The organism is Blautia sp. 2227st1_G12_2227SCRN_220401, assembly GCF_039062885.1.
Lineage (GTDB): Bacteria > Bacillota > Clostridia > Lachnospirales > Lachnospiraceae > Blautia_A > Blautia_A fusiformis.
On sequence record NZ_JBCLNI010000011.1, the window covers coordinates 1 to 57,671 of the forward strand.

At 45.2% G+C, this 57,671-nt stretch carries 44 protein-coding genes and 1 other annotated feature (1 of these 45 running past the window's edge); of the genes, 34 read left to right on the forward strand and 10 right to left on the reverse strand.

The features are described from left to right. Both ABCM67_RS07385 and ABCM67_RS07390 read left to right on the forward strand, forming a co-directional pair. The coding region (locus ABCM67_RS07385) for a lyase family protein (RefSeq protein WP_342992705.1) at positions 1-1,005 on the forward strand (1,005 nt) is incomplete at its 5' end. Between the two features lie 202 nt (positions 1,006-1,207). Then, on the forward strand, positions 1,208-4,600 hold the full coding sequence (locus ABCM67_RS07390) for an SNF2 helicase associated domain-containing protein (RefSeq protein ID WP_342992706.1): 3,393 nt from the start codon (positions 1,208-1,210) through the stop codon (positions 4,598-4,600). 191 nt (positions 4,601-4,791) lie between these two features. Here ABCM67_RS07390 and ABCM67_RS07395 read toward each other — a convergent pair whose 3' ends face one another. From ABCM67_RS07395 to ABCM67_RS07405, 3 genes are all read right to left on the reverse strand, one after another. Beyond that, positions 4,792-6,165 carry a sodium-dependent transporter gene (locus ABCM67_RS07395; protein ID WP_021652213.1) on the reverse strand — a complete coding sequence of 458 codons (1,374 nt, stop codon included), beginning with the start codon at positions 6,163-6,165 and terminating at the stop codon, positions 4,792-4,794. Positions 6,166-6,348: 183 nt separating this feature from the next. Further along, positions 6,349-7,956: a response regulator gene (locus ABCM67_RS07400; protein ID WP_342992707.1), complete on the reverse strand. Its 1,608-nt coding sequence runs from the start codon at positions 7,954-7,956 to the stop codon at positions 6,349-6,351. Positions 7,957-7,974: 18 nt separating this feature from the next. Beyond that, a complete protein-coding gene (locus tag ABCM67_RS07405) occupies positions 7,975-9,765 on the reverse strand; it encodes a sensor histidine kinase (protein WP_021976597.1) in 1,791 nt (596 codons plus the stop codon). A 212-nt stretch (positions 9,766-9,977) separates the two neighbouring features. On the opposite strand from ABCM67_RS07405, the gene ABCM67_RS07410 reads away from it, so the two are divergent. From ABCM67_RS07410 to ABCM67_RS07430, 5 genes are all read left to right on the forward strand, one after another. Further along, positions 9,978-11,285, forward strand: a complete 1,308-nt coding sequence (locus tag ABCM67_RS07410) for an extracellular solute-binding protein (RefSeq protein ID WP_114001823.1) — start codon at positions 9,978-9,980, stop codon at positions 11,283-11,285. Positions 11,286-11,344: 59 nt separating this feature from the next. After that, on the forward strand, positions 11,345-12,217 hold the full coding sequence (locus ABCM67_RS07415; protein WP_015526310.1) for a sugar ABC transporter permease: 873 nt from the start codon (positions 11,345-11,347) through the stop codon (positions 12,215-12,217). After that, positions 12,214-13,056, forward strand: coding sequence for a carbohydrate ABC transporter permease (locus ABCM67_RS07420; protein WP_015526309.1), 843 nt, complete (start codon positions 12,214-12,216; stop codon positions 13,054-13,056). Before ABCM67_RS07415 ends, ABCM67_RS07420 begins: the two co-directional genes overlap by 4 nt. 9 nt (positions 13,057-13,065) lie before the next feature. Further along, on the forward strand, positions 13,066-15,234 hold the full coding sequence (locus tag ABCM67_RS07425) for a glycoside hydrolase family 2 TIM barrel-domain containing protein (protein WP_015526308.1): 2,169 nt from the start codon (positions 13,066-13,068) through the stop codon (positions 15,232-15,234). A gap of 108 nt (positions 15,235-15,342) precedes the next feature. Next, the gene (locus ABCM67_RS07430; protein WP_129975541.1) at positions 15,343-15,594 is read left to right on the forward strand and encodes a kinase; all 252 of its coding nucleotides are present in this window, start codon (positions 15,343-15,345) and stop codon (positions 15,592-15,594) included. An 87-nt stretch (positions 15,595-15,681) separates the two neighbouring features. Here ABCM67_RS07430 and ABCM67_RS07435 read toward each other — a convergent pair whose 3' ends face one another. The 3 genes from ABCM67_RS07435 to ABCM67_RS07445 all read right to left on the reverse strand — a co-directional run bounded on the left by ABCM67_RS07435 (position 15,682) and on the right by ABCM67_RS07445 (position 17,790). Continuing rightward, a complete protein-coding gene (locus ABCM67_RS07435) occupies positions 15,682-15,885 on the reverse strand; it encodes a helix-turn-helix domain-containing protein (RefSeq protein WP_255363757.1) in 204 nt (67 codons plus the stop codon). Between the two features lie 19 nt (positions 15,886-15,904). Continuing rightward, complete coding sequence (locus ABCM67_RS07440; RefSeq protein WP_129975543.1) at positions 15,905-16,192, reverse strand: hypothetical protein; 288 nt, start codon at positions 16,190-16,192, stop codon at positions 15,905-15,907. 461 nt (positions 16,193-16,653) lie between these two features. Continuing rightward, positions 16,654-17,790 (reverse strand): FAD:protein FMN transferase, encoded by a 1,137-nt coding sequence (locus ABCM67_RS07445; protein ID WP_342992708.1) that lies wholly within the window; start codon positions 17,788-17,790, stop codon positions 16,654-16,656. A gap of 331 nt (positions 17,791-18,121) precedes the next feature. On the opposite strand from ABCM67_RS07445, the gene ABCM67_RS07450 reads away from it, so the two are divergent. From ABCM67_RS07450 to ABCM67_RS07495, 10 genes are all read left to right on the forward strand, one after another. Further along, entirely contained in the window at positions 18,122-19,000 is an 879-nt protein-coding gene (locus ABCM67_RS07450) for a Cof-type HAD-IIB family hydrolase (RefSeq protein WP_147602693.1), read from the forward strand. Between the two features lie 158 nt (positions 19,001-19,158). Continuing rightward, the gene (gene upp / locus ABCM67_RS07455; RefSeq protein ID WP_044961929.1) at positions 19,159-19,788 is read left to right on the forward strand and encodes a uracil phosphoribosyltransferase; all 630 of its coding nucleotides are present in this window, start codon (positions 19,159-19,161) and stop codon (positions 19,786-19,788) included. A gap of 50 nt (positions 19,789-19,838) precedes the next feature. Then, positions 19,839-19,975 (forward strand) — a sequence feature (ribosomal protein L10 leader region). A 52-nt stretch (positions 19,976-20,027) separates the two neighbouring features. Continuing rightward, positions 20,028-20,537, forward strand: coding sequence for a 50S ribosomal protein L10 (gene rplJ / locus ABCM67_RS07460; RefSeq protein ID WP_021652200.1), 510 nt, complete (start codon positions 20,028-20,030; stop codon positions 20,535-20,537). Positions 20,538-20,612: 75 nt separating this feature from the next. Beyond that, entirely contained in the window at positions 20,613-20,987 is a 375-nt protein-coding gene (gene rplL, locus ABCM67_RS07465) for a 50S ribosomal protein L7/L12 (RefSeq protein WP_015526302.1), read from the forward strand. A 147-nt stretch (positions 20,988-21,134) separates the two neighbouring features. Next, on the forward strand, positions 21,135-23,768 hold the full coding sequence (locus ABCM67_RS07470; RefSeq protein ID WP_147602692.1) for a right-handed parallel beta-helix repeat-containing protein: 2,634 nt from the start codon (positions 21,135-21,137) through the stop codon (positions 23,766-23,768). Positions 23,769-23,995: 227 nt separating this feature from the next. Continuing rightward, positions 23,996-27,853 carry a DNA-directed RNA polymerase subunit beta gene (locus ABCM67_RS07475; protein ID WP_021652198.1) on the forward strand — a complete coding sequence of 1,286 codons (3,858 nt, stop codon included), beginning with the start codon at positions 23,996-23,998 and terminating at the stop codon, positions 27,851-27,853. Positions 27,854-27,870: 17 nt separating this feature from the next. Next, positions 27,871-31,569: a DNA-directed RNA polymerase subunit beta' gene (gene rpoC, locus ABCM67_RS07480; protein WP_015526299.1), complete on the forward strand. Its 3,699-nt coding sequence runs from the start codon at positions 27,871-27,873 to the stop codon at positions 31,567-31,569. Between the two features lie 98 nt (positions 31,570-31,667). Continuing rightward, positions 31,668-33,617, forward strand: coding sequence for a serine/threonine-protein kinase (locus ABCM67_RS07485; protein WP_147602691.1), 1,950 nt, complete (start codon positions 31,668-31,670; stop codon positions 33,615-33,617). A gap of 31 nt (positions 33,618-33,648) precedes the next feature. Further along, a complete protein-coding gene (locus ABCM67_RS07490; RefSeq protein ID WP_147602690.1) occupies positions 33,649-34,464 on the forward strand; it encodes a protein phosphatase 2C domain-containing protein in 816 nt (271 codons plus the stop codon). Between the two features lie 42 nt (positions 34,465-34,506). Further along, positions 34,507-35,733, forward strand: a complete 1,227-nt coding sequence (locus ABCM67_RS07495; RefSeq protein ID WP_129975557.1) for a hypothetical protein — start codon at positions 34,507-34,509, stop codon at positions 35,731-35,733. Between the two features lie 68 nt (positions 35,734-35,801). Here ABCM67_RS07495 and ABCM67_RS07500 read toward each other — a convergent pair whose 3' ends face one another. Together ABCM67_RS07500 and ABCM67_RS07505 are read right to left on the reverse strand one after the other, a co-directional pair. Continuing rightward, on the reverse strand, positions 35,802-36,956 hold the full coding sequence (locus ABCM67_RS07500; protein ID WP_147602689.1) for a serine hydrolase: 1,155 nt from the start codon (positions 36,954-36,956) through the stop codon (positions 35,802-35,804). A gap of 21 nt (positions 36,957-36,977) precedes the next feature. Beyond that, a complete protein-coding gene (locus tag ABCM67_RS07505) occupies positions 36,978-38,003 on the reverse strand; it encodes an N-acetylmuramoyl-L-alanine amidase (protein WP_329983839.1) in 1,026 nt (341 codons plus the stop codon). 175 nt (positions 38,004-38,178) lie between these two features. On the opposite strand from ABCM67_RS07505, the gene ABCM67_RS07510 reads away from it, so the two are divergent. The 16 genes from ABCM67_RS07510 to ABCM67_RS07585 all read left to right on the forward strand — a co-directional run bounded on the left by ABCM67_RS07510 (position 38,179) and on the right by ABCM67_RS07585 (position 54,644). Then, entirely contained in the window at positions 38,179-38,499 is a 321-nt protein-coding gene (locus ABCM67_RS07510) for a PadR family transcriptional regulator (RefSeq protein WP_015526294.1), read from the forward strand. Continuing rightward, complete coding sequence (locus tag ABCM67_RS07515; RefSeq protein WP_147602688.1) at positions 38,496-39,209, forward strand: DUF1700 domain-containing protein; 714 nt, start codon at positions 38,496-38,498, stop codon at positions 39,207-39,209. The genes ABCM67_RS07510 and ABCM67_RS07515 overlap by 4 nt, the downstream gene beginning before the upstream one ends. Further along, on the forward strand, positions 39,202-40,212 hold the full coding sequence (locus ABCM67_RS07520) for a DUF4097 family beta strand repeat-containing protein (protein WP_022427028.1): 1,011 nt from the start codon (positions 39,202-39,204) through the stop codon (positions 40,210-40,212). Before ABCM67_RS07515 ends, ABCM67_RS07520 begins: the two co-directional genes overlap by 8 nt. Before the next feature lie 230 nt (positions 40,213-40,442). After that, positions 40,443-41,375, forward strand: coding sequence for a cysteine synthase A (gene cysK, locus ABCM67_RS07525; protein ID WP_022427027.1), 933 nt, complete (start codon positions 40,443-40,445; stop codon positions 41,373-41,375). A 453-nt stretch (positions 41,376-41,828) separates the two neighbouring features. Further along, on the forward strand, positions 41,829-42,263 hold the full coding sequence (locus ABCM67_RS07530; protein WP_021977005.1) for an RrF2 family transcriptional regulator: 435 nt from the start codon (positions 41,829-41,831) through the stop codon (positions 42,261-42,263). A 155-nt stretch (positions 42,264-42,418) separates the two neighbouring features. Then, positions 42,419-43,282 (forward strand): substrate-binding domain-containing protein, encoded by an 864-nt coding sequence (locus ABCM67_RS07535; RefSeq protein WP_021652475.1) that lies wholly within the window; start codon positions 42,419-42,421, stop codon positions 43,280-43,282. 123 nt (positions 43,283-43,405) lie between these two features. Next, the gene (gene pstC, locus ABCM67_RS07540) at positions 43,406-44,263 is read left to right on the forward strand and encodes a phosphate ABC transporter permease subunit PstC (protein WP_021652474.1); all 858 of its coding nucleotides are present in this window, start codon (positions 43,406-43,408) and stop codon (positions 44,261-44,263) included. Continuing rightward, the gene (pstA, locus tag ABCM67_RS07545) at positions 44,253-45,167 is read left to right on the forward strand and encodes a phosphate ABC transporter permease PstA (RefSeq protein ID WP_147602687.1); all 915 of its coding nucleotides are present in this window, start codon (positions 44,253-44,255) and stop codon (positions 45,165-45,167) included. The genes pstC and pstA overlap by 11 nt, the downstream gene beginning before the upstream one ends. A gap of 9 nt (positions 45,168-45,176) precedes the next feature. Further along, complete coding sequence (gene pstB, locus ABCM67_RS07550; protein ID WP_147602686.1) at positions 45,177-45,935, forward strand: phosphate ABC transporter ATP-binding protein PstB; 759 nt, start codon at positions 45,177-45,179, stop codon at positions 45,933-45,935. A 4-nt stretch (positions 45,936-45,939) separates the two neighbouring features. Continuing rightward, on the forward strand, positions 45,940-46,623 hold the full coding sequence (gene phoU / locus ABCM67_RS07555) for a phosphate signaling complex protein PhoU (protein ID WP_147602685.1): 684 nt from the start codon (positions 45,940-45,942) through the stop codon (positions 46,621-46,623). 188 nt (positions 46,624-46,811) lie between these two features. After that, on the forward strand, positions 46,812-48,494 hold the full coding sequence (locus ABCM67_RS07560) for an ATP-binding protein (protein WP_330622135.1): 1,683 nt from the start codon (positions 46,812-46,814) through the stop codon (positions 48,492-48,494). Between the two features lie 262 nt (positions 48,495-48,756). Continuing rightward, positions 48,757-50,085 carry a hemolysin family protein gene (locus ABCM67_RS07565; protein ID WP_244095961.1) on the forward strand — a complete coding sequence of 443 codons (1,329 nt, stop codon included), beginning with the start codon at positions 48,757-48,759 and terminating at the stop codon, positions 50,083-50,085. 155 nt (positions 50,086-50,240) lie between these two features. Next, positions 50,241-50,792, forward strand: coding sequence for a TetR/AcrR family transcriptional regulator C-terminal domain-containing protein (locus tag ABCM67_RS07570; RefSeq protein WP_092069733.1), 552 nt, complete (start codon positions 50,241-50,243; stop codon positions 50,790-50,792). 209 nt (positions 50,793-51,001) lie between these two features. Then, complete coding sequence (locus tag ABCM67_RS07575) at positions 51,002-51,556, forward strand: DUF308 domain-containing protein (RefSeq protein ID WP_015526279.1); 555 nt, start codon at positions 51,002-51,004, stop codon at positions 51,554-51,556. A 56-nt stretch (positions 51,557-51,612) separates the two neighbouring features. Then, the gene (locus ABCM67_RS07580) at positions 51,613-52,989 is read left to right on the forward strand and encodes a radical SAM protein (RefSeq protein WP_021652466.1); all 1,377 of its coding nucleotides are present in this window, start codon (positions 51,613-51,615) and stop codon (positions 52,987-52,989) included. A 206-nt stretch (positions 52,990-53,195) separates the two neighbouring features. Continuing rightward, positions 53,196-54,644: a solute carrier family 23 protein gene (locus ABCM67_RS07585; RefSeq protein WP_044962082.1), complete on the forward strand. Its 1,449-nt coding sequence runs from the start codon at positions 53,196-53,198 to the stop codon at positions 54,642-54,644. A gap of 375 nt (positions 54,645-55,019) precedes the next feature. On the opposite strand, the gene ABCM67_RS07590 is transcribed toward ABCM67_RS07585, so the two are convergent. Together ABCM67_RS07590 and ABCM67_RS07595 are read right to left on the reverse strand one after the other, a co-directional pair. Beyond that, positions 55,020-55,208, reverse strand: a complete 189-nt coding sequence (locus ABCM67_RS07590; protein WP_015526276.1) for a hypothetical protein — start codon at positions 55,206-55,208, stop codon at positions 55,020-55,022. A 332-nt stretch (positions 55,209-55,540) separates the two neighbouring features. After that, entirely contained in the window at positions 55,541-56,404 is an 864-nt protein-coding gene (locus tag ABCM67_RS07595; RefSeq protein WP_092069884.1) for a class I SAM-dependent methyltransferase, read from the reverse strand. Between the two features lie 393 nt (positions 56,405-56,797). On the opposite strand from ABCM67_RS07595, the gene ABCM67_RS07600 reads away from it, so the two are divergent. Beyond that, on the forward strand, positions 56,798-57,671 hold the 5' portion of the coding sequence (locus tag ABCM67_RS07600; RefSeq protein WP_021651427.1) for a hypothetical protein. 410 nt of this gene lie beyond the right edge of the window; only the first 874 of its 1,284 coding nucleotides appear in the window; its start codon is at positions 56,798-56,800; the stop codon falls past the right edge of the window.

Genomic DNA, 57,671 nt, shown 5'->3' on the forward strand with positions numbered 1-57,671 from the left:
AATGATGTGATCCCGACGGCCGGTAAGCTTACCGTTCTGGATCTTCTTGCACCTCTGGAAAAAGCATTGGTAAGACTTGAGAAGGAGCTTGCAAAAAAGGCAGAGGAGTTCGATGATGTGATCACCATGGGACGTACACAGCTTCAGGATGCAGTTCCGATCCGCCTTGGTCAGGTGTTCCACGGTTATGCGTCCATGGTTTCCAGAGACAGGAAACGTATCGAAAAGGCTCACAGGGAAATGTACACCGTAAACCTTGGAGGAACTGCAGTGGGAACTGCTATCAACGTTTCCGATTCTTATTTTTATAAGATCGTGCCAAATCTGGAAAAGCTTACAGGTTATCCGCTGAAACAGGCCGAGGACCTTTTTGACGCAACAGAAAATCTGGACGGCTTTGTTGCCGTATCCGGTGTAGTAAAAACCTGTGCGGTGGATCTTTCCAAGATGTGCAACGATCTTCGACTGATGTCTTCCGGCCCGAAAACCGGATTTGGGGAGATCAACCTTCCGGCGAAGCAGAATGGGTCTTCCATCATGCCAGGTAAGGTAAATCCGGTCATTCCGGAGGTAGTAAGCCAGGTTGCTTTCCACATCGTAGGACATGATACCACCATTACCATGGCGGCAGAAGCCGGACAGCTGGAGCTGAATGCTTTTGAGCCGGTTGTATTTTGTAATCTTTTTGAATCCATTACGACTCTGGAAAAAGCAGTGGATACATTGATCGTAAACTGCATCACAGGAATCACCGCAAACCGCAAACACTGCAAAGACCTGATGGAAAGCAGTGCAGGAATCGCAACAGCACTTTGCCCGCATATTGGCTACAAGGCGTCTGCAACCATCGCAAAAACTGCAGTAAAAACTGGCAAGTCTGTCCGGGAACTTGTTCTGGAACAAGGGATCATGACTGAGAAAGAGCTGGAAGAGGTTCTTGATCCGTATCTGATGACAGAAGTCGGAGAAGAGCGGAAAGAGGATGAAGCAAGGAAAGCCTGCTGAGAAAGTTATCTGTACCAACGTATGACGGGAACGTCTGATGCAGCAATTCATTTCAGAGCAGCTGAACCTGATGCGGGATTTTATGGAAATGCTATAGGCAGATCAGGAATGAGATATCAATGAGTACTATAAGGAGACTTGTCACAGTGCAGGTCTCCTTTTATAATGGAAGAAACGCGATAAGAAAAGAAGGGAAAGATACATGCTTAAACGAACAGCCATACGGGCACTTTGTAATACAACGGCATATCAGAGCGGTCTTGATATTTACCGTACCGGAAAGAGGATCCAGTCGCTGGATATTAAGTCGGAAGGAGCTGTGGATAAAATATCTGCAGCAGTGAAGGAAAGTGGGCGTAATGTATACAATACAGGCTTTCAGTATGATACAGAAGCGGACCGCATAAAAGAAGCATACTGTGACTGCCCGGCCTTTCGCAGCTATTCCGGGATCTGTAAGCATTGCGTGGCAGTGCTTCTGGAATATGGAGACCGTAAGGCCTATGAGCGTGTGGAAATCCGCAGACAGCAGGATGAGGAACAGAAGCAGGCAGAGTTATTCAGCGGAACAGCATTTCCGGCTGCTTTATCCGGACCAGGGCAGCCTGCAACGAAAACCACCGTTGAGCTGAAAAGCCTCCTTAATCGCCAGCTATACAGCCGTATGCTTCCGTTTTCCGGGGATCCGTATTTTGGCAGGGTGGAGCTGGAAACCTGCCTGAAATTTAATTCTGTGAGAAATTGTTTTACCGTGGAATTCCGCGTTGGCTGTGAGAAAAAATATATCCTCAAGGATGTGTTGGCCTTTGTGTGGAATCTGGATCATAATGAGAAGGTTTCTTATGGAAAAAATCTGGAATTTATCCATTCCGATGAAGCCTTTTCAGAAGGATCCAGAAGCGTGCTGGCCTTTATCCGGGAATGGGTCGAGAATCATCACGGCACTTACATGTCCAGGTATGAACAGCTGAAGAATATAGCTGTGGAAAAGGTGAGGGATCTTACCGTTGACAGAAAAGAACTTGAGGATCTGCTTCTTATACTTGGCGAAAAAAGTTTCAAGTTCAAAATGAACAATGATCCGGAAACAACATGGCATTCTGCCAGAGAAATTCCGGACAGGACGCTGATGATCCGGAAGAAAGATCAGGGGTTATCTCTTGAGATCGCGCCGGTATACAGTGTGACAGGCATACGGTATCATATGTATTTTGATAATGCGAAGGTATATCTGGTTTCCAGGCAGGAGCTTGGAGCGGTGGAGGAATTTGTTACCTGCCTGGAGCGGCTTCCTGCAGGTCGAGGCTTTATTGATGAACCGGATGTGCCTGCGTTTGTGCGTGAGCTGCTTCCTTCCCTGAAAAAATTTTTTCACTGTGATCTCAGGGATTTCCCGGAAGAAACAGGTCTTGAATGCTACAAGGTTGCATATGAGATCTATCTGGATGCGCCGGAGCGTGACTGGATCACCTGTAAGGCATTTTCTGTTTACGGGAAGGATAAATTTTCGGTTTTTGACCGAGATGTGTCTGCCCGCACCAGGGATATTCCGGGAGAGCTTGGTGTGTTTGCGCTGCTGTCAAAATATTTTAACGGATATGATGACCAGCGGATGGAGCTGGCATTGGATTGTCGTGCCGAGGAACTGGAATCTTTGTGCAGGGAAGGTTCAGGGAAGCCCGACAGTGTGAAAGCTTCCGAAGAAAAGCTCTACCAGCTTCTTACTGAAGGGATCCCCGCCATGCAGAAAGTTGCAGCTGTCTATATTTCCCAGTCCATCAAACAGATGCGGGTGACAAAGCTGCCAAACATCCGTCTTGGCGTTTCTCTGTCAGCTGGACTTCTGAACCTGGATCTGGATGTGGAGGGGATGGATCAGGCGCAGCTTTTTGATATTCTTTCCAGGTACGATCGCAGGAAAAAATATTTCCGCCTGAAGGATGGCAGCTTTCTGGATGTTTCCGATGGTCAGCTCAGGGAGCTTTCTGCTCTGAAAAATGGACTGCAGATCAGTGATCGTGAACTGAAAAAAGGAAAGACTCAGGTTCCGGCCTATCGTGCTATGTATCTGGACAGTCAGCTGAAGGGCGGCGATCTGATCAAGGTAGAGAAGGACAATGCCTTTCGTGCGTTGATCCGGAACATGCAGACAATGGAAGAACATAAATTTCAGATTCCCAGGGAGCAGGAAAAAATCCTCCGGGGCTATCAGAAAGAGGGCTTTTACTGGATCAAAACTCTGAAGCATAATCAGTTTGGAGGGATCCTGGCAGATGATATGGGACTTGGAAAAACCCTCCAGGTGATCACATTTCTCTGGTCAGAATTTCAGGAATCTGCGCCGGGAGAAAACAGACGTGCCCTTGTGATAACGCCTGCTTCGCTGGTGTTTAACTGGATGAACGAGATCGAACGTTTTGCGCCGGGACTTCCGGCTACCGTTGTGACTGGTGATGTGAAGGAGAGGAAAGCACTGATCAAAAATGCGGGAGAACGGGAGGTTCTGATCACTTCCTATGACCTTCTGAAACGGGATCTGAAGGCTTATCAGAACCTGGATTTTGCTGTGCAGATCATTGATGAGGCGCAGTATATCAAGAATCACGGAACTCAGGTGGCAAAGGCTGTGAAGGAGATCCGGTCGGAATTCAGGCTTGCGCTGACCGGTACACCGGTGGAGAACAGGCTTAGTGAGCTGTGGAGTATTTTTGATTTTCTGATGCCGGGATTTTTGTATTCTTATGAGAAATTCCGCAAGGAAATAGAGCTTCCAGCTGTGCAGTACAGCAATTCCGATGCGATGGAGCGTCTGCAGAAAATGATCCGTCCTTTTGTGCTGCGGAGATTGAAGAGGGATGTGTTGAAGGATCTTCCGGATAAGCTGGAAAAAGATATGTTTTCCCCGTTGGAAAGCGAGCAGAAGGAACTGTATGAGGCCCATACGGAACGGCTTCGCCTGATGCTTGGGATGCAGTCGGATGCGGAGTTTCGCACTTCTAAACTGCAGATCCTTGCAGAGATCACGAGGCTGCGGCAGATCTGCTGTTATCCGGGACTTGTATATGAAGGATACAAAGGGAATTCTTCCAAGCTGGAGATGTGCATGGAGTTGGTTCAGAATGCGGTGAATGGCGGACATAAGCTCTTGTTGTTTTCCCAGTTTACTACCATGCTGGATGTGCTGGCTGTCCGTCTGAAAAAAGCAAAGGTTTCTTTTTATATGCTGACGGGGGCTACTTCCAAGGAAAAACGTGCGCAGATGGTACAGGCATTTAATGAGGACGATACTTCTGTTTTCTGCATTTCATTGAAAGCAGGAGGAACAGGCTTAAATCTTACTGCGGCAGATATCGTGATCCATTATGATCCCTGGTGGAATCTTGCCGTGCAGAACCAGGCCACAGACCGCGCCCATCGCATTGGTCAGCAGAACGTTGTCAGTGTTTACCGACTTTTTATGAAAGACACCATAGAAGAACGAATCCGGGCTCTTCAGGAAAGAAAACGGGAACTGGCTGATGAGATCTTAAGCGGCGAGGGAATCGGCCAGGCTTTGATCAGCAGAGAGGAAGTACTGGAGCTGCTAGGCAGGTAAAATTCTTAACTGAATCAAGTAAGTTCCCTGCTTCAATTACGAAAAGCAATACGCGGTGAGGGGACTTGCTTGTATCGGGAAGAATGCAGGCTGTGAATATCCGCCTGATTCAACAAAAACACCCCCGATGGAAATCGCGTGTGTAAATCACATACGATATCCGTCAGGGGTGTTTTATTTAAAGTTTTATTTTATGCAAAAAACTTATCGTACAGACCAAAGAAGAAGATAAACAGAATGATCAGCGGCAGGATATAAGTGATGTATCCGCGCATCCATTTCCGGATCTTCATGCCTTTTCCGGTGTTGGCTTCTTTTGTGAAGTTTTCCCAGCCCCAGCCCCGTTTGGAAACACAGAAAAGCAGGTATACAAGAGAACCAAGCGGGAGCAGAATGTTGCTTACCAGAAAATCTTCAAGGTCGAGAATTGCGCCGCCGAATACCTTGAGCCAGTCCCAGGACCATACATTGTATCCAAGTACGCATGGCAGAGACAGAAGGATGATGGCGATGGCATTTACAAGACTGGATTTTTTTCGGCTCCAGCCGGTAAGCTCCATACCGCAGGAAATAATATTTTCAAATACAGCCAGGATGGTAGAGAAAGCTGCAAATGACATAAAGATAAAGAACAGGCTTCCCCACAGTCTTCCAAGCGGAATGTGGTTGAAAATATTCGGCAGTGTGATGAAGATCAGGCTCGGTCCGGAAGTCTGGTCAACATTGAATGTGAAACATGCCGGGAAAATAATAAGTCCGGAGGTGATCGCAACAAAAGTATCCAGAAGCGCAATATTCATGGATTCACCAAGCAGTGCATGATCTTTTCCGATGTAGCTTCCGAAGATAGCCATAGCACCGATACCAAGGCTGAGAGTAAAGAATGCCTGGTTCATAGCACCGGTAATGGTAGAAATAATACCGATCTCTTTCATACGCTCGAAATCCGGGATCAGGTAGAATTTCAGTCCCTCTTTGGCACCATCCATGGTAAAACTGTTGATGGCAAGAACAACCATGATCACCAGAAGAGAGATCATCATAACCTTGGTAACTTTTTCAAGGCCGTTCTGAAGACCGCGGGAGCAGACAAAAACACCTGCAATAACAACAACGATCATCCAGAATCCCATAGTAACGGGCTGGCCAAGCATGTTGGTAAACTGTCCTGCAACACCGTCGGAATCAAGTCCCTGGAATTTACCGGTGGCTGTCATATAGAAGTAATTCAGCATCCAGCCTGTAACAGTGGTGTAAAACATCATCAGGAGATAACATCCGATCAGAGTGATATATCCATGGATGTGCCATTTCTGTCCTGGTTTTTCCAGTGCGTAATATGCTTTGACAGGACTCTTCTGGCTGGCACGTCCAACAGAAAACTCCATAGTCATAACAGGAAGTCCAAGAAGGGCCAGGAAGATCAGGTAAAACAGTACGAATGTGCCGCCACCGCCCTGTCCGGCCATGTAAGGGAATTTCCAGACGTTTCCGATTCCGATGGCACAGCCAGCAGAAATCAGAATGAATCCCAGACGGGATCCAAGTTTTTCTCTTTCTTTCATAACTCACCTCATTATTGCAGTATGGTAAACTGCTATTTGTATAAAGTCGCAGGTTTTATCTTAACACATTCCGGGATATTGCACAATAAAAAGAACTTGCATTTTACATAAAACATATGTTAGAGTAAAATGTAATTTTAATAAGATGAAGCGGTGAAACGTTACGCTTTAATGAGATAAAGATCATATGCCGATAGAACCTGGATAACTGTTCTTTTCAGTCAGGGATACAAAGTTTTTTGGAGAGATTCCGTAATATTTCCGGAAACATTTGCTGAAATATCCGGAATCAGAAAATCCGCATAAAGAAGCTACATTTTGAATGGAAGGGCTGTCTTCCAGAAGAAACTGTCTGGCTTTTTTCATGCGGCAGACATTGATATATGAGGTAAGTGTAACTCCGGATTCCTGACTGAATACAGCAGAGAGATGCTGGGGATTGACAAAAAAATGGGAAGCAATGGTTTCAAGACGAAGATCCGGCTGATTAAAATTCAGACAGATATATTCCTGAACCTGGGATACAAGAGCTGACTTCCGCGGATTTTTTTCATCAGCAAGAGAATCCAGAACTGCCTTGCAGGTAGACTGGAGCAGTTGTTTTAACTGCAGGGCACTCTGGCAGTTCTGGTAAGTATTCAGGGCGTTTTCCAGAAGAGGAAAAAGCGTTTCACGCTGACTGCACTCCGTGATAAAACCGTCAAGTACAGTAAGAAAAGCAGCAGCTACACTCCAGGTCTGCCGGATATGGATTTTTTTGGTGATGATATCGTTGAAATATTCATCAATATATTTACAGAGAGCCGGTGAATTTTGCTGGCGCAGAAAGATCAGGATATCATTATAAACCAGAGGCTTTAATGTAAAATCACCGGAATGGGACTGGGGCGTGAAATAAAGAAATCCGGAAGAAGACGCAGTTCTGTTATGAAAAACAGAAAGAGCCTCTTCATAGGAATAGCGGATTCCTTCCACGCCTTCATGAGGTGTTCCACAGCAGAAAAAAGTGGAAATCTGTGCGATATTATCATATATCCCGGCAAGTCTGAGACAGGATTGTTCCAGATCGGTAAAAGAAAAATCAGAGCTTTTTTCCATGATGATATACTGTCTCATCTGAGAATAGTCAATGTAAATAAGCTCTTTGCACACAGGCTGTAAGATTTCCCTGCATATATTTTCCAGGATGGTGTGGAGCAGAGAAAAATCACCTTTTTCATCCCATATTTCCGGATTGGCATTGTGGATCTCCATAAGAATGGTAAGATAATCGGAAGTTTTATGAATCGGAATTTTTTCCAGATCATCCGGGGAAATGGTTGTTCCGCTGATCACCTTCTGGAAGAAATTAAGCTGCATTTGCCGTGTATACAGATCGCGGAACTGAAAATAATTATTCACATAACTGTTTCTGGAATTTTCCTGATCGATCTCGTCACTTACTTTCTGGAGTGTCTCCATAAGCTCCCGGTGATCCAATGGCTTCAGGAGGTATCCGCGGACCTGAAGAGAGATGGCTTTTTTGGCATAGTCAAAATCTTCGTATCCTGTGGAAAGGATGAACCTGGTATGACAGTCTGTTCCAAGAGCTGCGATCATATCCAGACCGCTCATAACCGGCATGGATATATCCACAAGGGCAATATCGGGTTTAACATTTTCAATAAGCCGGATTCCGGCCTGTCCGTTATTAGCTTCCCCTGCAATGTTATAAAGGTTTTGTTTTTCAAGAAAATTGATCAGAGATTTTCTGAAAAAAATTTCATCGTCAATAATTACGAGTGTTTTCAATTTATATTTCCCCCTCGATCAGATTTTTTTGTCAGGTATTACTATGGTTACAGTGGTTCCCTTTTCAGGTGAACTTTCGATGGTGAGTCCGTAATTCTCACCGTAGAGAAGAGCAATCCTGTGGTTGATACTTGGAAGCCCGAAAGAATGTCGGGCAGTTTTGAAGTCTCTGATAGAACGGTTAAGTTCGGCAAGTTTTTCCGGCGGGATACCGGAACCATTATCAGAAACAGAAATACAGATGGTACCATTTCTGATAGAAACATTTAAGTGAATATGGCATATCTGGCTGGTAAGTCCGTGGACAAAAATATTTTCCACAACAGGCTGTATGGTCAGCTTGGGTATCTCTGCCCCATGATCCTCCCAGGACGGCTCATAGGTGATCTCGTAATCAACAAAATCCATATACCGCAGATTCTGGATATAAAGATACTGTTCTGTAAGAAGCAGCTCCTGGCGCAGAGGAATGATAAACTGTCCCTTTGAAAGAGAGTTTCTGTAGAAAGATGACATGGAAGACACTGCTTTTACTGCAGTATCATTCATGTCAAGTTCTATGAGAGACTTGATGGTGTTTAAAGTATTATAAAGAAAATGGGGATTGATCTGGGACTGTAAAAGACGTACTTCCATTTTCTGTTTGGCATTTTGTTCCTCATAGATATCGTTAAGTAATGTCTGGATCTTCTGCATCATAAGGTTAAACTGGTTATAGAGAACTGCAAGTTCATCATTTGAAGAGTAACTGGCAGAAATATTCAGCTTTCCGGCAGACGCAGATTTCATTTTTTCTACAAGTTTCTGTATAGGTGCGGTGACAGTACCTGTACATAATATGGAAAAAAATACAGATAAAATAAACACTACAATGCTGATCAGAAGAATATTGTGCAGGATCACCATATGATCCAGAGTCAGGCTTTCCAGAGGAATCAGGTTGATCACATTCCAGTTCAGGTCAGGATAGGATTTGCAGATAAAAAGAGTGTCAGTGCCGTCTACGGAAAAAAACTGCCTGTCGGTTTCTGTCAGGGTTTTATAATTCTCTGAACTGATTTTTGTATAGGATGAGAAGTCTTTATAAATACCTCCGGATGAAGAAGAGGAAAGTATCTGTCCATTTTCATCAGTAATATAGAAATCCCTGGAAGAGCTGTCCGGAAGGTCGCGGAATGCAGAGGAAATATTTGTTTCTCTGATCAGAAGGACCAGGGCGCCCAGATATTTGGTGTTATCAATGTTTGTAATACTTTTTAAGGCTACAAAGGTTGGCTCCCCACTTATCTGGAAGGGTCCGAGAAACTGAAAGGCCAGATTAGTCTGAAGGCTGTCAAGGACTTCGGGACCTAAAATGGAATCAAGCTGATCTGTTTCTGTGGTACTGCTGTGAAACCAGTGGTTTTCTGTATCCAGGATATCCCAGGCATAGATGTTTTTGTGAAGTCCGATGATACGCTGGGCCTGGTCTGTAAGCTCGGAATTTACCAGAAAATGTTCCAGTGTGTTTTCGGGAACTGTGGGATTTTCTTTTAAAACATCGGCGATATTGCTGTTGATGGAAAGGGTGATGGCATAGTTTGATATATTATCGATCTTTTCTCCAAGGTTGCTGGTGATCAGGGATAGCTGCTGCTGACTGGAAAGTGCGGCACGCTTGATCAGTACTTTTTTGGATGCAGTATAAAAAAACACGGAAGTAAGCATGAGTATCAGAGAACTGAGCAGCAGATATGTAATAAAAAGCCTGCGTTTCAGACTGATTCCTAAAAATAAGTGAAACACCTTTTTTTTCAGATTTTCTATCATGGAATCCCCCCTCTGGTTTTATTGGCTACATTATATAATAAGGGAAAAATTCTCACAAGTGTGGGGGAAAGATTGGAGAAAATATTCCAGGTACAGCGAAGATTTTCCATGTATTTTTTCGGACGGATTTAATATAATGGTCTCATCGATAAGGAAAGCGGAACAAAATATTCAATCCGGATGAATAGAAATGTACCAAAAGGAGGACGAAAATGAAATTAAAAAAAGTGATGGCTGCTACACTTGCCACAATGATGTGTCTCTCTTCATTCAGCATGATGAATGTGTGGGCAGATAAAAAAGAGGATTCCGAACCACTTGTGATCAATTATATCAGTGCCAGGGGCGAAACAGATGCGGCACTGAAAACATTGAAGAAGCTTGCAGAAGATTATAAAAAAGATCACCCGGATTTTGAATTCAATGTAGAGTCTATTGCAGACAGAGAAACATATCTTCAGAAGATTAAGATCCTTGCATCCAGCAATGAGCTGCCGGACTGGTTTGACGCAGATCCGGAGGCATTTTTTGAAGGACTTTGCAAAAAGGATCTGATCTACAGTGTGGATGACCTTTATGATGAACTGGGTATCAAAGACAAGTTCTTTGATATTGCACTGAATTATCCGAAACTCAGTGACGGAAGCAATTACCTTATGACCTGGCAGGGAAATGTAGAGTATTTCTGGTATCACAAAGACATGTTTGAAAAAGCCGGAATTACTGAAACACCTCAGACACTGGAAGACCTCCTGGATGTGTGCAAGAAGCTGAAAGATGCGGGAATGACCCCGATATCCGCAGGAAATTACGACATGATCATGCGTTATCCCGCATTTAAGGCTTTCAGACTGGAAGGAAATGACTTCATTGACAATGCAAGAATGGGAAAAGAAAAATTTAATTCTGAGACAGGTATCGCAACAGCCCAGTATACACAGGATATAGCCCAGTATTTCAGTGAAGGATGGACAAGTTCAGATACTACCGCACAGATGGATCTGTTTCTGAACAGTGGTGCGGCAATGTTATACACCGGAACATGGGATACACCGGATCTTACAGATGATGAGGGAAATCTTAAAGATGACATTTCCATGTTCAAACTTCCTGTAGACAGCGAAGGAACCGCTACAGGAGAAAATGATTACTATGCGAATTGTGGAATCGGAACTGCCATTCTCAAGGATTCCATGAGTGATGAGATGAAAGATTTCATCAGTTATGTATGGGATAATTTTGCTGATACGGCAATGTATGAGTTCAATATGCTTCCATCCATGATGCCAAGTGATTCGGAGAAGCTTCCGGAGCTTACACAGCAGATTTTAAGTGATCTTGAGAACTGCGGCACTTTTGCCCAGTGCTGGGATGTTCGTCTGGATCCTTCTACAAACGAGGTTTACAGAAAAGAGTTGGCAAGCCTTGGAATGGGAGAATCAACTCCTGAAGAGTTCTGCGAAAACATGGACAAAGCTGTAGAACAGTATGCATCTGATTATTTTGACACTGAAGAATAACTGAGAGAATACGCAGATGCGGAATTTTATCTGCATCTGCGTATGAAAGGGGAGAGGATATGAAGCCCAGAAATAAAATCCAGCCTTTACCGTTTGTTCTTCCTGCACTGTTCGTATATATTCTTACTGTTATCATCCCAATTCTGTGGTCAATGGGTTACAGCCTTTTTTCCTGGAATGGAATCGGTGATATGAAGTTTATCGGACTGGAAAATTATGTGAGGATGTTTCAGGATGAGACATTTCGTGAGGCTGTTGTAAATAATCTTAAATTTGTTGTATTGGGAAGTTTGTTCCAGTTATGTGCAGGACTGATCCTGGCAATTTTGCTTACACATATTTCCAAAGGTGGAAATATTCTGCGGGTTATTTATTTTATTCCATGTATCATTTCATCTATGGCGATCTGCCAGATTTTTTCCAAAATGCTTTCTGTCCAGCCCCAGGGCCTGGTTTGCTATGTGATGGAAAAACTGGGAATGGAACCTATCGCTTTGCTGGCAAATTCCCATACAGCGCTGATTACCATAACCCTGATCGATGGATATAAATACTGTGGTCTGTACATGATCATTTTTTATTCCGCATTTGTATCCATATCAAAGGATGTGATCGAGGCATCTACAATGGATGGCTGCAATGTTTTTCAACAGTATCGTTACATAAAGCTTCCACTGGTGAAAAATATATTCAGCATTGTCATTGTAATGCTTGTAAATGGTTGTCTGAAAACCTTTGATGTATTCTATATTCTTGACAATAAATCCAGATCAACAGAGATGGTGGCAACTTATATGTATAAAACCGCTTTTAATTCGGCTGACTTTGGCTATGGAAGTACATTGTCCGTTTTTCTGGTCATTGAATGTCTGGTAGCAGTAGGGATTATACAGAAATGCCTGGGATCGGCGAAAGGAGATGGGTCAGAATGATAAAATCAAGAAAAAATATACCTATTCGTGCTGTGTTCTATGTAGTGATCCTTATTTTTGTCATGATACAGGTCTACCCTATTTTCTGGGTTATCTGCTCCAGTCTGAAAACACCGGATGAAATGACATATACTGCACAGTATGCCCTGCCATCAGGATTTTATCTTGGAAACTATATCAGCGCACTGACGATCTCATCCATTCCAAGATATTTTCTTAACAGTACGGTTGTGGCAGTTCTCACACTTCTTGGCATCGTAGTCCTGGGATGCCCGGTTGCATTTGTGATCAGCAAGGTAAAGGTAAAATATGCCAATGCACTGATGGCATTTTTCCTGTTTGGAATGATGGTGCCTATTTTTTCCTGCCTTATACCCATGTTCCAGATTTATAACAGGATCGGACTGAGAAATACATACTGGGCACTGGTGCTTCCGCAGATCGGGTTCGGACTTCCAATGTGTATCTATCTTTACACCGGATTTTTTAAATTTATGCCGGATTCTCTTCTGGAAGCAGCAGTTATTGACGGTGCCACAATGGGAACCACATTCCGCAAGATCGTGGTACCTATGGCTAAAAATACTACAATGACAGTTCTTACATACAATTTTGTTTTTGTATGGAACGAATTTACATATGCCAATACATTTATCTCATCTTCTGATATGAAAACTCTGCCAATTGGCCTGAATGACTTTGTGGGGCAGTTCGGAAGAGTGGACTGGGGAAGTACATTTGCGGCGATCGTAATATCGATCCTGCCTACACTGATCGTGTATTTTATTCTTAACAAAAACATAATCGAAGGTATGGCTGCAGGTGCGGTCAAGAGTTAGGAGGCTGAAATGGAAACAAGGATTGAATTGAAACAAGGATGGAAAATTTTGCAGGATGTTCATGATACAGGGGAAAAGACCGGGCTTTATGCTGCCAGGGAAGCGGATACTTCCGTAGGTTCCCAGGTGTCTGAATGGGAGGAACTGGAGGAACTGAAACATCTGCAGCTTATCTATGCCAGACAGCCATATTTCGGGCGTGAACTGAGATATTTCAATCAGGCGCCCTGGTGGTACAAAACAGAGTTTGAAGTTCCGGATCAGAAAGTTACGGATGCTGTCCTTAAATTTACCAATGTTGATTATTATGGAAAAGTATGGATTAACGGAGAATTTCTTGGAGAGCATGAAGGATATTCCGCTCCATTTTCCTTTAATGTAAAAGATAAGCTTGTTTTTGGAGAGAAAAATTATCTCATTGTAAAGGTAAGTTCTCCATGGGATGATGAGGTGGAGCTGGATGCACAGGATTCCAGAACCCACCTGGTAAAAAGAAATATGGTAAAAGGTACCTACGAACATTCTGATACATTTATCCAGAGAGATGTAAATCCTGTAGGAATCTACGGAAAAGTGGAACTGATCCTGACAGAAGAAGGTGTTCTGGAAGATCAGACAGATCTGAAGTATGAACTGGATCCGGATGTAAGGAAAGCAGACGTATATGTGGAAACTGAAGCGCGAGGTCTGAAATCCGGGGAGACATATGATTTTAATGTAAAGATCCGGGAAAAAGAGTCCGGTCTTATAAAGGCAGAAAAAACTGTTCAGATAATGGCAGAGAAAGCAGAGACAGGTTTTAAATGTGAGCTTAAAGTGGAAGATGTCAGACTGTGGTCCACATGGGATCATGGTTATCCCTGGATGTATCAGGCAGAACTTACGTTAAGCAGGGGAAAAGACATACTGAGCAGCAGAACAACGAATTTTGCTTTTCGGGACATTCAGATTGAGCGTAATGAAAAAATAACAAGATTCTGGCTTAATAACAGGAAACTGTATATAAGAGGAACCTCTTATTTTCCGGATTGTTATATTTCTGCAATGACAAAGGAACGGTACCTGAGAGATCTTCTTAATGTAAAGGCGGCAGGTTTTAATCTGGTACGAGTACATGTCCACACAGAGCAGGAAGTTTTTTATGATCTGTGTGACGAGCTGGGAATTGCAGTTTTTCAGGATTCGGAGTACAACTGGACGCATCCTTCAACAGATGAATGGGCGCAGAGATTTGCAGATGTTTACAGAGAAAATGTGAAACTTCTGAAGCATCATCCGTCTCTGATCTGCTGGATCATTATGAATGAACCGGGATGTATTGATCCGGATGGAAATGTGAGAAGGAGATTTATGGAGGAAAATCCGGGACCTGCTTTGTACAGGGAAGTACAGAAGATGGATCCGGGCAGACCGATCATCAAGGGTTCTTTCTGCGAAGACGATCTGCTTAGCGGGGACAGCCATAATTATCTGGGTTCTTTATGCGGTGGAGAATATGCAGATATTTATGAGCAGACAGAAAAGCTGAATACAGAGTACGGATTTGATGCACCGGGCAGCAGTGAAAATCTGAAAACTGTTCCGGCGGTATATCATCGTCTGGAAAAACTGGTGGATGATATCCCGAAGATCCAGGAATATCAGTATAAGCTTCTGAAATATTATACAGAGCATTACAGGATCCAGAAATATGAACCTTGCTCAGGATATATACAGTTTATGTTTATCGATCTGTGTCCTCAGAGCTTCTACGGATTATATGACTGGTGGGGAATTCCCAAAAAGGGTCTTCAGGCTATACTGGAAAGCAACGCACCAGTGGGTGCTTTTGCAAAGCACAAAGATTATCTGGACAGTCTGTATATTGTAAATGATACAGATGGAGCTCTGGGAGAGTGTGAACTTACATGGATCATTACAGAAACATTGAACGGAGAACTGGTGGAAAAGGGAAGTGTTAAAGCAGAAGTTCCGGCAGACAGCCGTGTCATGGTAAAAACCTTTGAGAAAGAATACGGAAAAGGCAAGAAGTGGAACCTTACACTAATTCTTTCTGATAATAGCGGTAAATGTATGGCAAAGAATACCTATCAGGATATCTGTACTTTGCTTTCAAGAGTTGATGGGCATCCGGACCGTATGAGCCATGAGTTTGGAATGAGACTCTACTGGGCCTGAGCTATCTGCAGCTCACAGGCACTTTCATCCTTGACTTGTGTCAAAAATCACAACATGTTATACTTTGTGTATAAAGGAAGATTTTAGGCGTGGAAGGAGCGATATTATATGCGTTTACAGAAAGTACAGGATGCTCTGAACAAAAAAAATATCACATTCGAATACACAGAGGAAGATGGTTGCGGAAGTCTGGATTTCATGTTCCGTGGACTGAAATTCCATGTATGGGAATACGAGGACAACGGTTGGGGTGCCGAGACCAATATTTATGCGGCTGGAAGAAGTGAGGACATTGACGGAGATTATGAAGAGAAGATTTCTGCAGAGATTCTTTCCTGGCCGGATATGATCAATAACTGAATATAATAATATTGAATAAAGTGGCTGTAACTGAACGAATACGCTCAGTTACAGCTACTTTTTATCGGAGAAAAGTTTTCTGAAGAACTATAGCTGTACGTTCAGGTATTCACTGGGAGACATCTGACAGTTCTTTTTAAAAACCTTGCTGAAGTAATTTCCATTGCTGAAACCAAGATGCCAGGCAATGTCGTCGAGAGTTATATCCGTAGACTGCAGAAGCCGTTTCACCTCGGTGAGCTTTAACTGCATAGTATAGGAAAAAAGATTCTGACGTTTTTTTAAAACAATCTGGACAGATGCTCCTTACTTAGAAAAAAGATTCTGCAATATCGGCCAGGGAGATATTTTCCAGATAATGTGCATTGATATAATCAAAAACATCACTGATTACCCTACTGGTGAACGCAGAGCAGGGTTCGGGTGATGAAGCAGAATCGGAAGTCCCAGTTTTGCCTGCTTCACTTTCCAACTGAGAAATTGTGGCTGAAAGCGCATTGTTCAAATTCTGGGGATCAACAGGCTTCAGTATGTAATCAATAACACCGGCCTGGATCGCAAGTCTTGTATATTTGAAATCGCTGAATCCGCTGATCACACTGATTTTGCTGTCGATGTGAAGTTCTTCCGGCTTTTTTTAGAGCTGTATTCCGTCCATGACGGGCATTTTCATATCTGTGATAATAATGTCAGGATGCTCTTTGAGAATGATCTTCAGGCCATCTTCGGCATTATCTGCTTCCAGAAGATCACTGTTTGCTCGGATTTATCCCATGGTGTTTTGAACTTCCGGATAAGGGATATGAAGAAGCTTGGGAGCAGATTGTGAATCCGGAAGGTTTTGCCTCCCCCCCCCTGTGGCCCTACAACTGCGGAACAGAGACATCCACGGTACGGAGGCAGATTATGAATGTCTGTGGAACGGCCCATCCTAGCCATTTTCAACGACACAGACACAGACAGCAATGGCAAATCTTCTGAAAGATTATCCGCAGACTTATGTGACAAATATGGTCTATCCGTAAGGTTTTTGGTTGTTACTGAAAAAGATTTCATGGTTCAGGATTCCACATCAGTGACATTGATCTCATCCTGGAATCCGTCCGTATAATGCAGTTCATAATCTTCTGTGATAAATACAGCCTGCACGCCTTTTTTCTCCGCAAATTTCAGTCCGTCCTCCAGACCAAGGGCGAAACAGGTGGTGCTTAAGGCATCGCCGTCCACAGACTGGTCGGAGATGATCGTCACAGAAATCAGGCCGTTTTCATAAGGATAGCCGGTTTGGGGATTCAGGATATGATGATATAATTTACCGCCCTGCTTAAAGCACCTCTCATAAATTCCGGAGGATACAACAGATTTTCCGGTGATATCCATAACGGCTTCGGTTTCGTTGCGATCTGCAAAAGGCTTCTGGATGCCGATCTTGAAGGGAGTGCCGTTGGGCTTTGAGCCGATGCAGAGGACATTGCCGCCAAGGTTGATGATAGCACTGTTTACGCCTTTTTTTACCAGAAAATCTTTCAGGCGGTCTGCAATATAGCCTTTGGCAATGGCGCCTACATCGAACTGGATGTCATCAGAGGGAAGTGTGATATCCTGCCCGTCAATGGTGACGCCGTCGGAGCTGCACAGGGGGAGAACTTTCTGAATATCTGCATCATCCGGAGCCTTCGGGTCTTCTGCTGTGAAATCCCAGAGAGAGGTCAAAGGCGCAATGGCGATGTCAAAGGCACCGTCGGATTCCCTGGTGATATCGAGTCCTTCGGAAAGCAGAGCAGCAAGGTATTCGGATATATGCCATGTGTTTGTGGTGCCATTGACCTGGTAGGGAGTGGTCTGAGTTTCAATGGTTTGATTTGATACAGCGGAATCTGATATCCGGTGATTTAATTTATAAAGCTCGCTGTTCTCATTTGTCCGGCTGAAGATCAGCTCATACCTATCGCACAGTGCCAGACAGTCATCCAGGAGGGACTTATCCTGGGAATCGTAAATGGTGATCTGTATGGCTGTGTTCAATTTGATGCTGCTGATGCTGATAGGCTCCTTCTCGGTGGCAGTGCTGGTGCCAGTGGTATTCTGGCAGCCTGTGAAAAGGAGCATTGGACAGACAAGGACTGTGCACAATATTAAATAGAAGAAACGGGAATGCGAGCGGTTTCTTTTGGAATGAAAAAAATAAGTTGACATAATATTCTCCTGTTTTCTGATTGACTGACTTAACTGAAGAGCATTTATTTGATGCAAATCTATGTAGTACATGTGGATGGGGTTATTCACTTAACCGGATCAAGCAGCGACGCGGATTGCGGATATACGCTTGACCGACATCGGACAGATTTATGAAATCTCATTATACCATGTATTTCTGAAATCAGAAAGGCATATGCCTGTCGCAAAAATCATTGTATTTTGCAATAATATAAGATATAATTTCTCCGAAAAAAGAACATATTTGCTATGGATGATATGGATCCGAATGATTGACCGGAATTTTTACAGATAAAAGGAGAAATTTTTCATGATAAAAGTAATTGCAAGTGATATGGACGGCACACTTCTTGGTGATGACCATAGGATCGCACCGGAAACCCTTGCAGCGATCAGGCGTGCCTGCGATGCGGGAATCCGTTTTATGGTTGCCACCGGCCGGAATTTTCCCGGTGCCATGGAGGAGCTGAAGGGAACAGAGCTGACCTGTGATTATGTGGTGAGCAGTGGTGCTGAAGTACGGAATCCGCAGCAGGAGGTTGTAAAGAGTACACCGATCTCTATTGAGCTGTGTGAGGAGGTCTACAATACGGCAAAAAAATACCCGGTATCTGTAGCATTTTTTACGGATCGCTATGATTACCGTATTGGAACAAAGAAAGAAATTGAAGACGGGATCATTCAGCAGATCCGTCTTTTCAATATGGACATAGATATCAGCGAGGAGATTGTACGGAAATCCCCGCAGTACCGCAGGATCGCCGGAAACACGAAAGGGATTTCCGATATCCGTTCCCTGGAGAGCAGCGGTGCGCCGGTATATAAGATCTTCATTTTTGCGGCAGATGTGGAGCAGCTGGAGAAACTCAGCGATGAGCTGAAAGAAAATCCAGCCGTTGCAGTGGCTTCTTCCTTTATATATAATCAGGAGATTACAGCAGTAGAGGCGCAGAAAGGCCCGGTGCTGAAAGAATATATCGAGTCTCTGGGATATACCATGGATGAGGTGATGGTTCTTGGTGACAGCCTTAATGATTATTCCATGATTTCCATGGATTTCGGCGCAACCGTTGCAATGGAAAATGCAGTTCCGGAGATCAAAAAGGCAGCAAAATACATCACAAAGAGCAACAATGAGTTTGGTGTGGCCTATGCTATCGATCAGGTTTTGGAACGCCAGGGAAAATAGTTTTTCCCCCCTTTTGAAAAAGTGCCATATATATTATAATGTAGAAAGATGAATACAGAAAAGCGAAAGGCTTGCGTTCCGGTGTATGAAGCAGAGTGGAATGAGAAGTTTCGCTTTACAAAAAACACAGACAAAGAGAGGAAATCACGATGGAAAAAATGAAAAATGTTTATATTATGGATCACCCGCTGATCAAACACAAAATTTCAATGCTCCGTGATAAAAATACAGGAACAAACGAGTTCCGTAAACTGGTGGAGGAAATCGGAATCCTGATGGGATATGAGGCGCTTCGTGATCTTCCTACAGAGGAAGTGGAAATCGAGACACCGATAGAAACCTGTAAGACACCGATGATCTCAGGTAAGAAGCTGGCAGTGATCCCGGTCCTCCGTGCAGGACTTGGAATGGTAAACAGCATTCTCACACTGGTACCGTCTGCAAAGGTCGGACATGTGGGACTTTACCGTGATCCGGTAACACATGAGCCCCATGAGTATTACTGTAAGCTTCCTGAATCTATTGACGAGCGTATTTCAGTGATCGTTGATCCGATGCTTGCAACCGGCGGTTCTGCCGAAGCTGCCATTGATTTTGTCAAGAAACAGGGCGGAAAGAATATCAAGTTTATGTGCATCATCGCAGCTCCTGAGGGACTGAAACGTCTCCATGAGGCACATCCGGATGTACAGATCTACTGCGGTTCCCTTGACAGAGAGCTCAATGAGAACGCTTATATCTGCCCGGGACTTGGTGATGCCGGTGACAGAATTTTTGGTACTAAATAATTTTGAAAAAATCTTAAAAAATACTTGACACACCCGGCACTGTTATGGTATTGTACCTAAGAACGCTGCCGAAGACAGTAGGTGCCGTAAGGCATAAGGATCAAAACGCCTACCGAGGTCCAAGTATTCTGAGTTAAGATTACACAAGGCCTTATTGCGAAGCAGTAAGGTCTTTTTTTAAAACAGATTGACTTATTGCGACGGCGGTATACAAAATCTATAAGGAGGTGTACCATTTCATGGCAAAAGTAGAACTGAAACAACCAATCGTAGAAGAGATCTCTAACAGCATTAAAGACGCACAGTCTGTTGTACTTGTAAACTACAGCGGTCTTACAGTTGAGCAGGATACAATTCTTCGTAAAGAGTTAAGAGAAGCTGGTGTTCAGTACAAGGTATACAAGAATACCATGATGCGTCGTGCATTCGAGGGTACAGCATTTGAGAGCCTCAGTGATCATTTACATGGCACAAATGCGATCGCTATCTCCGAGACAGACGCAACTGCTCCGGCAAGAATCCTTGCTAAATATGCAAAACAGTTCCCGGCACTGGAGCTGATCGCAGGTGTAGTTGAAGGTAACTACAATGATCAGGCCGGAATTCAGGCACTGTCCACAATTCCTTCAAGAGAGGAACTTCTTGGAAAACTGCTTGGAAGCATGCAGTCTCCGATCGCAAACTTCGCTCGTGTGCTTAATCAGATCGCAGAGCAGAACGGCGGAGCTGACGCAGCAGCTGCTGAGTAATCCCAGCAACGTGCAATTGGCGGCATAACGACCGCATGATTATTAATTAAAATTTATAAATGGAGGGAAATTAAAATGGCAAAATTAACAACAGAAGAATTTATTGCAGCAATCAAAGAATTATCTGTATTAGAGTTAAATGACCTTGTAAAAGCTTGTGAGGAAGAGTTCGGCGTTTCCGCAGCAGCAGGTGTTGTTGTAGCAGCAGCAGGTGCAGCAGGCGAGGCAGCTGAGGAGAAAGATGAGTTTGACGTAGAGCTTACAGAGGTTGGCGCTAACAAAGTTAAAGTTATCAAAGTTGTTCGTGAGGTTACAGGTCTTGGACTTAAAGAGGCTAAAGCTATCGTTGATGGTGCTCCGAAGGTTGTTAAAGAGGGCGCATCCAAAGCTGAGGCTGAGGACATCAAAACTAAACTTGAGGCTGAGGGAGCTAAGGTTACACTTAAATAATCCAGTCAGAATAAGAGCTTTGAGGCTGTTGTGCCTGCCGGTTTACCGGCGGCACAGCAGCTTTTTTAGTGAAAAAATCCAGGGTAAATCTTGCTTTTTGAAGAAAAAGAAAGGATAATAAAGGAGACAGGAAAGGGTGGATGGAATATGAAACGAAAAATAATGGCCTGTATCCTTGCTGCTGCGTTGGGAATCACAGGAGTTTCTTTTCCGACGGCAGCCAAGACAGTGTCTGTCGGAAAAAATGTAAAAAATATAACTGTAAACGTGAAAAATCCTCTGGATGAACTTCGGGCTCAGGAAGCTGCAATGCAGCAGCAGGAGGAGCTTGAAGAAGAGGAAAATATGCCGGAACAGGATCTGGATCCGCTTGTGCTGGATAACGATGGCAGTGTGGTTCCTGCATCACAGGCATCCTGGACAAAAATAGAGTCAGGTGCTGTAGAAGCAGTGGATGTATCAGAGGCACCGGGGGATGAGGAAATATCGGAAAATTCAACTGAAGACACATTTTCAGATGGAAGCACAGATGGAGATTTTGACACAAATAAGAATATTTCTGACAATGCAGCAACGGAAGATGGCAGTGAGGATATTCAGACAGCAGATGGCAGTATCAGCGGAGAATTGCCGGCAGATTTTTCCGAAGGAACGGAGAATGGCGATAACGGTTCCGAAGAACTTCAGCTTCAGCAGGAAAACGATAATGAAAACGTCGCAGAGCCGGATAATAATGAAGCTGATGAAGGCGCAGGTCAGGCACAGACTGATTTTACAGATGATGCCAATGCTGCTGGGGATTTTTCCGCAGGAGATGCTTCAGATGGAGAACTTGGAACTTATCAGACTGTGACTCTGGAAGTTGAGGAAGGACAGGATATCACAGCACCCTTGAACACACTGTTTCTTGAATTGAAAGATCAGGCCACAGATGAAAATCCCTGCAAGATCATAATTCCACCGGGAAATTATGAACTGACAGGTACACTTTGCATGTACAGTAATATGTACTTATATGCAAGAGACGCTAATATTACAAAAACGTCTACCACCAAACATCTGATCCTCCGTCTTGGAAATACCAAAGATTCAGAAGGCGGATATGATGGATATCGCAACATTGTGATCGATGGAGGAACCTGGGACTACAATTATCAGTGTGTGGAAAATAAGGATGCACCTGGCGGATTTGTGGGATTCTGCATTGGACATGCTACGAATGTTACGATTAAAAATGCTACATTTCTTAATAATCTGAAATCTCATTTTCTGGAATTCGGCGGAGTGAAAAATGCCAAGATCACAGGCTGTACATTCAGTGGCTACTATAAGAACTATGTGGAAGGTGGACAGGAATGTATTCAGATCGACTGCTGTACAGATGAGAGCAATGTTTTTCCGCAGTACAGACCTTATGATGGAACGACCTGTGAAGATTTTGTGATCGATGGAAATGTGTTCGAAGATGTCTTTACAGGGCTGGGAACGCACAGTATGATGTCCGGAAAAACATATAAAAGGATCACAGTTACGAATAATACTTTCCATAATGTAAAAAAACGCTGTATAAGGTTTATGAATTATGAAGATTCTACAGCAGAAAATAATACTATGGTAAATGTGGGAAATGGAGTGGACATTTCTTCTGTGAGCAGCAATACACACCAGACGACAGGTTATGATGATGGACCGGACATGCTGAAAAACAGGAATCTTCGTGTGGCAGGAAACTACATCAGCCTTGCCAGAACTACCAGTATTGGTGGAATTGCATGGATCTGCAGTGGTATAAAAGTTTCAGGCTATAATATGAAAAAAGATGGAGCTGTGCTCCCTAAAAAGATATATCCGGTAAAAGGTGTGACTGTAGAAGATAATCAGATCAGCGGATATGGAAACGGAATCAGCATGTCTCTTACTGACACAGATACCGTAACAGATAATCAGGTAAAAATGAAAAAAACTTCTTCATATTCCAATTTTGGAATTTATGCCCAGGATTCCAGAGGAAGCGTTATCAGCAGGAATACAGTGTCCGGAACTGCAAATACGGGAATTTATCTCTCCGGTTCTGTCTATGCAGCAGGATCAGAACAGAAAAATCTTGTAGAGCAGAATACTGTTTCCGGAGCAGGCGGAGATGGAATTTATCTGCAATCTGTAAATACTTCATCTACTGCACAGAAGAATACTGTTAAATCATCGGCCGGTTCGGGAATACGTGTAAATGCAGGAAAAAACAATAATGTTCTTGGTAATACCTGTTCGTCTAACAAAAATCATGGCGTGAAAATTGAGTATGTGGCCGGTGGAGTCAGGGTAAAAAGCAATCGTGTGACATCAAATGCAAAAAGTGGTATTTTGCTCTGGGAATCAAAAGTATCCGAAGTTTCAGGAAACCGTGCGGAGAAAAATACAGGGAATGGTGTTTACGCATATGCATCTGTAATACCGGTCATGAAAAAGAATACATTTTGTGAAAACGGAAAGGTTCAGGCGGTATATGTAAAAAGCTGCAAAGGATGGGCCAGCATCAACCGTCCTTCCTGCAGAGCTGTTACATCAAGAAGTACAGCTATAAGCGGAACTGCATCAGGCAGCCAGACAGTTATTGCATATGTGCAGCGTTCCGGAAAACAGACAAAGCTGGGGATATCGTCAGTAAACAAAAAGAAACAGTACATTATTAAAATAAAGAAGCAAAAAAAGAATACTGCTCTGAAACTCGTCTCAAAAGATAAATACGGAAATACAGTAACAGTAAATACTGTTGTGAAGTAAGTATGTGTGATAAATAAAAGATTCTGTTCCGGATATCCATACATCGTATGTATAGAAGGAACAGAATCTTTTTTTTTGAAAAATGTAAAAAAATCAAAAAAAGTGCTTGACACACTTTTTTTCTTATGTTAAAGTGGAGGATGCTATATTATGGCTAGATATGCCTGCCTAAAAGTCAGGCGGGATCATGTTGTAATAAATAATAAAAAAACAGGGGTGAAACGTCAATGGAAAAAAACAGAATTCGTTCTGTAAAAACTGGAAAAAGCATGCGTATGAGCTACCAGAGACAAAAAGAAGTCCTGGAAATGCCAAACCTGATCGAAGTTCAGAAAGATTCCTACCAGTGGTTTCTTGACGAAGGTTTAAAAGAAGTATTTGATGATATTTCTCCGATCGCAGATTACGGCGGAAAGCTCAGTCTGGAATTCATCGATTTCACATACGATGAAAAAGATGCAAAATATTCCATCGAGCAGTGTAAAGAACGTGACGTGACTTATGCCGCACCTTTGAAGGTTCGAGTAAGGCTGATCAATAAGGAAACAGAAGAGATCAACGAACACGAGATTTTCATGGGAGATTTACCGCTGATGACAGCTACAGGTACCTTTGTTATCAATGGTGCTGAGCGTGTTATTGTCAGCCAGTTAGTACGTTCCCCTGGAATCTACTACGCGATCGCTCATGATAAGCTTGGTAAGAGACTGTTTTCCAGTACTGTAATTCCGAACAGAGGTGCATGGCTGGAGTACGAGACAGATTCAAATGATGTATTTTATGTACGAGTAGACAGAACAAGAAAGGTTCCGATCACTGTTCTGATCCGTGCACTGGGCATTGGAACCAATGCTGAGATCATCGATCTGTTTGGTGAAGAGCCAAAGATCCTTGCCAGCTTTACAAAGGATACCTCCACAAACTATCAGGAAGGTCTCCTTGAGCTGTATAAGAAGATCCGTCCGGGCGAGCCGCTTGCAGTAGAGAGCGCAGAGAGCCTGATCATGGCAATGTTCTTCGATCCGAGAAGATATGACCTTGCCAAAGTCGGACGTTATAAATTTAATAAGAAGCTTCATTTCAATAAACGTATCGTAGGCCACAAGCTTTCCCAGGATGTTGTAGATACAACAACAGGTGAGATCCTTGCTGAGGCTGAGACACTTGTTACAAAAGAGCTTGCTGATACATTACAGAATTCCGCAGTTCCGTACGTATGGATCCAGGGTGAGGAGAGAGAGATCAAAGTCCTTTCCAGCCTTATGGTTGATATCCGTCACTATCTGCCGGAGCTTGAGGATCCGAAGTCCCTGGGTGTTACAGAATTAGTATACTACCCAGTGCTCGAAAAAATTCTGGAAGAAAATGACACATTTGAGGACAGATGTGATGCGATCAAACGTGATATCCACGACCTGATTCCGAAACACATCACCAAGGAAGATATCCTTGCGTCCATTAACTACAATATGCATCTGGAGTATGGCCTTGGTAACGATGATGATATCGACCACCTGGGCAACCGTCGTATCCGTGCTGTCGGTGAGCTGCTTCAGAATCAGTACCGCATCGGTCTTTCCAGACTTGAGCGTGTGGTACGTGAGAGAATGACAACACAGGACACAGAGAGTATTTCTCCGCAGTCCCTGATCAATATCAAACCTGTAACTGCAGCAGTAAAAGAATTCTTCGGATCATCCCAGCTGTCACAGTTCATGGATCAGAACAACCCGCTTGGAGAGCTGACTCACAAGAGAAGACTTTCCGCACTGGGACCTGGCGGTCTGTCACGAGACAGAGCCGGATTCGAGGTTCGAGACGTACATTATTCCCACTATGGAAGAATGTGCCCGATCGAGACTCCTGAGGGACCGAACATCGGTCTTATCAACTCCCTTGCATCCTATGCAAGGATCAATCAGTACGGCTTCGTAGAGGCTCCGTACAGAAAGATCGACAAAACAGATCCTTCCAACCCGCGTGTAACCGATGAGGTTGTATACATGACAGCGGATGAGGAAGATAATTACCATGTAGCACAGGCGAATGAGCCGCTGGATGAAGAGGGACACTTCATTCATAAGAACGTTTCCGGTCGTTACCGCGAGGAGACACAGGAGTACGAGCAGCACATGTTCGATTACATGGATGTATCTCCGCGAATGGTATTCTCCGTTGCTACAGCCCTGATCCCGTTCCTGCAGAACGATGATGCGAACCGTGCGCTGATGGGATCCAACATGCAGCGTCAGGCCGTTCCGCTTCTTACAACAGAGGCTCCGGTTGTTGGTACAGGTATGGAGACCAAGACAGCTGTTGACTCCGGTGTATGCGTTGTTGCAAGAAAAGCAGGTACAGTACTTCGTTCCACATCTACAGATATCTCTATCAAGAATGATGACGGAACAAAAGATGATTATCATCTGACTAAATTCATGCGAAGCAACCAGAGCAACTGCTACAACCAGAGACCGATCGTGTTCCAGGGTGAGCATGTTGAGGCAGGACAGGTTATCGCGGATGGCCCGTCTACATCCAATGGTGAGCTTGCACTTGGTAAGAACCCGCTGATCGGATTTATGACCTGGGAGGGTTATAACTACGAGGATGCTGTTCTTCTTAGTGAGAAACTGGTACAGAATGATGTTTATACATCTGTCCATATTGAGGAATATGAGGCAGAATCCCGTGATACCAAGCTGGGACCGGAAGAGATCACACGTGACGTTCCGGGTGTCGGCGATGACGCTCTGAAGGATCTGGATGAGCGCGGTATCATCCGTATCGGTGCTGAGGTACGTGCCGGTGATATCCTTGTCGGTAAGGTTACTCCTAAGGGAGAGACTGAGCTTACTGCTGAGGAGCGTCTCCTTCGTGCTATCTTCGGTGAGAAGGCAAGAGAGGTACGTGATACTTCCCTTAAGGTACCGCACGGTGAGTATGGTATTATCGTAGATGCCAAGGTATTTACAAGAGAGAACGGCGATGAGCTGAGCCCTGGAGTAAATCAGGCAGTACGTATTTATATTGCACAGAAGAGAAAAATCTCCGTTGGTGATAAGATGGCTGGTCGTCATGGTAACAAGGGTGTCGTTTCCCGTGTACTTCCGGTTGAGGATATGCCATTCCTTCCAAACGGACGTCCTCTTGATATCGTGCTGAATCCTCTGGGTGTACCTTCCCGAATGAACATCGGACAGGTCCTGGAGATCCACTTGAGCCTTGCTGCCAAAGCACTTGGCTTCAATATTGCAACACCTGTATTCGATGGCGCAAACGAGGTTGATATCCAGGATACTCTGGAGCTTGCCAACGATTACGTTAATACGGAAGACTTTGAGGAATTCCGTGAGAAATATAAAGACATCCTTGCACCGGATGTTATGCAGTATCTCGATGAGAATAAAGCTCACAGAGCACTCTGGAAGGGCGTTCCGATCTCCAGAGACGGTAAGGTAAGACTTCGTGACGGACGAACAGGCGAGTACTTCGACAGCCCTGTAACGATCGGTCACATGCACTACCTGAAGCTGCATCATCTGGTAGATGATAAGATCCATGCACGTTCCACAGGTCCATACTCCCTTGTAACACAGCAGCCTCTGGGTGGTAAAGCTCAGTTCGGTGGACAGCGTTTCGGAGAGATGGAGGTTTGGGCACTGGAGGCATATGGTGCTTCCTACACACTGCAGGAGATCCTGACAGTGAAGTCTGATGATGTGATCGGACGTGTTAAGACCTATGAAGCGATCATCAAAGGTGACAACATTCCTGAGCCAGGTATTCCTGAGTCCTTTAAGGTACTTCTTAAAGAGCTTCAGTCTCTTGGTCTGGATGTACGTGTGCTCAGCGAGGACGGATCAGAGGTACACATTATGGAAACCTCTGATTACGGAGATACTGATCTTCGTCATGTCATCGAGGGCGATTCCAGAGGACGCAGAGATGAGGAGTCCTTCGGTAAACACGGCTACACCAAGCAGGAGTTCAGCGGAGAAGAGCTTGTCAATGTAGAAGAAGATGAGGACATGGAAGACGAAGATGATATGATCGAGTTTGAAGAGTCCTTTGATGATGAGGAATAAGAAAGGGGAAAGAATACATGGCAGAAACAACCAACGCCAATGAAACATATCAGCCAATGACTTTCGATGCCATCAAGATCGGACTGGCGTCCCCTGAGAAGATCAGAGAGTGGTCACACGGTGAGGTTTTAAAACCTGAAACGATCAACTACAGAACCTTGAAGCCTGAGAAGGATGGTCTTTTCTGTGAAAGGATTTTCGGACCGAGCAAGGACTGGGAGTGCCACTGTGGAAAGTACAAAAAAATTCGCTATAAAGGCGTTGTCTGCGACAGATGCGGTGTTGAAGTAACCAAATCTGCCGTTCGTAGAGAGCGTATGGGACACATCGAGCTTGCAGCTCCGGTGTCTCATATCTGGTACTTTAAAGGAATTCCGTCCCGTATGGGTCTGATCCTTGATATTTCTCCGAGAACACTGGAGAAAGTGCTTTACTTTGCTAACTATATCGTTCTGGATCCTGCAGATTCCGGACTTATGTACAAACAGGTACTCACCGAGCGTGAGTACCAGGAAGCACGTGAGTCTTACGGAGAAGGATTCCGTGTAGGTATGGGTGCCGAGTCCATCATGGAGCTCCTTCAGGCTATCGATCTTGAAAAAGATTCTGAAGAACTGAAGGCAGAGCTTGTGGATGCAACAGGCCAGAAACGTGCAAGGATCATCAAACGTCTTGAGGTTGTGGAGTCCTTCCGTGAGTCCGGCAACCGTCCTGAGTGGATGATCATGACCGTTATCCCGGTTATCCCGCCGGATCTTCGTCCTATGGTACAGCTGGACGGAGGACGTTTTGCAACATCTGACCTGAATGATCTTTACAGAAGGATCATCAACAGAAACAACCGTCTGAAAAGACTTCTGGAGCTTGGTGCTCCGGATATCATTGTCCGCAACGAGAAGCGTATGCTGCAGGAGGCTGTAGATGCCCTGATCGACAACGGACGCCGTGGACGTCCTGTAACAGGCCCTGGAAACAGAGCTCTGAAATCCCTTTCCGATATGCTGAAGGGTAAATCCGGACGTTTCCGTCAGAACCTTCTCGGTAAACGAGTTGACTATTCCGGACGTTCTGTAATCGTCGTAGGACCTGAACTGAAGATCTATCAGTGTGGTCTTCCGAAAGAGATGGCTATCGAGCTGTTCAAACCTTTCGTTATGAAAGAGCTTGTTGCCAACGGAACTTCCCACAACATCAAAAATGCCAAGAAAATGGTAGAGAAGCTTGAGCCGGCAGTATGGGATGTCCTTGAGGACGTCATTAAGGAGCATCCGGTTATGCTGAACCGTGCACCTACACTGCATCGTCTGGGTATCCAGGCATTCGAGCCGATCCTTGTAGAAGGTAAGGCGATCAAGCTTCATCCGCTTGTTTGTACCGCGTTCAACGCTGACTTCGATGGTGACCAGATGGCTGTACATCTTCCGCTTTCCCAGGAAGCACAGGCAGAGTGCCGTTTCCTTCTGTTATCACCGAACAACCTTCTGAAACCGTCAGATGGTGGTCCTGTAGCCGTTCCTTCACAGGATATGGTCCTTGGTATCTACTACCTGACACAGGAAAGACCTGGAAACAAGGGTGAGGGCAAGTTCTTTAAGAGTGTCAACGAGGCAATTCTTGCATATGAGAACAAGGTCATCACACTCCAGACAAAGATCATTGTCCATTGTCATAAGACAATGCCGGACGGAACTGTTTTAAGTGGCAATGTTCAGTCCACACTGGGACGTTTCCTGTTCAACGAGATCCTTCCGCAGGACCTTGGATTTGTGGACAGAAGCGTACCTGGAAACGAACTGCTTCTTGAGGTTGATTTCCTTGTAGGTAAGAAACAGCTGAAGCAGATCCTTGAAAAGGTTATCAATACTCACGGTGCAACAAAGACAGCCGAGGTACTTGACTCCGTTAAGTCTATGGGTTACAAATACTCCACACGTGCAGCCATGACCGTATCTATTTCCGATATGACCGTGCCGCCGCAGAAGCCGGAGATGATCAAGCAGGCTCAGGATACTGTTGACCGTATCACAAAGAACTACAAACGTGGTCTTATCACAGAGGAAGAGCGTTACAAAGAGGTTGTTGATACCTGGAAGAAGACCGATGATGAGCTTACAAAGGCACTTCTTACAGGTCTTGATAAGTACAACAACATCTTCATGATGGCTGACTCCGGAGCCCGTGGTTCCGATAAGCAGATCAAACAGCTTGCCGGAATGCGAGGACTGATGGCTGATACAACCGGTCATACCATCGAGCTCCCGATCAAGTCAAACTTCCGTGAAGGTCTTGACGTACTGGAGTACTTCATGTCCGCTCATGGAGCTCGTAAAGGTCTTTCTGATACCGCTCTTCGTACAGCCGATTCCGGATACCTGACAAGACGACTTGTTGACGTATCCCAGGATCTGATCGTTCGTGAGGCGGACTGCTGTGAGAACAGAGCAGAGATCTCCGGTATGGTCGTTCGTGGATTCATGGACGGAAAAGAAGAGATCGAGAGCCTTCAGGAGCGTATCACAGGACGTTTCTCCTGTGAGACAGTTAAGAATAAAGACGGAGAAATCCTTGTTAAAGCAAACCACATGATCACACCGAAGCGTGCAGCCCGTATCATGAAAGAGGGCGTAAGCAACCAGACAGGCGGACCGATCGACAAACTGAAGATCCGTACCATCCTTTCCTGTAAGTGCAAGGTTGGTGTCTGCGCAAAATGTTATGGTGCGAACATGGCTACCGGTGAGCCGGTACAGGTTGGTGAGTCTGTTGGTATCATCGCAGCACAGTCTATCGGTGAGCCAGGTACACAGCTGACCATGCGTACTTTCCATACCGGTGGTGTTGCCGGTGGAGATATCACACAGGGTCTTCCTCGTGTCGAGGAGCTTTTCGAGGCAAGAAAGCCGAAGGGTCTTGCGATCATCACAGAGATCCCAGGTGTTGCCACGATCAACGACACTAAGAAGAAACGTGAGATCATCGTAAACGATCCGGAGACAGGCGATTCCAAGACTTACCTGATCCCATACGGTTCTCGTATCAAAGTCCTTGACGGACAGGTTCTTGAGGCCGGCGATGAGCTGACAGAAGGTAGTGTAAATCCGCATGATATCCTGAGAATCAAGGGTGTGCGTGCAGTTCAGGATTACATGATCCGTGAGGTCCAGCGTGTATATCGTCTGCAGGGTGTTGAGATCAACGATAAGCATATCGAGGTTATCGTTCATCAGATGCTGAAGAAGATCCGTATCGAGGATAACGGAGATACAGAGTTCCTGCCAGGAACACTTGTTGATGTCCTTGATGTTGAGGAAGTTAACGAGAAACTTGAGGCAGAGGGAAAACAGCCGGCAGAGGGAAAACAGGTTATGCTTGGTATTACCAAAGCATCCCTTGCTACAAACTCCTTCCTGTCAGCAGCATCCTTCCAGGAAACAACAAAAGTCCTGACAGAGGCTGCTATCAAAGGTAAGATCGATCCGCTGATCGGTCTGAAAGAGAACGTTATCATCGGTAAGCTGATTCCTGCAGGTACAGGTATGAAGCGTTACAGTGAGATCAGTCTTGACACAGGAATGCCGGAGGTAAAAACAGCTTCCGAGGAGCCTGAGGATACAGAGGAAATTTCCGTAGAGGAAGAGAAGACTGAGACTGCTCCGGAGGAAGAGACCATTGCTGTTGAAGAGACAGCAGAGGAAACTGCACCGGTAGAAGAATAAGTCGATATACCTTGCTAATATAAATAAATCTCCCCCCGGAAATCCGGAGGGAGATTTCTGTTTATAAGCAGGGATTTTCTGAGAGAGGAGGGATTGCGATGGACAAGGAACTGCCAATTTCCCCGTGGCCGGAATGGAAGATCGTAAGCAAGATCGGGGAAGGTTCTTTTGGAAGAGTGTATAAAGCTCAGAGAACTGAGAAGGGACGTTCTTTTTACTCGGCAATTAAGATAATCACAATCCCCGCCAGTAAAGGGGAACTGGACAGTGTGCGCTCAGAATCCGGCGATGAAAGATCCGTCCGCGGTTATTTCGAAAATCTGGTGGAAGAGTGCATTCAGGAAGTAAGCACCATGGAGTATTTCCGGGGGAATTCCCATATTGTATCTGTAGAAGATTACAAGGTGATGGAATATCTGGACGAGATCGGATGGGATATTTTTATCCGCATGGAATATCTCACAAGCTTCATGGAATATTATGCAGGAAAAAATCTCACAGAAAAAGAAGTGATGAAGCTGGGTATCGATCTTTGCAAATCACTGGAATACTGTGGGCAGCTTCATATTATCCATAGGGACATCAAACCTGAGAATATTTTTGTATCCAGATTCGGGGATTTCAAGCTGGGAGACTTTGGAATCGCCAGAGAACTGGAAAAAACCATGAGTACCCTTTCAAAAAAGGGAACTTATTCCTATATGGCGCCGGAGATGTACAGGGGAGAACAGTACGACAGCAGAGTGGACATTTATGCACTTGGCCTGGTGTTATATAAACTGATGAATCATAACAGGCTTCCGTTTCTGAATCTTGAAAAACAGCTGATCACATACAGAGATAAGGAAAACGCACTCACGAGGAGGATGTCAGGCGAAACACCGCCTGCACCTGTGGATGCGGGAGAGGCTTTCGGCTCCGTTATCTTAAAAGCCTGTGCCTATGATGCAAAAGAACGATATCAGACTCCTGATAAGTTTCGGGAAGCACTGGAAGAAATCCGGTATGGAGCGGCAAACAGAGAACAGGGAGTTCATGAGAAACAGAAACCAGTGGAGGAAAGACCTGTTCCGGAGTCCATGCCGAAGTTTCTCCAGGAGGGTGCAGCCAGACAACTGGCAAGAACAAGTCAGCTGAATACGAATGCGATCCGTCAGGCACGTAGAAATCCCGCGCCGGTATCCGTACAGCAGGAGAAACCGATAGCCGGAGAAATAGCAAAAAATGCAGCCCGTAATACGCCAAAGGCTCAGAGTCCAATACAGAAGCCTCAGAAATCTGCATCCGGAAAAACAGCATCCGAAAAAGATAGCCGGCCCGGTTATTCGTCAGGACGTTCCCTTCAGTCAGAACCCGGTATAAGAAAAACCGGAGCTGTAAAGCCCAGAGTTACCTCTATCACAGATATGGAAGACGACCGTGATCAGAATCTCCAGGAGTGGGAGGAATCCGTGACAGAGAATGGCGGAAATACCGATGACAGAAAGAGGCGGAAAGGCATTTTTAGAATGCTCATAACTGCCGGGATCCTTGTTGTGCTGATCGGAGGGATCCTTGCGGTACGAACGATACGGAAACCTGCGGATAATGGAGAGCCTTCGTATACAGATTCTGATGATTCTGATGCTCTGAACAAAGGAAATTTCGGTACTGCAGACAATTCGGATAAAAGCTTCGCACAGGCAATGGAAACGATACGTGACCATGCGACAACCATAGAAAATGCTCTGGACAGTTATAGACGTGAAGGTACAGAGGGGGATCGTCTGCGCTTTTATAACGGATCAGGAGAGATTGCCAAAGTACTTGTATATCCCGGCAGTTCCGCAGATGGCGTTTATGAGGAATATTTTTACTGGGGCGAGCAGATGTTTTATACTTATGTATGGGACGGAGATGAGAAGCAGTATTTTTATTATCAGGACGGCCTTCTGATCCGATGGATCGATGCAGATGGCAGGGTGCATGATAAAGAGAGCGATAACGACAAATATGTAGAACTGGGAGACAAATACTGGAGTAATTCTGTAATGGAGCTTCAGCAGTAATGTCGAAGGGGTTTTTACGAAAGGAAAAAGAATGGCCTATCAGATTGATTATGCGTATACATGTCACACCGGAAAGGTGAGGACAAATAATGAGGATAATTTCTGGTGCTGCGGAGTGCGTCTGCCGGTGCACAACCAGGGGGTTGACGGGATCCTGGCAGGTCATACACAGCACTGGAAGCTTCCAATGCTGGCCGTTTTTGACGGCATGGGAGGAGAAAGCTGCGGTGAAATGGCAGCTTCTGCAGCTGTGGAAGCGCTGGGAGGCTTCTATGAAGAAAACAAAAAGACCCTGAAAAAAGAGCCTGTGGTTTTTCTGACAGGAGCCTGCGAAAATATGAATGAGGCAGTATGTCGCTACAGCAATGAAAACTGTATCAGAAGCATGGGAACAACCATGGCACTTTTGTCTTTCAGTGAAAAGGCGATCTATGCCTGTAACCTTGGGGATAGCCGTATCTACCGTCATTTTCAGGGGAAGTTCCAGCAGATTTCCACGGACCATGTGATCGGTGGAAAAATGCTGGGAAAAGCTCCGCTGACGCAGTATCTGGGCTTCCAGGAAGAAAACATGGCACTGGAGCCTTCTATCGTGGAGATCGGTTATCAGCCGGGAAGCTCGTATCTGATCTGTTCAGATGGAGTGACAGACATGCTTTCTGATCAGGAGCTTCAGAAGATCCTTGACGGGACAGAAACCGCAGAAGAAAAAGTAGGTAAGATCCTGGAACAGGTATTGGAAAGAGGCGGCAGAGATAATGTGACACTGGTCCTTGCACAGATCAGCGGCTATGAAGAAAAAAATCTTCTCAAACGCTGGGCAGAACGCCACAGTACCGGACGGTAATAAACCCGGGGAGTAAGAAAAGGGATAAGGAGAAAATTTGTGATGAGAAATCGAATGCAGGATCTTGATTTTGAACAGACAGTTGCCTTCGATTCAGTGAAGGACTTTGAATTTACAAGAAAGGCGGCACAGAAGTTCCGCCAGGTTGTCAGTCTGGATTCTTTTGAGGATGAGGATGCAGATGTTATTTTTCATTATCTTTACAAGGAGATGGAACTGGTTTCCTTTGGTGACTATCTGAAACGATATGTGTATGAGCGTGCAGAGCTTGAGGAGCCTTTCTCCCAGGTGCCGCAGGAAGTCTACAGGGAGATCGTTGTGGAATCCTTCAAGGAAACCTACACACCGAAATCTATGTCACCTACATCAGCCAAGCTGAGTTCTCTGGTGAATAACTGGCTGACTCAGGCATCTGTGAAACGTGAAACAGTTTTTCTTCTGGGGTTCGGACTTCGGATGAGTACAGAGGATGTTTCAGGTTTTCTGACCCGGGTGCTTCGTGAGCAGGATTTTGATTTTCATAATCCGGAAGAAGTGATCTACTGGTATTGCTATCGGAATCATCTTGGCTATTATAAAGCGGAGGAATATAAAGAAACCTACAAACAGATGACTCCGGTGGAAAAAAAGACCGGAGAGATCGTGTATGGCACAGGGCTTTGTCTGGACAGTGAAGAAAAGCTTCTGGAATATCTGGCTTTTCTGAAAGGAAGACATGATGATCCGAAATCAGAGAAGAGCCAGGCTTTTCAGGAATTTATGATCCTTCTGGAGCGGGCAAGGAAGATCATTGCAGCCATGTATCAGGAAGATGAGGAAGAAAACGGTGGCAAAAAGATCTGGAAGCCTGAGAATATCAGTGCTTCGGATCTGGAAAAGGTTATCTGCAGCGGGATCCCCATTAATAAAATGGGAAATCTCAAAAAGATGTCCGCATCCATTCTGGCAAAGCATTTCAGCCAGAAGCGCTTCAGCCGCCAGAGGATCAACAATATCCTGAACCATAAATTTCCGGTGGAGCGGTTTGATCTGATCACGCTGGAGTTTTTTGTGATCTCTCAGGAGATGGCAGAGGATGATCCGTATACGAGATACCGTCATTTTCTGGAGGAGATCCAGGAGATCCTGGCCCGCTGCGAAATGAGTGAGATCTACATAGTGAATCCATATGAGTGCTTTCTTCTGATGTGCCTGCTGACAGACTGTCCGCTGGCAGTATTTTCCGAGATCTGGGAAAAATCCTATGAAGAGGGAGAAGAAAAGAACTGAAAAAAGGATGATGCGTTTCGGTGACGCATCATCCTTTTTTTGTCCGATCCGGTAAGTCTGTTATTTTGTTATTCGTTGTAGTATCCATAGATCGCACGGCTGTCCTGTGCGATGGTGTTCTGTGCAGCAGAGGTATCGTTAAGATCCTGTGACATAAAGCAGACTACCAGGTCGATCCCCTTTGCTGTGTCATAGATGATGCCAGCATCATTTTCTACGTTATCCAGTTCACCAGTCTTGTTGGCAACTTTTACATCGGAAGGCATCTGCGCCGGAATCTTGTTTTTTCTGGTCTGCATTTTCAGAAGACGATACATATATTCGGCTCCTGCCAGAGTATCATTGTTATCGGTGGAAGTACCCTTGTCGATCTGGTAGATGGTCTTCAGAAATTTCCCGCAATCCTTCGCGGAAGTGTAGTTATCCCCATTGGAATTATCTGCAAGAAGAAGACGTCCCATGGAAGTGCTGGTGTATCCGTGATCCTGACAGAATTTATTCACACGGGCCATTCCGGCTGCGTCATCCCCGCCGCCAAGATAATTGACAAGTGTATTGGCAGCATCATTGTCGCTGACTGTGATCATGGAGTTCAGTGCATTGTCCAGCTGATCCTTGCTGTATTTGGAGGAAAGACTGTCATAATCCTCATATACAGCACCCATGATATAGAGCTTGATCAGGCTGGCAGCCTGCATCTGCTGATCATTGATGGTACCTTCGGTATTTTTTGCAAGATTGCATACATATACGGACCAGGTTCCGTTATCGGTGGGAAGAAGAGACTGTACCTGATTCAGAAGGTTGTCCATGCTGGAATCCGAATTGTCTGTGAAAGTGCTTCCGCTGGATGGAGAAAGAGTTCCTTCTTCCTGAGTGGAAGAAGAACTGTCCTTGCTGCCAGAAGCTTCGGAAGAATCGGAGGCTACAGATGTATCTGTGGATTCTTCCTGTGCGGAAGGACCCTGGACCTCAGCTGAAGATGCTGCGGCAGCAGCGCTGGAAACGGTAGGATCATCAGGATAAAGAGCATCCAGCTGATCGGCTTTGCTGCTGAGCTCAGCGGCAGAATCAGAAACCTCCTGCACACTTTTCTGCAGCTTGTTAACTTTTGTCTGGAGAGATGCAAGCTTGTCCAGGGAGCGGACATTCAGTGCCCCAAGTCCTGCCAGTGCGATGACAAGCACTGCGATCACAATATACAGAAATGTATTTTTTTTCATATATAAACAAACTCCTTTTTATTATTGGAAATAAGCATCGATTCCATTGGCGATCCCTTCTGCCATAGTCTGCTGGAAGGAGGAATCCGCCATTTTCAGATCATCGCTCTGGTTGGTCATAAATCCCATTTCCACAATCGTCACCGGGATCGTGCTCCAGTTAATACCTGTCATGGAATCTGTGTAGATGATCCCGCGGTTCTGGAAACCGGTAGCTGCGCAGTAGGAATCCACAATGCATTTGGATAGTTTGTTGGAACTGTCATAGAGACTGGAAACATAAGGATTCTGCTGGGACGGACACATGGTCAGAGCACCGGAGACATCTGCAGAATCATCTCCGTTTGCATGGATACGGACACAGATCTCCGCACCCTGGGAAGCGACCAGTTCTGCACGCTCCTTGTTGCTGATAGCGGTATCATTGTCTGTCCTTGTCATTATTACCTGGTATCCACGCTGTTCCAGGATATCCTTAAGCAGAAGAGAAACGTCCAGATTCAGCTGATACTCCGGGAGACCGCTGAAGGAACCTCTGGTTCCGGTGGAAGCCTTGGCCTTCATGGTGGAGGAACCGGGGCCGTTCGGCTCTGTGGCGCTCATATCAACATTTTCACTCTGATGTCCGGGATCGATTCCGACGATATGGCCGTTGTTGGAAGCAGAAGAGGTATCATTACCGCCATCGGTGAATCCTTCACCACCGGCTTCACTGAAAACAGAGGGTTTGGTTGTTTTCTGACTGTTTTCGGCTTCCGGTGCCCGTTCATGTTCACCAGTGTTGTTTTTGACAGCTTTTTCTGTCTGTGCCCGCTGCTGCAGGCATTTGTTGGCTGCCTGTTTCTTTTCGATCTTGGCTGTATAAAGTTCGATATCCTCTTTCATGGATTTCTGCTTTTTCTGGACCGGTTTGATCACGGAGGCCATTTTCTGGTCAACAGCATCGATCTTCCGGTAGGTTTTATAGCTGAGTCCAAAAAGTAATCCAATACAGATAAGACCCGTCAGAAACAGGACGATCGCCATCAGATGAGGCTTTTTTTCCATAAAAATACGTCCTTTCTTGGTGGGTGTTTGCATTTGTAAATATTATAAAGAAGGAGTCTGGAAAAAGCAATTGCGAAATTGTGCTTGACAACAGGAAAAAGTGTGGTACTATATATGTAAAATAATTATATATAAAAATTTTATATATAAAATAATTATATAAAGAGGTGTGCCTATGTATTATTATCCAGTGTCTGCAGTGCTGACGGAATGCCTGATCCTTTCTGTTGTAGAGCAGCAGGATTCTTACGGATATGAGATCAGCCAGACAGTGAAGATGGTAGCTTCTATCAAGGAATCCACATTGTATCCGATCCTTCGCAGACTGGAGACGGATGGTTATCTGACAACTTATTCAGAGGAATTTCAAGGACGGAAACGTAAATATTATTCCATCACAGAAGACGGACGGAAGCAGCTGGAATATTTGAGGAAAGAGTGGAGAGAATACCGCGATACTATAGACGATATTGTGGAAGGGAGACTTCGAAAATGACAAGAAAAGAGTATATGGAGCAGCTGAAGAAATATCTGAAGCGGCTTCCAAAAGAAGATTATGACAATGCCATTGAGTATTTTTCGGAATACTTCGATGAGGCTGGACCTGAGAATGAACAGCAGGTTATGGAAGAACTGGGACAGCCTAAAGAGGCGGCAAGGGAACTGCTTCTGAACCTTTTACAGGAGAGTGTTGGTGACAGTAAAGACATCACCGAGGAAAAAACAGCAGCTTTGCCGGCAGCAGGTTCATATTACGGAGAGAGCTCCCATGCACATAGCCGGACAGATTCAGGAAACCTGAGTACAACAGGGTACAGTACATCCGCAGGAAAGAAGCGTTCCCCCGGAAAGATCATTCTTCTCGCATTTCTGGTGATCTGTGCATCGCCGGTGAGCATTGCGCTGCTGTTTGCAGGCCTTGCAGTACTGGCAGCAGTGGTGATTGTCATCGCAGCAGTGATCTTTTCCATGGCAGTTACAGGTGTATCAGCAATTGCCGGAGGTATCGTGCTCACAGGTTTCGGCGTGACATTGATCGTAAGATCTCTGGCAGCATCCTGCATGATGGTCGGCAGTGGATTTCTGATGGCAGGTGCGGGAATCCTCGTTGGAGTACTTACCATATATATATGTAAATGGTGTGCAATGGGAATCGGCCGTCTGGTTAACAGACTTGCAAGAAAGAAGGTGCATAAAAATGAATAAGATTGCAAAAACAGTGCTGATGACAGGTACAGCACTCTGTGTAGCGGGAGTTGTTCTTTCCACAGCAGGATATTTTGCAGGGGGAAAAGATTTCACATATACTTCAGATCATATGTATGTATCCGGAGGAAATTCTTCCAGTCGTAAAAATCTTACAGTAATGAAAAAAGAACAGATTGATGATTTTACGAAGCTGAATGTGGATTTTGAGGATTTTGATCTGGATATCCGTACCTCAGATGATGACCATTATTATATGGAATATAAGCTTGAGAAAAACGGGAGGAAAAATCCTCTGACCTGGAAGGATAAGGATGGAGAGCTCACGCTTGAGGAGTCTGCAGGCGGCAGTGGAAGTTATTATATAACCTATGATCTGGGGATATTTTCTACACATGCGGATCTGACAGAAAAGAAAGATGCATTGAATACGGTGGTTCTTTATATTCCGGAGAAGGCACAGCTTTCCGAAGCGGAGCTTCAGCTTTCCGACGGGGATTTTGCTGCCGATCAGCTTTTGTGTAAAGAAATGACCTTGGAACTTCTCAGTGGAGATCTGATGCTGGATAAGGGCGAGTTCGAAAAGTTTGATGCAAAGCTTTCCGACGGGGATCTGAATGTAAAAGAACTTCAATGTACAGATAACATGCAGCTGAAATCCGGAAACGGAGATGTGACCATAAAAAAGGCAGAGCTTGCAGATGGGCAGATAGCTCTCAGCGACGGAGATATTCAGATAGACAACAGCAGCTTTAACGGAGATATGAAGATCAATAGCTCTTGCGGTGATGTTTCTGTAGAAATGAAGAACGGCAGTGCAGAGAAAACCAATATTTATCTGAAAGCTACAGACGGAGATGTGGACACGGAGGGGCTTTCCAGGGGAAAAACCGACAATGAGGAAGACACCTCTGTTTATGAGAACAAGGCCGGTGCTTCAGCACCGACTTTAAATGTGGAATGCAGCGATGGGGATATTACATTAACAGAATCTGAAAAATAAAGAATATGAATATCCGCCTGACTATGCATCTGCTTGTAAAAATCCTAAAAAAGAATAAATGAAATTATATGAAGCGCAGGAGTTTTTCCGGAGAAAAATTCCTGCGTTTTTTGGCTGAAATGTATTGACAAATCCCTGTACTATGATATAATTCAATCAAATCACAGAAAACATATATAGTTACTAGGAAATAAGGAAATGGACATAAAGGAAATAAGGAGGATATCATCATGGGTAAAATTTACGGAAGCGCACTGGAACTGATCGGAAACACACCGCTTGTAGAGGTTAAGAACGTAGAGAAATCTGAGGGACTTGAGGCTACAGTACTTGCCAAGCTTGAGTATTTTAACCCGGCAGGAAGCGTTAAGGACAGAATCGGTAAGGCAATGATCGAGGATGCAGAGCAGAAAGGTATCCTGAAACCAGGCGCAACCATTATCGAGCCAACATCCGGCAATACAGGAATCGGACTTGCAGCCATCGCAGCTGCCAAGGGCTATAAGACGATCCTCACCATGCCGGAGACCATGAGTGTTGAGAGAAGAAACATCCTGAAGGCATATGGTGCAGAGGTAGTTCTCACAGACGGAGCCAAGGGAATGAAGGGTGCCATTGCCAAGGCAGAAGAGCTCGCCAAGGAGATTCCGGGAAGCTTCATCCCCGGACAGTTTGAGAACCCGGCTAACCCGAAGGCACATGCAGCAACAACAGGCCCTGAGATCTGGAATGACACAGACGGAAAGGTAGATATTTTTGTAGCAGGTGTTGGTACAGGCGGAACGATCACCGGTACAGGTGAGTATCTGAAGAGCCAGAACCCGAATGTGAAGGTAGTTGCTGTTGAGCCTGCAACTTCTCCTGTACTTTCTGAGGGAAAAGCAGGCCCGCATAAGATCCAGGGTATCGGCGCAGGTTTTGTTCCGGACACACTTGACACCAAGGTTTATGACGAGATCATCCCGGTAGAGAACGAGGATGCATTTGAAACATCCAAACTCCTTACCAAGAAAGAGGGAATCCTTACAGGAATTTCCTCCGGTGCAGCTCTCTATGCTGCGATCCAGCTTGCAAAACGCCCGGAGAACAAGGGGAAAGTGATCGTAGCACTTCTTCCGGACAGTGGAGACCGTTACTACTCCACACCACTGTTTACAAAATAATCGATCCGAAGACCGCTTCTTTTGCCCCGAAGCGTGATTCTGCGTGATTATTTACGGCGCTCCTGAATGCCTGTCCAAGCAGGCTGCCGGAGCGCCGGTTTTATTCTTGATTTCATCGAATTAAGTAAGCCCTCTGTGGGGCTGTGGTTATTGTTCACTGGTAAGGTCCCGCGAAAAGCAATAAGCAGTGTGTGGGGACTTGCTTGTATCTTGTAGCTTTTTCAGGTATAATAGAGAAAACAAACAAAACCTATTAACAATATAAAGAATAAAGTCTGCAAAGCAGATTCTGCTTCCTATGAAAGAAGATACAGGAAGCTGCCTGTGCATCACAGAGAAGGGTGCCGGTCATGGAATACAGAGGAATATTTCCGGCCGAACAGCTGCACAATAACAGAAAGAGCAAAAGGCTATAAATCAGAAGAATACTGAAATATTGGAGGTAAATATTACATGAGGATTTCTACAAGAGGAAGATATGCGCTGAGACTGATGTTGGATCTTGCTACAAATTATACAGGAAAACCGATCCGCTTGAAGGATGTGGCGAAGCGCCAGGAGATCTCCGATAAATATCTGGAGCAGATCATCTCCATCCTGAACAAAGCAGGCTTTGTCCGCAGTGTCCGTGGCCCTCAGGGCGGCTATGCACTGCAGCAGACCCCGGATAAATACACGGTCGGAATGATCCTTCGTCTCACAGAAGGAAGCCTTTCCCCTGTGGAATGTCTGGACGACAACGGAGCCTTCTGTGAACGTGAGGAGAACTGTGTCACCCAGATCCTCTGGAAAAAGCTGGACGATGCTATCAAAGGTGTGGTGGATCATATAACATTGGAAGACCTGATGAACTGGCAATCCGTGAAGGCGGACGAGTACATCATATAAAAAAAGCTGCGCAAGCAGCTTTTTTTTATATCACATTTTTTTACTAACATTTTACAAAACCGCGATTTTATATTTTACCTTCCATTCCTATAATAACACCTGTATTTAAGCAGTAAGCAAGTAAAAATGATCATAGAAATGAGGAGAAAAAAATCATGAAAAAAAGAATCGCAGGTATCTTAACAGCAGCACTTATCGGAACTACAGTAATGGGAACCGTTGTAATGGCAGCACCATCCGGAGCGATCGACGTAATTTCCCGTGAGGACGGATCCGGAACACGTGGAGCATTCGTAGAGCTGTTTGGGATTGAAGAAGAAAAAGACGGCGAGAAAGTAGATATGACAACACAGGAAGCAAGCATCACAAACAACACAGATGTAATGCTTACCACAGTAGCAGGCGATGAGAACTCTATCGGATACGTATCCCTTGGTTCCCTCAACGATACAGTAAAAGCAGTAAAGATCGACGGAGCAGAGGCAACAGCAGAGAACGTTGCAGATGATACATACAAGGTAGCACGTCCGTTCAACATCGTAACAGGCGACAAGCTCAGCGATGCAGCACAGGATTTCATCAACTACATCATGAGCTCTGACGGACAGGACATCATCGAAAAAGAAGGCTACATCAAAGTAGATGAAAAAGCAGAGGCATACAAAGCCGGAGATGCAAAAGGCAAAGTCGTAGTTATGGGATCTTCTTCCGTAGGACCTGTAATGGAGAAGCTTGCGGAGGCATATCAGAAAACAAACAAAAACATCACAGTAGAAGTTCAGGTCAGCGACTCCACAACAGGAATCAATAGCGCAACAGAGGGTGTATGTGATATCGGAATGGCATCCCGTGAGCTGAAGGACGAGGAAACAGAGAAAGGTGTTAAAGCTACAGAGATCGCAAAAGATGGTATCGCAGTCATCGTAAACAACGACAATGACCTTGAGGAGCTTTCAAGTGATCAGGTAAAATCCATCTTCACAGGTGACATCACAGACTGGGAAGACGTGACCAAATAAATTCCCGGATAAAAAACGATTGAAGTATCTTACAAAGAGCGGCGATCATGACAAGGTCAGGAAAGCCGCTCCGTTATATATCAGCACAGTGGATATCCACTGGAACAGAGAGAAAGGTGTCTTATGAATCATTTAGGAGAAAAGGCCATGAAGGTCGTTTTCCTCATTGCGGCCTGTGCATCGGTTCTCGCAGTATTTCTTATCTGTGTGTTTCTTTTTGCAAACGGCCTTCCTGCAATGGGAAAGATCGGTCCCTTAAAATTCCTCTTCGGAACAGAATGGAGACCAACAAACGATAAATTCGGAATCCTGCCAATGATCGTGGCAAGTATTTATGTAACTGCAGGAGCAATCCTTATCGGAGTTCCGATCGCACTTTTTACATCCGTATTTATGGCAAGATATTGCCCGAAAAAAATCTATAAACCACTGAAATCCGGTATTGAGCTTATGGCAGGCGTTCCATCCATCGTATATGGCTATTTTGGTCTGGTTCTCCTGGTACCGCTGATCCGCCAGTTGTTCGGAGGAACCGGAAGCAGTATGCTGGCAGCATGTATCCTTCTGGGAATCATGATCCTTCCGACGATCATCGGAGTTACGGAATCGGCAGTACGAAGCGTTCCGGAAAGCTATTATGAAGGCTCACTTGCACTTGGCGCAACAAAAGAAAGAAGCATTTTCTTTGTTATGCTTCCGGCAGCAAAGTCAGGAATCCTGGCAGGCGTTGTCCTTGGGATCGGACGTGCCATCGGTGAGACCATGGCCGTGATCATGGTAGCCGGAAATCAGCCACGTATGCCGAAGGGACTTCTTCAGGGTGTCCGTACCATGACTGCAAACATCGTAACAGAGATGGGATATGCATCAGGACTTCACAGAGAAGCACTGATCGCAACAGGAGTTGTACTCTTTGTATTTATCCTGATCATCAACTTAAGTCTTTCACTGCTGAACAGGAGGGCGGAGTATGCAAACTAACGTATCTGTAGCCGCAGATCCTGCGGCAGAAGCAAACATGAAAAAAAGAAATACACTTACCATAGGAGACCAGCTGAAGTCTTATGCAAGACATCCTGGTGCAGGAGTCCTGGCATTTCTCACACTGCTGGGAGCAGTGATCACTTTTGCACTGCTGTTCTTCCTGATCGGCTATGTGCTTGTAAAAGGTATTCCCTATCTGAATGCAAGTCTGTTCAGCCTTACCTATACCTCAGAGAACGTTTCCCTTCTCCCGTCACTGATCAATACCCTGATCATGACACTGGTATCTCTGGCGATTGCCGCTCCGGTAGGAATTTTTGCAGCGATCTTCCTTGTGGAATATGCAAAAAAAGGCAGCCGTTTTGTAAAGCTGATCCGTATTACCGCAGAGACACTTTCCGGTATTCCATCTATCGTATATGGTCTGTTCGGTATGCTGTTCTTTGTAACTGCACTGCACTGGGGCATGTCTCTTCTTTCCGGTGCGCTGACTATGGTGATCATGGTACTTCCCCTGATCATGCGTACCGCTGAGGAAGCACTGAAATCTGTTCCGGATTCTTACCGTGAGGCAAGCTTCGGACTTGGAGCAGGCAAGCTCCGTACTATTTTTACGATTGTACTTCCCTCCGCAGTTCCTGGAATCCTGGCAGGTGTGATCCTGGCCATCGGACGTGTGGTAGGTGAGACTGCAGCACTTCTTTATACCTCCGGTACTGTTGCGGCAGTTCCAAACAGCCTGATGGGTTCCGGACGTACTCTCGCACTTCACATGTATGTGCTTTCCAGTGAGGGACTTCATGTAAACCAGGCATCTGCAACAGCAGTAGTCATTCTGGCATTTGTACTTGTTATCAACGGACTGTCCGGTCTGGTAGCCAGAAAAATTGCGAAAGGATAATGATCGATCATGAGTGAAAATACAAAAATTTCAATTGACAATATGAATCTCCATTACGGAAACTTTCATGCCCTGAAGGGAATCAATATGGAGATCCCGGAAAAAGAGATCACAGCATTTATCGGACCAAGCGGCTGTGGTAAATCTACACTTCTGAAATCCTTAAACCGTATGAATGACCTTGTGGAAGGCTGTACCATCACAGGAAAGGTAGAGCTTGACGGGGAAGATATTTACGGAGATATGGACGTGAATCTTCTGCGTAAACGTGTGGGAATGGTATTTCAGAAGCCCAATCCGTTTCCGATGAGCATTTATGATAATATTGCATATGGTCCGAGAACACACGGTATCCGTTCCAAGGCGAAGCTGGACGAGATCGTGGAAAAATCTCTCCGTGATGCGGCAATCTGGGATGAGGTCAAGGACCGCCTGAAAAAAAGTGCTCTTGGAATGTCAGGCGGACAGCAGCAGCGTCTCTGCATTGCCCGTGCCCTGGCAGTACAGCCGGAGGTGCTTCTTATGGATGAGCCCACATCTGCCCTGGACCCGATCTCCACTTCCAAGATCGAGGATCTGGCAGTAGAGCTTAAAAAGGATTACACCATTGTTATGGTCACACATAACATGCAGCAGGCAACCCGTATTTCCGACAAGACAGCATTTTTCCTTCTTGGTGAGGTTGTGGAATTTGCGGATACAGACAAGCTGTTCTCCATGCCGGCGGATAAGCGTACAGAGGATTATATTACAGGAAGGTTTGGTTGATATTATGTCAGAACGTTTTGTAAGACAGCTGGAAGAGCTTCACGTGGAACTGATCACCATGGGAAGTCTCTGCGAAAAAGCAATTTCACTTTCTGCCAAAGCTATTCAGGGTGAAGGCGGGATGACTCTCATTGGCAAGATCTTTGAGACGGAAAAAGAGATCGATGCACAGGAAAAAGAGATTGAAAATCTCTGCATGAAGCTTCTTCTTCATGAGCATCCGGTAGCAGGAGATCTGCGATCCATTTCCGCAGCACTGAAGATGATCTCCGATATGGAACGCATCGGTGACCAGGCAGCAGATATTGCGGATCTTTCCAAGCATATCGAGGACAAAGCAGTTACCGGAGATATCATTAATATCCGGAAGATGGCAGAGGATACTGTCCGGATGGTTACAGAAAGCATCGATGCCTTTGTAAAGGGTGATCTTGAGCTTTCCAGAAAGGTTATTGACGATGATGATAAGGTGGACGATGCCTTCAATGATATTAAGGAAAAGCTGGCCGAGGTTCTGAATAACGGAAAACCGGATGCAAGCATCGGTCTGGATATCCTTATGGCTGCAAAATATTTCGAGCGTATCGGTGATCACGCTGTGAACATTGCAGAGTGGGTGGAATATTCCATCACAGGAAACCACAGAAGCGGTTCCAGTCATACAGATAACTATTTTGTTGAGGAATAGAAATAAGTAAGAGCAGATTGCAAAGAGTTGCATTATTGCAAAAAAAAGTGCTGTGGTATTGAAAGGATATCACAGCACTTTTTATAATGTGATAAAATTTACAAGGATTTAACTTTTTCCGGATAATTATTTTTACATTGCTTTTGTAAAATGCTATATAGATTTCGGAGAAAGGAAAGGGCTGAGCTTTGAGTAAAAAAATATTTAAGTATATCATGCTGGTTTCATCACTGATCACAGCACTGGGACTGGCATTTGTCGTGGGAATCCTTTATCACTATTTTCAGGGACAGCTGATGGGTGAGCTGAAGAAAGAAGCCGTGTATATTTCCAGAGGCGTGGAAAGTACCGGGACAGATTATCTGAAGAAGCTGAATGATGAGGATTCCAGGATTACTTATGTGGATGAAAGTGGAAAAGTTATCTACGACAATGAGGCAAATGTGGAAAGCATGGATAATCACGGACATCGCAAGGAGATCCGTGAAGCAGAGATCAACGGAGAAGGTGCGGATGAAAGAATGTCATCCACGCTTTCCGAAAAAACAATGTATTATGCAGTACGCCTTGAAAATGGCAATGTGCTGAGAGTTTCCAGTAACCAGGCTTCTGTATGGATGCTGCTCCTGCAGCTGCTTCCGCCTTTTGCTGCAGTTCTGATACTTATGCTGCTCCTGTCCGGCGTATTTGCATCCAGGCTTTCCGGGAAGGTTGTGGAACCTCTTAATGGGCTTGATCTGGAGCATCCGGATGAGAATGATGCCTATGATGAGGTACAGCCGCTTCTTAGCAAGATCGGCAGACAGAGCCGGCAGATCCGTCTGCAGCTTGAGGCAGCCAGAAGACAGCAGAAAGAATTTTCTATTATCACGGAGAACATGCAGGAGGGACTTCTTGTGATCGACCGTTATACCATGGTACTTTCTGTCAACTCCAGTGTGGGAAAGCTTCTTAAAGTAAAGGAGGTCAAAACAGGAGAAAGTGTATATCTTCTGAACCGCTCGGAGGAGTTTCGAGGTGTCGTTGGGCAGGTCCTTGAAGGAAAGCATGAGAACAAGATCCTTCGTCTGGATGGCAGTGAGATTCAGGTGATCGCCAATCCTGTCACAAGAGAAAATAAGACAGAGGGTGCGGTGATCCTTCTGGTGGATGTGACCGAAAAAGTAGAAAGGGAACAGCTGCGAAGAGAATTTTCCGCCAATGTTTCCCATGAACTGAAAACGCCGCTGACTTCCATTTCCGGATTTGCTGAGATCATGCAGGACGGATTTGTGAAGGATGAGGATGTGAAGGTTTTTGCAGGACGCATCTATAAGGAAGCGCAGAGACTGATCCGTCTGGTTGGGGATGTGATCCGGATCTCCCGTCTGGATGAGGGCGGATTGCCGTATCAGTGGGAAAAACTGGATCTTTACAGTCTGACTCATGATATTTTTTCTACCTTACATGAAGCTGCCGAAAAGCAGGAAGTGCATATGTATATGGAAGGCGGAAGTACAGTGCTGGATACAGTGCCGACGATCATGGAAGAGGTTCTCTATAATGTCTGCGATAATGCTGTCAAATATAACCGCCGGGGTGGAGAGGTCTTTGTGAGACTGAAGGATGGCGAGGATGCAGTTCGCGTGAATGTGCGGGATACAGGGATCGGTATTCCGAAGGAAGATCAGGAACGCATTTTTGAACGCTTTTATCGGGTGGACAAAAGCCATTCCAAGGAAATCGGCGGAACCGGTCTTGGCCTTTCCATTGTGAAGCACGGGGTAAAAACTCTGAACGGCAGGCTGTGGCTTAACAGTGAACCGGGACAGGGAACCGAGATCATTATAGAATTTCCGAAACATCATATGGAAAAGAAAGCAGCAGAGTGAACATAGGTCGTGCAGCGATGATGTTCATAGGCATGCAGCAGAGTGGAAGATGAAAGGCCGTTCTGTTGTATGTATCTGCTGCTTTTTATATCATAGTATATTGCTGGTTGGAGGTTGATGGTTTGACAGACCGGAAGGGTTATGCTATCTTATGTAATAATAATCAGAGTAAGCAACAGGAAAGCGGATGATAACGGTCCGCTTTCTGTATTATAATTGGTTCGGAATAATTCCGGACGACTATACTGAGGGGAATAAAAATATGATACAGGCAATTGTTTTACTGGTGTTCCTGATCTTTCTGAACTCTGTTTTTGCAGGTGCGGAAATGGCGATTCTGTCCATGAATGAAGCAAAGATGAGGGAGCTGGCGGAAGAGGGAGATCACCGGGCGCAGATTTTGATAAAGCTTACAGAACAGCCGGCACATTTTATGACAGCGATCCGTGTAACGGTAACTACGGCAGGATTTCTGCAGAGCGCTTTTGCGGCAGAATATTTTGCACAGCCGATGACAGAGGCACTGATAAAGACAGGGATAGATGTACCACAGAATGTTCTGAAGATCGTATGCATGATCATTGTGACCATACTGCTTTCCTATGTAAGTCTTCTGTTCGGAGAACTGGTGCCAAGACGTCTGGGAATGAAAAATCCGGATGAGCTGTCTCTGCGTCTGGCAGGACTTCTTAAGATCGCGATGATCGCAGTCTGGCCGGCTACTGCACTTCTGACAGTAACTGCCAATGGTGTGCTGTATCTGATGGGGATCAAACCGGAAGAAAAAGAGGAGCAGGCCACAGAGGAAGAGATCCGTATGCTGCTTACAGAGGGAAATGAACAGGGCAGCATCCAGCAGGAAGAAAGCGAGATGATCCAGAATGTTTTTGACCTGGATGATACTGCGGCAGATGAGATCTGTACACACAGAAGAGATGTGGTTGTCCTCTATATGGAAGACTCCGATGAGGAATGGGAACGGATCATCAGAGAGAACCGTCACACCTTTTATCCGGTATGCGGGGAAGATCAGGATGATATTATCCATATTCTGGACACCAGAGATTATTTCCGCCTGGATGACAGATCCAGAGAAGCTGTTCTGCATCATGCCTGTTATTCACCGTTTTTTGTACCGGAATCCATGCGTGCCAACCTGATCTTCCGGGAAATGAGGGAAAAACGGGATTATTTTGCAGTAGTGCTGGATGAATATGGCTGCTTTGTAGGAATTGTCACTCTGCATGATCTTGTGGAGACGCTGGTGGGAGATATTGACGACAGGACAGATCTGCCGAAGCCGGATGATATTGAGAAGACAGGAGAACATATCTGGAAAATACAGGGAGGAGCGATCCTGGATGATGTGGCAGAGGTCATAAATGTGGAGCTTCCTGTAGAAAAATATGATACTTTCAGCGGCTTTGTCTGCGGAGTTCTGGAACGTGTACCGGAGGACGGAGAACAGTTCCGATGCAGCTGGAAAAACCTGGATATTGTGGTAAATCAGGTCAGAAACCATACCGTTGTGGAGGGAATCGTTCATGTTCAGCCAGAGAAAAAAGTGCAGGAACAGAAAGAAGAGATCTGACAAAACCTTGTTCAGCCAGGTCATGGGACAGTTATCGGGAGAAAGATCTCCGGGGATTTATGGACATTTTCGAACATGTTGTTGCTTGAAAGTATGTTATTTTTATGACATAATAAGGAAATAACCCGAGGAAAGCTTGTGATGGGGGAGAAAAAATGCCAGGTTTTACAAGACAGATCATACTGCATACACTGACGGAACTTATGAACGAAAAACCATTGTCCAAGATCACGGTAAAGGACATCGTGGAACGCTGTGGAGTAAACAGGAATACATTTTACTACCATTTCAGGGATATTCCGGATGCAGTGGAAGCAATGGTAAAGGAAGAGCTGAATGACATTCTGAAGGATCAGAAAGTACCGGAATCAGTCAGCGACTGTATGGAAATCCTTGTCAACGCAGTTCAGAAGAACAAAAAAGCCATGATACATCTGTACCGCTCGATCCAGAGGGATGTATTTGCCGATTATCTGGATCATGCCGCAGAGCGTGTGGTGGAGGAGCTGATCAACAGGGCGGTCGGAGATTTCGAAATGGATCAGGAAGATAGGCATCTTATAAGCCGGTATTATAAATGTGTATTTGTGGGAGTGATCCTGGACTGGTTACGGCATGATATGGATTATGATATCCTGTCAGATATGCATAAGCTGGAGTATATTTACGAGAAGAGCCTTGAGAGTCAGTACAAAAATCTGAAATAAAAGCTATGATCTCAACTAAATGAAGATTAAAAATATCCATTTAGTGTAAAACAGGAATGTCCTCGAATATTATTAAGGTATAGAAACGGTTAATTTTGAGCTGGTGTCTGAAATTTAGGCACTGGCTCTTTTTTGTCTGTTTTTTTAAACGACACAGGGATGTATAATTCAGTACAATAAATGAGAAAAAATTATCAAGGAGGGAACGTATGGATGACCTGAAACAGCTGAAGCTTGTAAAAAACATCTACATCGTCATGTCATTACTGTTCTGTGTGCTGGGTATTTTTCTGATGGCAAGGCCCAAAAGCTCTGTAAAAATGCTGTGCGTGCTTATGGGAATCATGCTGATCCTGTACGGGGCTATTAAGATCAGCGGATATTTCACGAGAGATGCTTTCTGTCTGGCATTTCAGTTTGATCTGGCTTTCGGGATCTTGCTGATGGCAGTGGGAGTGATCCTGATAGCCAGAAAAAATTTCGCAGTGGATCTTATTTTTTCCGTGTTCGGAATCCTGATCCTGGCAGATGCCCTGTTTAAGATCCAGATGTCTGTAGATGCGAAGAGATTCGGTCTGGCGTTGTGGTGGCAGATCCTGCTGATCGCACTGGTCACCGGAGTGATCGGAGTTCTGGTTTTTATCAGACCATTTGAAGCAGCAGCTATGATGATGGTGTTGGTAGGATTTTCCATTTTACTGGAAGGGATCCTCAATCTATGGGTCGGGATCCTGACGATCAAGATCATCAAGAGTCGGCTTTAAACATAAACATAAAAATAACCAATCACTTTAGATAATAACATAGGAGGAAATAAAGTATGGGAATCGTAGACAAAGCAAAACAGGCAGCGATCGCAGCTACCGTAACAAAAGCACTGGATTATCTTGAGAAGGATCCGGAGACAAACATACCGAAGATCATGGAAATGGTTGATAAAGTAACACCGGATGGCTGGTATGCAGGACAGAGAAATGCGATCCGTCACTCCATCGAGGCAAAGGACAACTGGTATCAGCTGATCCTTCGTATGTATCAGCTGGATGCAGGCGTACGCCAGACATTTTTCCGCAACTTTATTGTAAATGCCAGTCTTAAGGGAAGCGCAACGCAGGAAAAGGTATCAGAAGAGAATGACTGCAATGTACCGTGGGCAATTCTTCTTGATCCTACCAGCGCATGTAACCTTCATTGCACAGGATGCTGGGCAGCAGAGTATGGACACAAGCTGAACCTGGATCTTGAGACCATCGATTCTATCGTAAAACAGGGTAAAGAACTGGGAACCTATATGTACATCTACACAGGCGGTGAGCCACTGGTCCGCAAAAAGGATCTCATTAAGATCTGTGAGATGAATCCGGACTGCGAGTTCCTTTCCTTCACAAACGGAACTCTTATTGACGAAGAATTCTGTCAGGAAATGCTCCGTGTGAAAAACTTCGTTCCGGCTATCAGCCTTGAGGGAACAGAGGCAACTACAGACGGACGTCGTGGAGATGGCGTATACCAGAAGGTTATGCATGCCATGGAGCTTCTGAAGAGCCACGGACTTCCGTTCGGTGTTTCCACATGTTACACATCCGCAAACGTAGATGCAGTAAGCAGCGAGGAGTACTTCGATCATCTGATCGAGTGCGGAGCTTATTTTGCATGGTTCTTCCACTATATGCCGGTTGGAAATGATGCGGCAGCAGATCTTCTTCCCACACCGGAGCAGAGAATCAAAATGTACGACAGCGTCCGCAGATTCCGTGCCACAAAATCTCTCTTCACTATGGACTTCCAGAACGATGCAGAGTATGTAGGCGGATGTATCGCAGGTGGCCGCCGTTACCTCCATATCAATGCAAACGGAGATGTGGATCCTTGTGTATTCATTCATTTCTCCAATGCGAACATTAAAGAATGTACACTCCTTGAGGCGCTGAAGAGCCCGATCTTTATGGAATATCACAAGGGTCAGCCGTTCAACAAAAACATGCTTCGTCCATGTCCGATGCTTGAAAATCCTGAGCTTCTCCGCAAGATGGTTGAGCGTGCAGGAGCGAAATCTACAGATCTTCAGTCTCCGGAAACAGCGGAGCATCTCTGTGCAAAATGTGATCACTATGCAGAGGTATGGAAGAAACAGGCCGATGAGCTCTGGAGTGAGAGCCAGGCAAAAAAAGCTGCAAAAAAATCAACAACTTGTTAATTAACACTTGATATAGATGGTGGGATACTGTATAATGAACCCGTTTTTCAGGAGTCTGAAATAACAGTTCAGATAAGAGTGTCGAAACAGAAGAGACACGATACGTGTACTGACAGATAACAGGGCGGTTATATTCAGCAGTGGGTATAACTGCCTTCTTTTTTATGTTATCGTCAGGACATAGGGAAAGAAAGGATGGATTCATTATGGAAAAACAGGAGAAAAACACAGCCAGCCCTTATGAGCTGGACGGACGCCCACCTCTTAAGGTGGCAATTCCCCTTGGACTGCAGCACGTGCTTGCCATGTTTGTGGGTAACCTTACCCCGCTTCTGATTATTACGGCAGCCTGCGGGATCGAAGCAGGAGGGGATCTTCAGGTTGCATTACTTCAGAATGCAATGCTGATCGCAGGAATTGTTACACTTGTACAGGTCTTTACGATCGGACCGGTCGGTGGCAAGCTTCCTATCGTTATGGGAACAAGTTCAGGCTTCATCGGCGTATGTCAGAGTGTTGCCGGAGTCATGGGAAATGGTGTCGTTGCCTATGGTTCGATCATGGCAGCCTGCTTTATCGGCGGTCTTTTTGAGACTGTTCTGGGAAGCTTTCTGAAGCCCTTGAGAAAATTTTTCCCATCTGTTGTAACAGGTACGGTTGTACTTTCAATCGGTCTTTCACTGATCGGTGTGGGAATCAGCTCTTTCGGTGGCGGAAGCTCCGCAAAGGATTACGGTTCTCTTGAAAACCTTTTCGTAGGCTTTGTAGTTCTGATCGTGATCATTGTACTGAAGCATGGAACAAAAGGCTTCACAAGCTTTTCTTCAATCCTCATCGGTATTATCGTGGGATACGTTCTGGTAAGTATCATGGCTATGGTACTTCCTACAACATTTACATATGTAGATGACACAGGTGCTACTGTGGAGGCTACAAAGGCCTGGGTTCTCAACTGGGACAAGGTTGCTCAGGCAAAATGGTTTGCGGTACCGGCACTGATGCCTGTAAAATGGGTGTTTGACGCACGTGCGATCGTGCCGATCCTGATCATGTTTATTGTAACTGCAGTTGAAACAGTTGGTGATATTTCCGGAATCACAGAGGGTGGTCTTGGAAGAGAGGCTACAGACAAAGAGCTTTCCGGTGGTGTTATGTGTGACGGACTTGGATCTTCCTTCGCAGCACTGTTCGGTGTGCTTCCGAACACATCCTTCAGCCAGAACGTTGGTCTGGTTGCAATGAATAAGGTTGTAAACCGTTTCTGTATCGCTACAGGAGGAATCTTCCTGATCGCATGCGGACTGTTCCCGAAGCTTGCAGCACTGATCTCCATCATGCCGCAGAGTGTTCTTGGCGGCGCTGCTGTTATGATGTTCTCATCCATTGTTGTCAGCGGTATCCAGTTAATTACCAAGTGGCCGATCGGACCGAGAAATGTTACGATCGTTTCTGTAGCACTTGGTCTTGGTTATGGACTTGGCTCCAATACAGCGATCCTGGTGCATCTGCCACAGGCGATCAGCCTGATCTTCGGCGGTTCCGGTATTGTTCCGGCAGCGGTATTTGCGATTATTCTTAATATTGTTCTTCCGAAGGATGAGAAGAGTGAGATTGAGAGAGCTGAGGAGATGCTGGAGAAGGTTAAGAATAAATAAAAAAGTGTAAGAATAAAAAGAGTTTTTTCTTTTTTGAGACTGTTGGACTTTATTGGTCTGACGGTCTCTTTTTTTATATGTTTTTATTTTTTTTATTTTTAGGATAAAGGTTTGGCCTTTTGGAAGGCGGTAATTTGCGAGAAGGGGAAGCACTCGGAGTTGCGAAGGCCGTCTCCCCTTCTCGCGCTCTTCCCCTCCTGGCCACGCCGCTGTTCTGCGTTGTGGTGGGCGTGAATGTTCTGACAGGGTGCGGGATTCGGGGGGTGTCGAGAAGGGGAGGCTGTGCCGATCTGTTGGGTGGTGGATAATAATAAAAAGGATCTGTAAAAGGCGAGATTTTACAAATAGTTCTGCCTTTTTCAGATCCTTTTTTTGTTAGTAATTGTAGGCTCCCTCATAAGCATTGCATCGTTCTTTCCGATGTCCCTGCTCTACACAGGAGCTGCACCGGTCACAAAATTCCTGCTCATAGCAGGTAGAACAGACACATCCCTTACAGGCATCCCGGTCATAAGCCGGCGTGCAGGTAAAAGGAAGAGTATCCTTCGTAGTTTCCGTACTCATAAAGATCACGCTCCTTTTTTCTATATTATAGACCTATCAAAAAAGCGTTTCAATACAAATAATCAGAAAATACAAAAAGATACCTGATAAAAAGTTACTGTTCACTCCGTTTTCAGTAATACGCTTTGTGATGCACAGAATTTATACTGATCGTATAAATTCGCGCGGTATGTCTCGGGCTTTCTGTGACCTTCGCTAACTCCGAGTGCTTCCCCTTCTCGCAACCCTGCCCACGCCAAAGTGTCCCCTAGAAAGGAAAAACCCCAACTCACAGCAGTTCACAACAGCAGAAAAAAAGTGCCAGCTAATAAGGATGCCACAACATCCCTATCCTACCGGGAGGAGCTCCACCGTCCGGATGCTCCGCAAGGAAGCACCAGACCACTTTCTGTTACAGGAAGTCCGATCTCCTGTGACTCTACATTACCCTTCCAGGGCTTCAGCTCCGTAGCAAGCATATAAGTCAGAACAGCCGGTGCAAGACCTGTAGTATAGGAATTTACCAGGAAAAACAGCGGATCGTCACTGAGGATCTTCGTACAAAGCTTGATCAGCGGATGGATCGCATCCTCGATCTTCCAGATCTCGCCCTTAGGTCCGCGGCCGTAAGAAGGCGGGTCCATAATGATCGCATCGTAATGATTTCCTCTGCGGATCTCACGCTCTACGAACTTCACGCAGTCATCCACAAGCCAGCGGATCGGCGCACCGGAAAGTCCGGAAGCAGCAGCATTCTCTTTTGCCCAGTTTACCATACCCTTGGAAGCGTCCACGTGAGTAACGGAAGCGCCGGCTGCAGCTGCAGCCAGAGTAGCACCGCCGGTATAGGCAAAAAGATTCAGCACCTTGATCGGGCGTCCTGCATTGCGGATCTTTTCACCGAACCAGTCCCAGTTCACAGCCTGCTCCGGGAAAAGTCCTGTATGCTTGAAGCTGAAAGGCTTCAGATTAAAAGTAAGGTCCTTGTAATGAAGCTCCCACTGATGAGGCAGATCAAAGAACTCCCACTCACCGCCGCCACGGCTGCTTCTGTGATAATGTCCGTTCATATGCTTCCAGCCACGGTTTTTGCGGGGAGTATCCCAGATTACCTGCGGGTCCGGACGAACCAGAAGATAATCCCCCCAGCGCTCCAGCTTTTCTCCTTTTGATGTATCAATAACTTCATATTCTTTCCATCCATCTGCAATCCACATGATGATCAATACCTCTTTCATAATAGTAAATTTATAAGATATATATAGCATTTTTATATAGCATTTCCGGAGATTACTGTACCAGATCCGGATGATCGGGACATGAATCCATAAAAACGCCATAATAATGTTTTTTCCAGTATAGAGGAAAAATGGATGCTGTGCAAGAGAAGTGCAGGATTTTCCACGAAAGATTTGACAACAGCGCTTTTACATACTAAAATGTACGCAGAGATTTTCTGCCGGGGCAGAGGCTTCCCGCTTCCGTGAAACTGTGGCTGTTTTTTGCGGAAGAGATTTTGCAGAGAATTCCTGACAGACAGAAATCGTTAACAGAAGAAACACAGCAACCGCAGATATGAAACTGTGCACAAAAAGAGGAGAAGCAAACTTATGAAAAAATATTGTGAGATGAGCAGGGAAGAGCTACTCGATTTAAAGAAAGAACTTGACCGTGAGTTCGACGAGATCAAAGCCGAAGGTCTGGCACTGGATATGTCCCGTGGTAAACCTGCACCGGATCAGCTTGATCTTTCCATGAAAATGATGGAAGTACTTGCAGGGGATGCAGATCTGAAATGTGAGACCGGTGTGGACTGCCGTAACTATGGAGTCATCGACGGAATCCCGGAAGCCAAGAGACTTCTCGGTGAGATGTCAGAGGTAGAGCCAGAGAATATCATCATCTATGGGAACTCCAGCCTGAACGTAATGTTCGATACCATTGCACGTTCCTATTCCCACGGAGTAATGGGAAATACACCATGGTGCAAGCTTGACAAGGTGAAATTCCTCTGTCCTGTACCAGGATACGACCGTCATTTCCGTATCACAGAATTTTTCGGCATTGAGATGATCAACATTCCGATGTCTCCGGAAGGCCCGGATATGGACATGGTTGAGAAATATGTCAATGAAGATCCGGCAGTAAAAGGAATCTGGTGTGTTCCGAAATATTCCAATCCGCAGGGCTACACCTATTCCGAAGAAACAGTTAAGCGTTTTGCGCATCTGAAGCCGGCTGCACCGGACTTCCGTATTTACTGGGATAACGCTTACAGCATCCATCATCTTTATGATGACAATCAGGATTTCCTTCTTGAGATCCTTGATGAGTGTGCGAAAGCAGGAAATCCGGACATTGTTTATAAATTTACTTCTACCTCCAAGGTAAGCTTCCCTGGTTCCGGTATCGCAGCAGTTGCTGCATCCAAGGCGAACCTGGATGACTTCCGCAAATACATGACTGTACAGACCATCGGACACG

What these genes read in the sequence shown, in the direction of transcription:
- ABCM67_RS07390 (WP_342992706.1), top strand. Translation starts at nt 1,208, where the DNA reads ATGCTTAAACGAACAGCCATACGGGCACTTTGTAATACAACGGCATAT.
- ABCM67_RS07395 (WP_021652213.1), bottom strand. Translation starts at nt 6,165, where the DNA reads ATGAAAGAAAGAGAAAAACTTGGATCCCGTCTGGGATTCATTCTGATT.
- ABCM67_RS07405 (WP_021976597.1), bottom strand. Translation starts at nt 9,765, where the DNA reads ATGATAGAAAATCTGAAAAAAAAGGTGTTTCACTTATTTTTAGGAATC.
- ABCM67_RS07410 (WP_114001823.1), top strand. Translation starts at nt 9,978, where the DNA reads ATGAAATTAAAAAAAGTGATGGCTGCTACACTTGCCACAATGATGTGT.
- ABCM67_RS07415 (WP_015526310.1), top strand. Translation starts at nt 11,345, where the DNA reads ATGAAGCCCAGAAATAAAATCCAGCCTTTACCGTTTGTTCTTCCTGCA.
- ABCM67_RS07420 (WP_015526309.1), top strand. Translation starts at nt 12,214, where the DNA reads ATGATAAAATCAAGAAAAAATATACCTATTCGTGCTGTGTTCTATGTA.
- ABCM67_RS07425 (WP_015526308.1), top strand. Translation starts at nt 13,066, where the DNA reads ATGGAAACAAGGATTGAATTGAAACAAGGATGGAAAATTTTGCAGGAT.
- ABCM67_RS07430 (WP_129975541.1), top strand. Translation starts at nt 15,343, where the DNA reads ATGCGTTTACAGAAAGTACAGGATGCTCTGAACAAAAAAAATATCACA.
- ABCM67_RS07445 (WP_342992708.1), bottom strand. Translation starts at nt 17,790, where the DNA reads ATGTCAACTTATTTTTTTCATTCCAAAAGAAACCGCTCGCATTCCCGT.
- ABCM67_RS07450 (WP_147602693.1), top strand. Translation starts at nt 18,122, where the DNA reads ATGATAAAAGTAATTGCAAGTGATATGGACGGCACACTTCTTGGTGAT.
- upp (WP_044961929.1), top strand. Translation starts at nt 19,159, where the DNA reads ATGAAAAATGTTTATATTATGGATCACCCGCTGATCAAACACAAAATT.
- rplJ (WP_021652200.1), top strand. Translation starts at nt 20,028, where the DNA reads ATGGCAAAAGTAGAACTGAAACAACCAATCGTAGAAGAGATCTCTAAC.
- rplL (WP_015526302.1), top strand. Translation starts at nt 20,613, where the DNA reads ATGGCAAAATTAACAACAGAAGAATTTATTGCAGCAATCAAAGAATTA.
- ABCM67_RS07470 (WP_147602692.1), top strand. Translation starts at nt 21,135, where the DNA reads ATGAAACGAAAAATAATGGCCTGTATCCTTGCTGCTGCGTTGGGAATC.
- ABCM67_RS07475 (WP_021652198.1), top strand. Translation starts at nt 23,996, where the DNA reads ATGGAAAAAAACAGAATTCGTTCTGTAAAAACTGGAAAAAGCATGCGT.
- rpoC (WP_015526299.1), top strand. Translation starts at nt 27,871, where the DNA reads ATGGCAGAAACAACCAACGCCAATGAAACATATCAGCCAATGACTTTC.
- ABCM67_RS07485 (WP_147602691.1), top strand. Translation starts at nt 31,668, where the DNA reads ATGGACAAGGAACTGCCAATTTCCCCGTGGCCGGAATGGAAGATCGTA.
- ABCM67_RS07490 (WP_147602690.1), top strand. Translation starts at nt 33,649, where the DNA reads ATGGCCTATCAGATTGATTATGCGTATACATGTCACACCGGAAAGGTG.
- ABCM67_RS07495 (WP_129975557.1), top strand. Translation starts at nt 34,507, where the DNA reads ATGAGAAATCGAATGCAGGATCTTGATTTTGAACAGACAGTTGCCTTC.
- ABCM67_RS07500 (WP_147602689.1), bottom strand. Translation starts at nt 36,956, where the DNA reads ATGAAAAAAAATACATTTCTGTATATTGTGATCGCAGTGCTTGTCATC.
- ABCM67_RS07505 (WP_329983839.1), bottom strand. Translation starts at nt 38,003, where the DNA reads ATGGAAAAAAAGCCTCATCTGATGGCGATCGTCCTGTTTCTGACGGGT.
- ABCM67_RS07510 (WP_015526294.1), top strand. Translation starts at nt 38,179, where the DNA reads ATGTATTATTATCCAGTGTCTGCAGTGCTGACGGAATGCCTGATCCTT.
- ABCM67_RS07515 (WP_147602688.1), top strand. Translation starts at nt 38,496, where the DNA reads ATGACAAGAAAAGAGTATATGGAGCAGCTGAAGAAATATCTGAAGCGG.
- ABCM67_RS07520 (WP_022427028.1), top strand. Translation starts at nt 39,202, where the DNA reads ATGAATAAGATTGCAAAAACAGTGCTGATGACAGGTACAGCACTCTGT.
- cysK (WP_022427027.1), top strand. Translation starts at nt 40,443, where the DNA reads ATGGGTAAAATTTACGGAAGCGCACTGGAACTGATCGGAAACACACCG.
- ABCM67_RS07530 (WP_021977005.1), top strand. Translation starts at nt 41,829, where the DNA reads ATGAGGATTTCTACAAGAGGAAGATATGCGCTGAGACTGATGTTGGAT.
- ABCM67_RS07535 (WP_021652475.1), top strand. Translation starts at nt 42,419, where the DNA reads ATGAAAAAAAGAATCGCAGGTATCTTAACAGCAGCACTTATCGGAACT.
- pstC (WP_021652474.1), top strand. Translation starts at nt 43,406, where the DNA reads ATGAATCATTTAGGAGAAAAGGCCATGAAGGTCGTTTTCCTCATTGCG.
- pstA (WP_147602687.1), top strand. Translation starts at nt 44,253, where the DNA reads ATGCAAACTAACGTATCTGTAGCCGCAGATCCTGCGGCAGAAGCAAAC.
- pstB (WP_147602686.1), top strand. Translation starts at nt 45,177, where the DNA reads ATGAGTGAAAATACAAAAATTTCAATTGACAATATGAATCTCCATTAC.
- phoU (WP_147602685.1), top strand. Translation starts at nt 45,940, where the DNA reads ATGTCAGAACGTTTTGTAAGACAGCTGGAAGAGCTTCACGTGGAACTG.
- ABCM67_RS07565 (WP_244095961.1), top strand. Translation starts at nt 48,757, where the DNA reads ATGATACAGGCAATTGTTTTACTGGTGTTCCTGATCTTTCTGAACTCT.
- ABCM67_RS07570 (WP_092069733.1), top strand. Translation starts at nt 50,241, where the DNA reads ATGCCAGGTTTTACAAGACAGATCATACTGCATACACTGACGGAACTT.
- ABCM67_RS07575 (WP_015526279.1), top strand. Translation starts at nt 51,002, where the DNA reads ATGGATGACCTGAAACAGCTGAAGCTTGTAAAAAACATCTACATCGTC.
- ABCM67_RS07580 (WP_021652466.1), top strand. Translation starts at nt 51,613, where the DNA reads ATGGGAATCGTAGACAAAGCAAAACAGGCAGCGATCGCAGCTACCGTA.
- ABCM67_RS07585 (WP_044962082.1), top strand. Translation starts at nt 53,196, where the DNA reads ATGGAAAAACAGGAGAAAAACACAGCCAGCCCTTATGAGCTGGACGGA.
- ABCM67_RS07590 (WP_015526276.1), bottom strand. Translation starts at nt 55,208, where the DNA reads ATGAGTACGGAAACTACGAAGGATACTCTTCCTTTTACCTGCACGCCG.
- ABCM67_RS07595 (WP_092069884.1), bottom strand. Translation starts at nt 56,404, where the DNA reads ATGTGGATTGCAGATGGATGGAAAGAATATGAAGTTATTGATACATCA.